Consider the following 45,946-nt stretch of genomic DNA (forward strand, 5'->3'; position numbering starts at 1 on the left):
ATTCATTTTTACAACCACAGTCGTTTTCAAGAAAAATTTAACAGTCTTTCCCCGATTGAATATCGAGAAAAGACCGCAGCTTAATATACTCTTTTTTTCATTGTCTACTTGACAGGGTTATGTGCAAAATAGGGTCTTTTAATTCTGTCCTAACTTACTTTTTTCACTTTTTCTTCAGTATGATTTAATGATGAATGTTTTCGTCCATACACGAAGTAGACCAATAGTCCTATCACTATCCAAACAGCAAAGCTAATCCAAGTCAGTGCTGGGAGTTGCAGTGCCAAGTAGCCACAGAATAAAAATGCCAAAATTGGGATTAGTGGAACAAGCGGCACTCTAAATCCAGTATTTAATGTTTGATTATTTTTTCTCAAATATAAAATACCAATTGAAACCGTCATAAAGGCAGATAACGTTCCGATATTGACAAGTTCCGCCAATTTATTTAAAGGCACAACTCCAGCGAAAAACGATACGATTAGACAAGTAATCCAGGAGTTCACAACCGGTGTCTGTTTTTTCTTGCTCACTTTCGTAAAAAACTTTGGCAATAAACCATCACGGCTAATCGCATAGAATAAACGAGTTTGACCATATAGCATAACGAGCAATACCGTTGTAATACCTGCAATAGCCCCTATAGAAATGAAACCAGCAACCCAATCCTGATGAATATAACTTAATGCAAAGGCAACTGGGTTTTTCACATTTAGATCTGTATAAGGAACGATCCCTGTTAGAACAGCAGATACGACAATATATAAAAGTGTACAAATTAGCAGAGAAGCAATAATTCCAATCGGTAAATCACGCTGTGGTCTTTTCACCTCTTCTGCTGCAGTGGCAACTGCATCAAAACCAATGTAAGCAAAAAATACAGTTGCTGCTCCGGCCGCTACGCCAGAGAAACCAAATGGCATAAATGGAGTCCAGTTTTCAGGTTTCACATACCAAACACCGACACCAAGGAAGAGCAGGACAACGGTCACTTTAATAATGACCATCACTGTATTGAAGCGGGCTGATTTTTTCGCACCTTGTGTTAATAAGTATGTGATGATGACCAGTATAAAAATAGCTGGAACATCGATAAACGTTCCCTCTGTTGGATTGTATGCACTAGTTATCGCTTTAGGTAAATGGATTCCAAATCCTGATAGTAAACCTTGAAAATAACCTGACCAACCGCTAGCTACCGCAGATGCGGCGAGACCATATTCGAGTATTAAAACCCAGCCTAGTAACCAGGCAACGATTTCGCCAAAGATTGCATAGCTATACGTATAAGCACTTCCGGAAACCGGAACGATAGAAGCGAATTCTGCGTAGCAAAGTGCAGCAAAGATACAAGCTAAACCTGATAATATAAAAGATATAATCAACGCTGGCCCAGCATGTATAGCAGCCGCCACTCCTGTAAGAACAAAAATACCTGTGCCCACGATAGCTCCAATTCCAAGCATTGTTAAATCAAAGGCACCCAAATCCTTCTTTAGAGTAACCTCTTTATTTCCAGCCTCTTGGATCAGAGCCTGAATCGACTTCTTTCTAAATAAGTTCATATTGAACCTCCTTGATTTATACTCTTTCAATTTTCTGAAAATATAATTTTTACTGAATTTAACAACGAAATAATATAATGATTTTGTCGAAAAATCAATATATTTGTCGAAAAAAGTAATTTGTAAATCATTCCAAATCATAATCACATAAAAAAGAACACTACATAGTTTTAACAAAGGTCAGTATGTATATCAATAAAATATTTAATTTTATTTAAAATAAATTGGAAAAATCGAGTAGGAGGGGGTGACTAACCCCCGACCTCTCACACCACCGTACGTACCGCTCGGTATACGGCGGTTCAATTAAGTATGACGTAGTGCTTGATATCTTTCGAATAGACTTCTTAACCCTCGACGCTTCCAATAGGAGTTGTCGAGGGTTTTGTGTAGAATGGGACTGCAGGCAATCCGCCAATATTTCTTACGTGTATTGCCCCATTCGAGTGCCTTATGGCTTGGAACCCCTAATCCTCTGAGTTTCCGAATTCTTCCATCTCGAGCTTGAAAGAGTACTATGACTTCTGCTGACTTCTGACTGCTCAGCTATCTATCACTAGATAGGTTACCAAGGTTACTTGGCGTGCCAGCCAGACCTCCCCGGGTAAGAGTGTAATCTTTCCTTCCATCCATCTGCTTCATTTACTCTGTATCACCTTCGGCAGAAAGGGCTTTGTTTTGTCATGCAAACTCACCCAGTGATACCTAGCCTCATATGAAGTTCGTGTTCCTCAGACCGGAAGTTTGCCGCTCGCTTCCTTCAGATTCCGCGTCACCACGGATACCCTTGCGTTAAGCTAACTGCTACTTCTGCCTTCGCAGCTCGGGACTTTCACCCTATAGATTACACCCATGCCGGGCGCACATGAAAACCCCAAAGGCTTATAGCCTTTGGGGTTTTCATTTGTTTATTAATTATTATGCTACATGTGTTTCAAATTGAGTTCTTGGGGAATTCCACATTTCCATCCATTTTATTATAGCTGAAACAAGAATAACTACCCCAAGTATGAGCATGATTATAGATAGAACTCCATTTAACACACTATACCCTGCAGCTGCTGGATTAAGATAAACATTTGTTACCATCCAATATCCTGCATAGTTGACCGTTACAAATAGATAAAGAAGCGGTACAAGACAGGTTAGAATATATCGACGCTTATCGGCAATCTTTAAAATCACTGTTGCGCCAATAATAAGTCCAATAGACGCCATCAATTGATTAGATACTCCAAAGAGTGCCCAGACTGACCCGATGTCTCCTGAATAGAGCAAATACCCCCACATAAAGCAGGCTACTGCACTGGCGATAATGGAACCTGGCAACCAATCCGTCCTTTTTAATGGTTTATAGAATTCACCGAAGAAATCTTGGATTAAATAACGTGCTACACGTGTACCGGAATCGATTGCAGTTAAAATAAATACTGCTTCAAACATAATAACAAATTGGAAGAAGTAAGAAGATAGCTTTGCAAACCATGGTATGGATGTGAAAATATAAGTCATCCCAACTGCCAAGGTTACAGCTCCGCCAGTTCTTCCTTCTAAGTTAATCCCAATTTCCTCAGCCAGCTTCGGAAGCTGGTCTACTTGCATCCCTAGAGTTTTAAACACTTCTGGGGTTGAGTTAATCGCAAAATAGTCTGCCGGCTGTAAAGCTGTTGCGGCAACCAGCGCCATGATTCCTACTACACACTCCACAAGCATGGCCCCGAATCCTACAACCTTAATATCTGACCAGCGATCAAGCATTTTTGGAGTTGTTCCGGAGCCAACAAAGGCATGGAACCCGGAAATCGCTCCACAGGCAATGGTAATGGAAATAAACGGCCAAACTGGGCCTGCTAAAACTGGGCCTCCACCTGAAGTGAATTTTGTAAATGCAGGCATTTGAATAGTTGGATTGATAATAAACACACCGACTATTAAAGCAATAAATACACCAATTTTCATAAAACTACTTAAATAATCCCTTGGTGCTAACAGCAACCAAACCGGAAGTGCTGCTGCAAAGAATGCGTAAATCGGGAGAATAATCGCTAATGTTTTTGCATCAAAAGTCAACCAATCCCCTAACACCGTTCCTTGGATGGAAGGTCCAACAAAAACCCCTACCATGACAAGAATAAATCCAATCGTCGATGTTAGTTTTAAATTTCCTGTTTTCTTATAAGCAATTCCAACAAACATGGCTATTGGAATCGTAATTCCAACTGAAAATGTTCCCCAAGGATTATGTTCTAAGGCGTGAAGCACAACCATTGAAAGACCCGCCATCGTAATGGTGATGATGAAAAGCATCGCAAGACCTGTACAAAAACCTGCTACCGGGCCGAGCTCTTCTTTTGCCACCTCGGACAATGATTTTCCTTTTTTCCTCATAGATGCAAAAAGGACAACGGCATCATGGACCGCACCACCGATCACTGCCCCAATTAAAAGCCATAATAAGCCAGGCAAATATCCAAATTGTGCTGCCAAGATCGGACCTACAAGCGGGCCAGCTGCTGCAATAGCCGCAAAATGATGCCCAAATGTTACCCATTTATTTGTTGGGACATAATCTTTTCCGTCATTTAATTCATGTGCAGGTGTTGGTTTGGAATCATCCAATTTTAATACCTTGGCTGCCATGAATGTTCCGTATAAACGATAGGCAATGATTAAAAGACAAATCGAACCTATGACAATTGAAACCGCATTCATTATTATTTAGCCTCCTGTTCCTATCTAACTTGTCTTAATCATACTTCAAGAAAACGCTCACATTTAGTTTTCAGGATGAAGCGCAGGAAATGAAGGATGAAAAACAAAAATAATCGTTTGAATAGCAAAAATAAGTTCCTCTACGCCTCTTATAAATAAAAAACAGCTGTTTAAAATCCTAACAGCTGTTTTAGATCTTTGACATAGGTACGGCTAACTGGAACCTTTTCTCCATCCCTCATAATTAAATTGTAGGTTGAATGAAACCATGGTTCAATCTCAACAATTCCATCAATGTTCACTAAATACGATCGGTGAACTCGGATGATGGAAGTATGCTCCAGTTTTCTTTCAAAATTGACAAGCGGTTCGTTCACTTTGTATGACTGTTTCTCAGTAGCAATCGTTGTTGTCCCTTCACTAGCCATGAGATAGAGAATCTCTTTAATATCAAGAAGAACAATTTTTTCCTCGACTGTAAGGGCCAGTCGGTCAGCACGACCATTCATCCATATTTGTTTTTTTGTTGCAATGGAGGCTTTTGGAACCTTGTTACCAAGATTATTAAGAATTTTTTCAATGGTTTGCTGAACTCTCTTTTCTTCAAATGGTTTTAACAAATAATCTATAGCATTCAATTCAAACGCTTTTAATGCATATTCATCAAATGCAGTTGCAAATACAATCAACGGTGCACGCTCAAGCTTGTTCAAGCTAGTAGCTAATTCCAGTCCACTTTCATCCGCAAGCTGAATATCTAAAAAAATAACATCTATCTCTTGTTGCGAAACAATCTTTAAAGCTGATTCAACACTATCTGCCTCTCCGATCACTTCAGCTTGTTTCGTTCGTTTCAATAAATACGCAAGCTCGTCTCTGGCTAGTGGTTCATCATCCACAATTAAAGCGTTTAACACCTGGATCACCCACTTTTTGCTGATTTATCGGTATGATAATTGATATCTTTGTTCCGGTTTTTTCTGTACTTTCAATGTGAAAGGAGGCGGATTGCCCGTAAATTTCTTTCATTCTTTTTTTGATATTCCATAAAGCTGTTCCCGTTCCATGGGTGGAATTGATGGTTTGGTTCCCCAGCAAGCTAAGAAGCTCCTGTGGGATCCCTATTCCATTATCTTCTGTCAGTAAAACCATATTCCCCTCCTTCTGAAATGCCTTTACTTTTACTGTCCCGCTTTTGGATTTAGGAAAAGCATAACGAATGGAGTTTTCGACAAGGGGCTGTAATGTAAAAGGAGGGATTTGCACCTTGCGTAAAGCTGGATCTATGTCAAATTCAACATGATAGCGACCTGGGAAGCGAGTTTGCTCAATGGTTAAGTAAGCATCGACATGTTCGAGTTCTTTCTCTAACGGGATCAACATTTGCCTTGCTCCCTGAAGATTGCTTCGAAAGAAGGTACTTAATTTAATTAGTAAATTTCTTGCCTTATCTGCATCAGTTCGAATTAAACTTGAAATCGTATTAATCGCATTAAACAAGAAATGTGGATGAACCTGAGCTTGCAATGCCTTAATCTCAGCATCCTTCAAAAGTCTTCTCTGCATCTCAAGTTCTGCCATTTCTAATTGACCGGAAAAAAGTTTTCCCAAACCTTCTGCAAGTTCCTGTTCTACCTGATCAAGTTTGCTAGGATCCGTAAAATATAGCTTTAATGAACCAACTGTTTTTTCATGGATTTGTAAAGGTAATACGATCGCGGCCTTCAACACACATGTATGATGGGAGCATTGAATTTCCTCGGGGGATTTTGCCACAAAAATTCTCCCCTGCTCCAATACTTTTTTCGTCAATTCAGTCGCTATGTTTCTTAATGGTAAATGGTGATCACTACCTACTCCGACGTGTGTCAAGACGTGGGTATTGTCCGTGATGGAAATGGCATCTGCATTTGTCGATTTCAATATGATTTCAGCTGCTTTTTTACACGAATCTACATTTAACCCCTGCCGAAAAAATGGAAGCGTTTGATTCGCAATATATAAAGCTTTATGAGTCTGGAGGGCACGGGTCCGTTCCTGTTCTTTAAAAATGTCCTGTATAATAAGCAAAAACAGCATGGTTCCAAATCCGTTGATCACAATCATCGGAAACGCTATTGTCCCTACCAGGTTCAGCGCGTCTTGAAAGGGCTTCGCTAATAAGAGAATAATTCCCATCTGACCGCACTCCATAACAACGCCTAAGGTCACTGCTTTCCACAGGGAATTCTCTTTATGAATTTTAAAGTATTTACTAAGAAATCCAGTCAAAATTCCAGCTAAAATTGTAGAAAGTGCACAAGCAACTGCTGTAAACCCTCCTAAGGTTAACCTATGAAGACCAGCAATGAGCCCTACTCCAATCCCTACAATAGGTCCGCCCAACAATCCGCCAATGGTGACCCCCATAATTCTTGTATTGGCTATTGCGTTCTCACCATCCATTTCCAATAACCATTCTTGAGATGAAACCGTACCATGACTAATTGTTACTCCGGTATAGTTGCTAATTATGCCAAACACTCCAAAGATGGCAATCATGATTGACTTCGTCCGAATCCCATGCTCATTATGAATAATCTCCCGGAATGATTTCATTCTCGAGAGGATGAACGCAGCGATGATAAGAATACCTACACGTTCAAGCATTAGTGGTAATAATTTCAGCATGGCTATTCCTCTTTTCATGAATCTATCATTTTAATGAATTGGATCTTATTTTTTAATAGTATACCAAATAAATAAGCAATACAGCCTAAAGACCGGTTTGCTGGCTTTACCTATGATTTCCTCTATGAGAAAGAATCATCCTTTTGTCCCTTCACTCGCAACACATTGAAAGTTGCCACACCTGCGCCATTATTCTAGTTCATGAGCTTTTATTTTCCTTGTCTCCCACACCTTAATATGGGGTTATGAATCCAAAAATTACTTCTATGCCCTAATTGTTCCACTTACAAAATATTGACAAATCAAATTAGAAAGAGTAAAATTATTTATTGTGCCTTCCATTGTGGTAACTTATTAGCTCCATTAATATGGAAATTTTCCCTTTTACCCTCTTATTCATACTGGAGCGACATGGGCCTTAATGATAAAAGAGAGGCAGTTCTATTTAGGTTTCACAGGTAGTTGATAATAAAAAATCTCACATTTTATTAATATCTAAAATTCACACTGGCGCAGTCATCGGAGCTGCAAGGGCGAAAGAGAGGTTAGGGCTTTCGCTGTTTTTAAGATTTCAATACTGCCAAAGATCATCTATTTAGATTTAACATATTTTTCTTATCTTTAAATACAGGCAATAAACCTCTTTGACTATTTTACAATGGTGAATCAACCAAAGGTTTTTTGTTTGATTTAAAAAATAGAAGGCAGAGGAACATCATCCTCTGCCTTCGTCAAATTTTTATACTTTTGATCTACGTTGGCTCATTTTTCGAAGTATTTGGTTGACCACTTCTGAAAAAACAAGTCCAAATGCGATAGAACCAGCGAGCATCAGCACCTTCGCAGCCGAACCCAGAGCTGTATTATAATCATTCTCGACAAAATGTCGCATCGCATCATATGCTAAGCCCCCTGGCACCAATGGAATAATCCCAGCCACAACAAAAATGATAACAGGTGTTTTGTAAAATTTCGCCAACTCTTGACTAAGGATCGCAACAAAAATAGTAGCTGCCAACGTTCCCAAAACCGCATCATCTGTATAGCCCTCAAGCAAGTAATAAATCAGCCAGCCTCCCATTCCAATCAAGCCGCACTTCACTAAAGATTGTTTCGGAACATTAAAAATAATGCCAAAGGCACCTGTCGCAATAAAACTTGTAATTAACTGTCCTAAAATATCCATTTATCAACCTACTCTCAGAAAAATCTTAGGATAACGGCTATGCCTGCCCCAATGGCAAAAGCGGTGAGAAAGGCTTCCGCTCCTTTGGATAAACCGGATACCAAGTGCCCGGCCATTAAATCCCGAATCGCATTGGTTACTAATAAACCTGGCACCAAGGACATAACAGACCCAATAATTATTTTATCTAATTGTTGGCCCATTCCTAATTTGACAAAAATAAATGCCAGTAAGCCAATAATAAAAGAAGCTAGAAATTCCGAAAAAAATCTGATTGAAACAAAACGATGAAAATAAACAAAGCCTAGATAACCCACCCCGCCTGTGATCATCGCAGGGATAAAATCATTCCAGTCTCCATTGAACATAATCATAAAACATCCACTGGCTAAGGATGCTGCTACTACTTGTATTGGAAATGGAAAACTTAAATCCTTGGAGTCAATTTCCATTAACTCCCTCTTTGCTTCTACCAATGTCAGATCCCCGCTGCAAATTTTTCGAGAAATACTATTAACGAGTGCGACCTTTTTTAAATCCGTTGTCCGCTCCAGAATCCTTACGATCTTCGTTATGGACGGATCTGGCCCTTCTGAGGAAAATATAATTCCCGTAGGAGTTACATAGCTGTGGGAATGTTTGATTCCAAAAGCGGCAGCCATCCGCATCATTGTATCCTCCACTCGATACGTTTCTCCTCCACTTTGCAACATGATTTTTCCCGCAAGCAAGCATACATCGATAATTTCATTTGCTTGTTCTACCTGGTTTCCCATCTCAACCCTCACCACTATGATCATATTTGTTCCTTAGTTTAAAACAAAGTAAAGAGTTGAAGCAATGAGCTATACTGTAAAAAGTCTTTTTAAAATAGAGGGAATTTTCATAAAATAAGAAAATATCCATTTGAATTTTCTGAATTATGAAATATAATTTTGTTAAATACTGAAAGAAAGGCGGGTAAATATCTTGAAAGCGTTAAAATCTATATTACTTTGGGGAGGAATTGCCACACTTGGTGCTGTAGGTTTTGCCATCATCGCTTTAAATCGAGGCGAAAGCATTAATGCTATTTGGCTTTTAACGGCAGCTGTCTCTGTCTATGCCATTAGCTATCGCTTCTACAGCAAGTTTATCGCTCAAAAAGTTTTTCAGTTGGATGATCAACGTAAAACTCCAGCAGAAATACATAACGACGGAAAAGATTATGTTCCAACGAACAAATGGGTGCTCTTTGGGCACCACTTTGCAGCCATTGCCGGTGCCGGTCCATTAGTTGGACCTATCTTAGCAGCACAAATGGGCTATTTGCCGGGAACTATTTGGATTGTTGTCGGTGTTGTTCTTGCTGGTGCTGTCCAAGACTTTGTCATCCTCTTCGGTTCCATGCGTCGCGACGGGAAGTCACTTGGAGAAATGATCAAAGATGAAATGGGCAAAGTAACTGGCCTGATTGCTATGATCGGTATTTTAGGAATTATGATTATTTTATTAGCTGTACTTGCCCTTGTTGTAGTTAAAGCCTTGGTAGGGAGCCCGTGGGGAATGTTCACCATCGCGGCAACAATTCCGATTGCCATTTTGATGGGTGTTTATATGCGATACATCCGCCCAGGACGTGTTGGCGAAGCTTCATTAATTGGGATTGTCTTATTAGTTCTTTCCCTCATATTTGGTCAAACCGTTGCCGAGACACCTGCATTAGCAAAAATGTTTACTTTCAGTGGAGAAGCAATCGCTATAATGATGATCATTTATGGCTTTATTGCTTCTGTTTTACCGGTTTGGCTACTCTTAGCACCACGTGATTATTTAAGTACTTTCTTAAAAATAGGAACAATTGTGGGACTTGCTCTTGGAATATTGATTGTCTCACCTAATCTTGAAATGCCGGCAATGACAAAATTCATTGATGGAACAGGCCCAGTATTTGCCGGAAACCTTTTCCCATTCTTATTTATTACGATCGCCTGCGGTGCGGTTTCTGGATTCCATGCTCTAGTATCATCGGGTACAACACCGAAAATGATTGAGACAGAATCTCATGCACGTCCGATCGGATACGGAGCAATGTTAATGGAATCGTTTGTTGCCGTCATGGCGATGATCGCTGCCTGTGTTCTAACACCTGGTGTTTATTTTGCTATTAACAGTCCTGCTGCATTAATTGGCATCGATGTTACTTCTGCGGCAAATGCGGTTTCCAGCTGGGGCTTTACCGTCACTCCACAAGTCTTAGAAACCCTTGCTAAAGATGTGGGTGAATCAACTATTCTATCAAGAACTGGAGGAGCACCAACTTTAGCTATAGGGATGGCAGTAATATTCTCTAATGTGATTGGTGGAAAAGCTTTAATGGCTTTCTGGTATCATTTTGCCATTCTTTTTGAAGCGTTGTTTATTTTAACAACCATTGATGCTGGTACTCGTGTGGGACGTTTTATGATTCAAGATATCATTGGAACAGCTTATAAACCATTTGCAAAAACCGATGCGTTGCTTCCTAATATCATTGCGACAACTTTATGTGTAACTTTTTGGGGTTATTTCTTATACCAAGGGGTGATTGATCCGCTAGGCGGCATTAATACGTTGTGGCCATTGTTTGGCATTGCTAATCAAATGTTAGCCGGACTCGCCTTACTTCTTGGAACGACCATTTTATTTAAAATGGGCAAAAAAGCCTATGTTTGGGTCACCTTAGTTCCGACTACATGGCTGTTAATTGTTACAATGTCTGCAGGTTGGCAAAAACTATTCCATGAGGATCCAAAAATCGGGTTTTTATCCCATGCAAAAATTTTTAAAGAAGCCTATGATAATGGCAAGATTCTTGCCCCTGCCAAAACAGCTGCTGAAATGAAACAAGTCCTTATTAATGATTACGTGGATGCCGCCCTTTGTGCGATTTTCATGCTAGTTGTAGTTGTTGTACTCTTTTCCGCACTTCGAATTTGGTATCAGGTCTTATCCGGTAAAAAGCTACCATTATATGAAACACCATATGTACCGCGTAATGAAGGAGATTTTAAGAAATATGCTTAATCAAATAAGAAAATTTAATTCGTACAGAAAGCAGTTTATCAGCTTGCTAGTTGGTGTTCCATGTTACGAAACTTATGTAGCGCATATGAAGGCTCATCATCCAGGCGAGCCAATCAAAACACGGAAGGAATTTTTCTGCGAGGCTCAAGATGCGAGGTACAATGCCAAGGGTGGAAAAGTTTCTAGATGCTGTTAATAAAATAGAAAACCCTATCAGCCTGTCTCTCATACAGGCTGATTTTTATTTCTGGAGCGACTTAATGGATAAGTTGTTATAACTGTATAAAAATTGCTGCTAAAAAAAATACCTATCCACAATGTGAATAGGTAAAAAAATTATTTCTGCTTGTAGTACGTAATCGCCAGTGCAAAGGCTAAAACGGAACCTTTAACAATATCCATTGCGTAATATGGCACAGACATCATAACAAGCCCATTTTGGAGAATTCCAATTAAAACTGCACCAATAAACGTTCCGAAGGCATTCGGTTTTCCGGCACCAAGAACAGATAAACCAATAAATGCAGCGGCAACTGCATCCATTAAGTACGGTGCTCCAGAATTGATTTCTGCCGTCATCACCCTTGAGGCGAGGACAATTCCACCGATCGAGGCAAATAATGCTGACAACAGATAAGCAACAACCTTATATTTGTTCACAGGGATCCCTGACAACCGAGCAGCCTCTTTATTCCCGCCAATCACATACATATATCGTCCATGCTTCGTATAGGCCAAAAAGATATGAACAAGGATGACCGCAGCAGCCATAATGATAATAATCCACGGAACCGCACCGATTTTTGAAAAATGCGGGCTAATGATACCCGTTGCCATCGTACCATCCGGCATGACCATATTTTGTGATACGGTCGCACCCTTTGTATAAGTTAGTGCAATCCCTTGAATGATGAACATCGTCGCCAATGTCATTAGCATATCGGGAATCCTAAGCTTAACAATCATGAACGAATTAAACACTCCGACCAATAGAGACGCTGTAATAGCAGAAATTATCGCTATAAACGTATTTTGTGAAAACCAAACAAACATAGAAATTACAATTGCATTCGACAGAGATGCGACCGACCCCACAGACAGGTCAAAACCGTCAACCGTCAAAGAAATCGTAATTCCAATGGCAATTATCGTTACAATCGAAATCGAACGGAGAATATTAATGACATTATCACTTTGAATGAAAGAAGGATTGACTAATGAAAATATCAAAATTAGTACAGCAATCGTTATAATCGTTCCGTATTTATAAAAAAATTGAAACAGCTCCACACTTTTTTTCTTTGGGGTCTGATTGTTTACGATAATATTAGCCTCCATTTTACCTGCCCCCTGTTGAATAATATAATAGTTCTTCTTCATTCGTATTTTTTGTTTCTAGTTCCTTTACGGATTTTCCATCGTATAAAACATATACCCGATCTGTGATCCCCATTATTTCGGAAAGTTCGGAGGAAGCATAAAGGACAGCCTTTCCACTTCGTGCAAGCTGAGCAATTAATTCAAAAATATCTCTTTTTGCCCCAACATCGACACCTTTGGTCGGTTCATCAAAAATATACAGATCGGCGTCCGCAACTAGCCATTTCCCAATCGCGACCTTCTGTTGATTTCCACCAGAAAGGTTTTGTACTTTTGTTTCCTCTGATGGTGTTTTGATTCCAAGGGAATGAATCCATTTCTTGGCCACTGCTTTTTCTTTCCTACGATCTAAAAAGCCATATCCTTTTGTAAATTCATTTAAATGAGCCGCAGTCAAATTGGTTGCTACGGATTCATTAACTAGAATTCCTTCTTTTCGACGCTCCTCCGGCACTAAGGCAATTCCTTTCTTAACAGCGTCAAAAGGGTTTTTGATTTTAAGCTTATTCCCTTTCAGTAGTACTTCCCCCGCAGACCATTTTTCTGCACCAAATAATGCTTTACAAAGCTCTGTTTTCCCAGCCCCGACAAGTCCAGCAATCCCAACCACCTCACCGGCACGAACATAAATATGTAAATCCTTTAACTTATTAGTGTCGGATAGACCTTTTACTTCGAGCACGGTATTTCCTGCTACTGTTTCCCTTGCTGGAAATTGCTCCTCAAGCTTTTGGCCAAGCATATGTTCCACCACCTGATTTGGTGTTGTGTCAGGCACCTTTTCTTTAACAACCAATTCTCCGTTTCTCATAATCGTTATTTCATCGCATATTTCAAAGATTTCCGGAAGACGGTGAGAGATAAAAATGATCCCAACTCCTTTTTCCTTTAAATCTCGTACAATTCGAAAAAGTTCTTTCGTCTCCATATGACTTAATGGTGCCGTTGGCTCATCCAAAATGAGAAATTTACACTGATTTGAGATTGCACGGGCAATCAAAACCATCTGTTTTTCAGCAAGCGTCAACTCGCTTACCAATTTCTTAATCGAAAGGTTGATATTCATGCTCCTGAGAATTTCTGTTGCTCTCTCGTGAATTTCTCCCCATTTTATCCACTGCTTCTTCCCCATGTTATGTATGGTATCAAGCAACATAATATTCTCAGCCACCGTCAAGTATGGAATTAAGGCCGTATCGACTTCCTGGTAAACCATTTGAATCCCGGCATCTTGGGCTTGTTTCGGTGTGCGGATCATTACAGTCTGTCCTCCGAGCCTAATTTCGCCTGAATAATGATCATAGGCACCAGAGAGAACTTTCATCAAAGTGGATTTCCCCGCTCCATTTGCTCCAATTAGTGCATGAATGGTTCCCGATTCCATCGAAAAATGAACTCCGTTTAATGCCTTAACACCGGAAAATTCAATTGAGATGTTTTTCATCTCTAACTTTGTTTGCATCAAGTTGACACCCCCTTCATCAGTACACTCTCTTCGCCCACCGAAAAGAGTGTACCTATCCCCATTATTTCTGATAATGTTCCTTTAACTTCTTCATCCACTCTTCTTCAAATTCATCCGATTTTCCCCATCCAGGAACAATGGTGGCTAGATTCACCATATTAACTGGTTCCTTCGATTTCTGAACTTCTTCTTGCGAAATGAGTGATGCTTCCAAATCGTACGTTTGTGGAGTTTCTTCACCAGCAAGTTTTTTCGCCAGTAATCTCATATCAACAGCACCGATTAATTTTGGGTCCACTGCTGCTGTATACTTCCACGCACTTTTATCCCTTTGAATTTCTTGCAAATCGGCATTAGAAACGTCAATTCCATATATTTTTACCTCTTCACGTCCTGCTTCTTTCAGTGCTCGAGCTGCTCCAATAGCAAAGGCATCCCATGTAGCAAAAATCGCATCCAGTTTTCCTTTTGGATATTTATTTAACATGGCAGCAACAGCGTTTTGTGTTTGGACACTAGTGTCAGCAGATGCTACCCCAAAACGTTCGACTTCCTTTATGCCAGGATTTTTCGATAATACCTCTTGATAAACCTTATTTCTTCGAACCATTGGAGGGAATCCATCCACCCAAAGGTAGGCGATATTGGCTTTTCCGTTCGTATCCTTGACTAGCTGCTCAAGTGCCAATGTCGCTAATGCCTCATCATCTTGGGAAGTTAACGTAACCCCCTCCACTTCGGCAAGCTTTGGATTAGAGTCAAAAGCTACCACACTTTTCCCTTTTTCTACGATTTTCTTTACATCATTCACTGTCGCATCATCGTCACCGTGGGAAATGATAAAACCATCATAATTCTGATTTAATGCCTGATTAATCGCATCATGGAACTTAGCTGTATCCCCATTTGCCGTAAACACATCAACCTGAAAACCTAAAGCCTCACCTTCTTCTTTTGCTCCGGCTAAAAATTGAGCAGTATGATCATCCCCACCAATTTTTCGAACAACCTTAATCTTTACTGGATCTCCTTTGGCAAAACGCTCTGGTACTCCTTCAATGGACACCTTTTTATTCCCGCTTGCCTGTTTGGAATCTCCCCCTGATGCACAGCCTGTTAACAAAAGTGATACGGCTAATGCGGAAACAAGCGTTGTTTTAAAAAATTTTCTTTTCATTTTGAAACTCCCCCTATTACTCTTTTGTTTGTTTTCCCATCGGAAAAGTATGTATTTATCTAAAATAAAAAACCTCTCCAGAAAAGAGAGGTTTCATCACCAATAAATCGGACTACTCCTCTCTTATCTATCAAAACACAATTGTTTTGCAGGAATTAGCACCAATTCCGTTTGGAACGGTTGCCGGGCATCATTGGGCCTGTCCCTCAGCCACTCTTGATAAGAGAATTCCATTTCATTTTTTCAACTATAAGTAATACACTAAATTTATACTCCTGTTAACAAGTTGTCAATAGTATTTTGAATTTTATAATAAAAATTCTATTGGTATTTCCTTCCTTAAGGATAAACTTCCTATTTCACTTTTTCAGAAATTTCATTATAATAATATTTAGAGAATCGAAATATTTATGCAGAAAGAAGTGTTAAAGCTGTGACTCAGCAAGAACGTACAAAGCATAATTTGTGGATTCTATGGTTTGCTAACTTCTTTGTTGCTGGAAGTATGACGATGGTGCTTCCTTTTATCTCATTATACATCGAATCGATGGGAAATTTTTCAGAAACCTATGTCGAGCATTGGTCAGGCATTACATTTGGAATTACCTTTGTCTCTGCCTTCTTGTTTTCTCCGATTTGGGGTAAAATTGGCGACCGGTACGGAAGGAAAAAGATTTTAATTATCTCTGGTCTTGGCATGGGATTATCTATATTGTTTATCAGTTTTGCTGAATCTGTTTGGGAGTTATTACTGTTTCGCTTTTTCATGGGTTTTTTTTCTGGATTTATTCCTATGTCGCAAGCGTTTATATCGACACAAACACCGAAAGAAATTGCTGGCCGAATTTTAGGCACGTTACAAACAGGAAGTATAACAGGAACTTTATTAGGACCCATGGTCGGCGGCGTTCTAGCAGATGCATTTGGCTACTCTGCCACCTTTAAATGGACTTCGTTTTTCATTTTCTTCTCTGCCCTGCTTGTGATGGCTACAAAAGAGTTCAGAATTGAAATGAAACAAGGGGAGCAATCCCATTACTCAAGCAAAGAAGTCATTTTACATATTATTAAAAACCCTGTCATGCTAACTGTCCTACTCATCTCAACTCTAGTCCAGATCGCGCACTTCAGCATTCAACCCATCCTATCCCTATTTGTGGCTAAACTGCATGGCCCTGTGAACATCGCCTTTTATTCGGGAATTGCCTTTTCCGCTGCAGGTCTAGGGAATCTTTTAATGTCTCGAAACTGGGGTAAAATTGCGGATAAACACGGATATATTAAAGTACTCGTGATTCTATTATTTTTTTCAGGAATTGTTTATTTGCCAGGAGCAGCTGTCACAGAATATTGGCAATTAGTGGTGATCCGCTTTATCCTTGGAGTAGCCATCGGAGGAATCATTCCTGTCCGTATTGCCTATATTCGTCAAGAAGCTCCCATTGCTATGCAAGGAGAAGTACTTGGCTATAACAATAGTTTAAGGTTTCTTGGAAATATCATTGGTCCAATGATGGGCGGCTTCATTTCCAGTTATCTAGGATTTTCAGCTGTATTTATTAGCACTAGTGCCTTGCTTCTTATCAGCGGGGTGATCTTACTTATATCCATGCATAAACATCTAAAGCTGGCAAAACATACGGCTTAATAGTAAAAATACTCCCCTTTGGTAAACAGATTTTTATTTTTTAACCTGTCCACCTTATGAGGAGCATATCATTACGCTCTAAGCATTTTTTGTTAGATAAATAACCATTTGAGCAGGATAGGAAAATCCTGCTTTTTAGAATGCCAAATTCGCTTTCCGTTTTGTGAAATCTACATTTTGATAATAACTGTTTTTTACTAGAATATTAGGTCCTAGACATTTAACTGCCGTACAATGACAGCTTAATTCTTTCGCTAATTTTGAAGATTGCCATGTTTCATAAGCATCCAAGAGACTAGTCGTTTGAATGTTTCCAAGCGGAGGAGCGTCTCCAAAATCGGTCACAATAATATCACCATTAAAAATATTAACATTAAGACGAGAACGCCCATCCGGGTCATTTCGGACAGTCACATTTTTGCTTGAATGAAGCCGTTTTAATAAGTCTAAATCTTCTTGTTTGCTGCTGCAAGCATAGAATGGCAGTGTGCCGAACAGCATCCATACATTCTCATCCCGGATGTCCAGCAAATGATGGATCGCTGAACGCAATTCATCCAGTGACAAAACTTCAAGATTTCCAGCAAAATCGCTTGGATACATCGGATGGACCTCGTGCCGCTGGCAAAGCATTTCATCGACAATTTGTCGGTGGATTTTTTCCAAATAAGGCAATGTCCGTTTATTTAACATCGTCTCGGCAGATACCATGACTCCTGCTTTCACCAATTCACGGCTATTTTCAATCATTCTTTCAAAATATTTTGCTCGCTGAGAGTAATCTGGCTTTTTAGCCATACGAGCAAATCCACCCTCAACGAAATCATCAATCGTTCCCCAGTTATGCGAAATATGTAAAACATCTAGATATGGAATGATGAGTTCATATCGGGACAAGTCGAGCGTTAAATTTGAATTAATCTGGGTCCGTACTCCGCGTTCATGGGCATATTTCAAGATCGGAACTACATAGTTCTTGACAGATGTCATGGATAACATCGGCTCTCCGCCAGTAATGCTCAGGGCTCTTAGTGTTGGAATTTCTTCCAATCTAGATAAAAGAAGTTTTAGCGGAAGTGCCTCAGGATCCTTTGTCTGCAGTGTGTATCCTACTGCGCAATGTTCACAGCGCATATTGCATAAGGTAGTTGTAGTAAACTCAATATTTGTCAACTGAGGTTTCCCATACTGTTCGATATCCAGATAGGCTTCCCACGGATCATAAGAAGGGGTAATTTTCTTCATTGTTTTCATAGCTTGCTCCTTTAAAATCGGTACTAACAAACTTAATTATTATAGCCTATTTTTTGTGTTTATTGTTATACAAAAGCTTATGAATGATTGAATACTATTATACTATCATTCAAAGATCCATTACTTATCGACAAATTCCCCGGGAAATTTAACAGGCGTAGAGAAAAATCGACAAGTATCACAGTTTTGCTAAGGTATTTTTCTTAAAATATAAGAAAATCGCTATTTTTTACTTAAAAAATGAAGGTATGCCTTAATCATGAAATAACTAATTTCCTCGGGAAGAAGCTCTTTGATAGGCTTTAATCGTTCTCTGCCTGCCTCTTGAACCGCTTTTTCAAGCAGGGGGATATATTCATTTGGAATCAGTCTTAAAAAATCTAGATCCAAACCATGTTCAGCACATTGGAGTAAATGGTTTTCAATTGTACTAATAGCTAGATCGCGTCTTTTCGCTATTTCTTCGATAGTCAAATGCTCTTGAAAAAGATGATAAGTTTCCATATAAGAATCTTTTACGGATTTTTTCACAGACTTGTTCTCAGTCTGAACAGGTTCCTGCTCACTTTCATATTCTTGATTTTTTTGTAAAAACGATCGAATGGCTTGGATAAACTCTAAGCCATATTTTTGCATCTTATGTTCTCCGACACCACTTACATTTAAAAACTCTTCTTGTGTTTTTGGCTGTTTGACACACATTTCTTTAAGTGACGCATCAGAAAAAATCACAAACGGTGGCACTTTCTCTGTATCAGCAATGCGCTTTCGGACGGCTCTAAGTTCTTCAAACAAAGGGTCTTTTATTGATACTTGGTTAACCTGGGCCGTTTCTTTGCGAAACACCTGTTGATTCCCTAACAAAACTTCTTTACCTTTTGGAGGAACATACAAGGTAGGAAATGTTCCATGTTCAACCGCGATGAGTTCCTGCGAGATTAAAAAATCGATTAAATCACTGACATCTTTGGCGCTTTTATCCTTCATGATCCCGTAGGTCGATAACTTTTCAAAACCCAGCTCGACCACTTTTTTGTTTTTAGAGCCTGTTAATACTTGCGCCGTAAAACTTTTTCCATATCGTTGCCCCATCCGTATGATGCAAGATAAGACCATTTGGGCCTCTTTCGTTACATTGATGCTTGTCCGAGTGTCCGTACAATTTCCACATCTGCCGCAAGGTTCCGTTTCTGTCTCCCCGAAATAGTGCAAGATAAATTCATGAAGGCAGGATTCCGTATGACAGTAGTCAACCATACTTTGCAACTTTTTTAGTTCTTGATTAGCTCGACTTATATCACATGATTGTTCAATTAAAAAGCGTTGAATATGGACATCTTGCGGTGAATATAAAACAATACACTCACTTTTTAGCCCGTCACGACCGGCACGTCCGGCTTCCTGATAATAGCTCTCCATATTTTTCGGAAGCTGTAGGTGGATACAATACCTGATATTGGATTTATCGATCCCCATTCCGAAAGCAGATGTGGCGACCATCACCGATGCTTGATCTTTTAAAAATTTTTCTTGCTCCTGCGCCCGATCGGCATCCCCCATTCCCGCATGGTAACGAGCGACATTTATGTTTTCCTTTTTAAGTCGTTCATAGAGGATGTCAACATTTTTTCGAGTGGCTGCATAAATGATACCTGATTCCTTATTATTCTTTTTTAAATAATCTAGTAAATATCGAAACCGATCCTGCCCTTTAATTACAGAGAAAATGAGATTTTCACGTTCAAATCCAGTAATAACTGAATTTCTCATGTCAATATTTAGCAGGCTGCAAATATCTTCACGGACATTTGGTGTAGCCGTTGCTGTCAAGGCCATTACGATAGGTTTTTGGGGAAGACTTTGAATCATTTTCTGGATATGCCGATAGCTCGGTCGGAAATCGTGGCCCCATTGGGAAATACAGTGGGCTTCATCCACTGCCACCAGAGGAATGTCCATCCATTTTAAGTCTTCAATAAATTCATATGATTCCAAGCGCTCAGGTGCTATGTACAAAAGTTTGTATCTTCCCTGTTTTGCATCATGGATCCGTTCCATTGCTTCTTGATAACTGAGCGTACTGTTAATATATGTTGCTGGGATTCCCATTTGAATAAGGGAGTCTACCTGGTCTTTCATTAACGAGATAAGTGGAGAGATAACTATTGTAGTCCCTGGAAAAATAAGTGCGGGTATTTGATAGCAGATGGACTTACCTCCGCCAGTTGGCATCACACAAATCGTGTTTTTTCCTGATAAAACTGATTGGATCGCTTGTTGTTGACCTTTGCGGAAAGAATGATAGCCGAAATATGATTCTAGCAGGGGTAGTGCTTTTTCAAACAAGATGCAGTTCCTCCCTTAAACTGAGTTTTCTATTCTATTATACCGTTTATGCCGAACAGTTAAATAGAGAGGACCATGGTTTAAAACTCTAAATTAAAAAGAAATGAAGATTTTAATAGAAAATCAAATCCTCCACATTATATATTTTTTTCAAAATCGTAGTCAGTGAATCATATTAAGTGATATCTATAGAGGAGACTGTCGCCTTACCTCGACAGTCTCCTTTATTTATATAAGAATGTTTTCCAATATTTCTTCTTTATGTTCATCTTTTTTCGGAGGAGGTGTTAAAGTTTTTTGTGGCAGGTCACTATGCATTTTAACTTGATAGTCTCCCCATGGCGATTTAAAAATGAGTTGCTTTTCTTTAAAATAAGGGTTATCTTGAAGCTCACCAATTTCCAGAACAGGTGCTAGGCAACAATCCACCTTTTGGGCAAACTCTATCCATTCATAGAAGGTCTTACTTTTAAAAAGAGCTGTAACTTCTTGAAACACAGGATTAGTGTCTTCTGTTTTTGAAAAATGTTCCGTGATCCAGTCTTCCCGGCCATGTGCCTGGCAAAAGTTTTGCCAAAACTTTGGTTCCAGTGCCCCCAAACTCATATAGCGGCCATCGCTTGTTTCATAAAGAGCATATGAAATGATACTGCCATTAAGAATGGGAATACCTCTAGCTTGTTTTAGTTCTTTTTCCACCATTACATGATTACCAAGAAGTGAGACTAATTGATCGGTTATAGAAATAGAATGATAGCTTCCATTACCAGTCAAAGAACGAGAAACTAGTCCTGCAAGAATCCGTTCATTTGCGGCAAATCCTCCCAGATAGTCAGCCAATGTGATAGAAGGGTGAACAGGTCTTCCAGTTTTATCTTTAAACTGTGCCAGTATACCGCTTAATGCCATATAATTGATGTCATGATTACCAAGTCTACTTAATTTCCCCTCTTGCCCATATCCAGTAATAGAACAATAGACGATATCGGGTTTCACTTTTTTAGCATCCTCAAAACCTAACCCGTGCTTTTCCATTACTCCCGGACGAAAACTTTCAATGACAACATCCGCACTGGAGATTAATTTCAGCGCAGTTTCTACACCTTCTTTGTGTTTCAAATTTAGAGTCATGCTCTTTTTCTGGCGATTATTTGCTTGAAAAATGATACCGGTTCCATTTTTAGATATTCCAGTATGACGGGCCGGGTCTCCACCTGGGGGTTCAATCTTAATGATTTCAGCACCTAATTCCGCTAATCTAAGAGTAGCAAACGGGCCCGGCAAATAATTAGAAAAATCTACCACTCTAATTCCCTTTAACATTTCTTTTGAAACCCTTTCTTGAAAATTAGGTTACCTTTATTTCAATAACTCTTGGAGCTGTTTACGCAGTACAAATTTTTGAATTTTACCGCTGGCATTACGTGGCAATGCCTCACAGAAAATGTATTTGCGTGGGCGCTTATAATTCGCCAAGCTATTACTATTCTTGCAATACTCATCAAGCTGTTGCTCTGTTAGGTTCGGATCTTTTTTCACGACAAAAGCCGTTACGGTTTCCCCCCAGCGGTCATCCGGCTGGCCGACCACAGCTACATCGAGAACTCCTTCATGGGCATGCAAAACATCCTCCACCTCACGAGGATAAATATTTTCTCCTCCACTGATAATCATATCGTCAACACGATCATTGACATAAAGGTAACCCTCTTCATCCATATACCCAATATCTCCTGAATGGTACCAACCTTTATGCATCGCTTTTTCCGTTGCTTCTTCACGGTTGTAGTATCCAATCATCATACTTGGGCCTCTTACAATAATTTCTCCTGGTTCACCTACTGGCATAATATCCTCAGGATCAGATGGCCCATCCTCTTTTGTACGTACGACACGAATTTCGTGGTTCAATGCAGCTTGTCCCGCAGAACCTGCTTTCCGTAATTGATCATGTTCCGACAAAAAAGTAATGGCCGGTCCCATTTCTGTCATTCCATAAGCCTGCACTAATCGTATACCAAATTGATCGTGTAATTTGGTCACAAGAGAAGGAGCCATTGGAGCTGCCCCATATAAGCCTAATTTCAGGCTTTTTGTATTATATTGGCTTAAGTCTTCCTGCAAAAGCATGTTCCACATCGTCGGGGCGGCAAAGAATTTTGTAATTTTTTCTTTTTCAATTAATGATAGGATCACTTTCGGATTAAACTGATGCAAAATGACATTCTTTGCTCCGACATGGACTCTTGGCAGGAACGCACAATGTAGTTCCGCACAATGGAACATTGGTGCTGTCACTAGGCCAATATCTGCTGATTCCAGTTTTTGAGCTGCAATACATAGAATGCTTTGGTCGACCATGCTGCGGTGAATATGCATGACACCTTTTGGTCTTCCTGTCGTTCCGCTCGTATAGATAAAGGCATAAACATCATTTTCGTTTACTTCAATGTGGACATCTTCTGTTGGGGCTGAGGCAAGTTTTTCATGGAAGCTTACTGCATAGGGTGGTATTTCTTCATCGATAAACCAGAAAGAGGTTTGTTCAAATCGGTTGGCAATAGAAATAATGACTGGTTCGAGTGCTTTTTCAAAAATAACTACTTTCGGGGCAGCATCTGAAAGAATGTATGCCACTTCTTCTGACGTGAGACGGAAGTTAATCGGGTTAAAAATGGCGCCAATTTTTGCACAAGCAAAAAAGGCTGTACCTAATTCTTCCGTATTAAACATGAACGTAGAAACGCGGTCACCCTTTTTGATTCCTTCGTTTATTAGAGCATTGGCTAGGCGGTTCACTCGCTCGCTCCACTGTGCGTACGTATAGCGGACATTTTTTCGAACATCGTAGAGTGCCTCTTTGTTTGGGTACTTTTTTACTGTTAAATCAAAAATTTTACCGATTGTTATTTGGCTCATTATATCGCCTCCTTTTTTATTTAGAGAGCAATCGGCTGATAAATCCGATTGCCCCTTTTGCATTTGATCAAATTTTTGGCACATTGTTAACGAATAGGTATTCCCGTATTATTGAAAATGGTTAGTCCAATCTCTCAATGATCGTCGCATTTGCCATACCATGGCCTTCACACATTGTTTGCAGACCATAGCGCCCACCGGTACGTTCCAGTTGGTGCATCATAGTAACCATCAATCGCGCACCACTGCCTCCAAGCGGATGGCCCAGTGCAATTGCTCCGCCATTTGGATTGAGCTTAGCCGGGTCTGCCCTCACCTCCTTCAGCCATGCAAGTGGCACAGATGCGAAGGCTTCGTTCACTTCATATATATCAATATCATGAATGGACAAGCCGGCTTTCTCCAATGCTTTTTGTGTGGCTGGAATTGGTCCTGTTAGCATTAAGGTTGGATCAGAACCAACGACGACACGGGTATGGACACGAAAGCGTGGCTTCAAACCTAGTTCTACCGCTTTTTTACGAGACATGAGCAATACGGCGGCAGCACCGTCGCTAATTTGGCTGGAGTTACCGGCATGAATCACTCCTTGTTCTTTAAAAGCCGGCTTTAGGCTGGCTAGTTTTTCTAAAGATGTATCTTTTCTAGGACCGGAATCTTCTTTTACCACTACTGTCGTACCATCATCAAGTTTCACTTCAATCGGAATGATCTCCTTGTCAAATCGACCTTCTTCTTGGGCCTTAATGGCTTTTTTATGACTTTCTAGTGAAAATTGATCAAGCTGTTCACGTGAAAACCCATATTTTTCAGCAATCCTTTCAGCAGATATTCCCTGATGAATCATTTCATACTTTTTTCGTAAGTTGGGGCTGTAAGGGTCTTTAGCCCCTTGGAAATTAGAACCAATTGGAACACGTGACATGCTTTCCACACCACCAGCGATAACAATATCCATGTCACCTGCAAGGATTGCTTGGGCAGCAAAGTGAATGGCTTGCTGGCTTGATCCGCACTGGCGGTCTATTGTTGTTCCTGGCACTTCAATAGGGAAATCAGCAATTAATGCGGCTACTCTAGCAATATCTCCGGCCTGCTCGCCAACTTGAGACACACATCCTAATATCACGTCATCCACCATTGCAGGATCAATTCCTGCACGGTTAACGAGTTCTTTTAGTGTTAACGCCGCTAAGTCATCTGGACGAATATCTTTTAATACTCCATTTCTTCTTCCAATAGGGGTACGGACACCCTCAACTATTACAACTTCATGCATCACATTTTTCCTCACTTTCTATCATCCGCCGTACGATCATTTACATCGAATCTCCTCTGACTTCGTGTTTCCTTTCTCTCAGTTGGAAAGCACTAAGATCATAAAACTGCTCTATTATTTAGGTTGCATCCGAATGGCACCATCGAGGCGAATCGTTTCACCATTCAGCATTGGGTTTTCAATGATGCTTTGGACTAGTTGGGCATATTCACTTGGATACCCGAGCCGCGATGGAAAAGGAACCATTTTTCCTAATGATTCCTTTGCTTCTTGAGGAAGCGTATTAAACATTGGAGTATGGAAAAGTCCCGGGGCTATGGCCATGACACGGATTCCGTATCGGGCTAGCTCTCTAGCAATCGGTAGGGTCATTCCAACAATGCCAGCTTTAGATGCGCTGTAGGCAGCTTGGCCTATTTGTCCTTCAAATGCTGCAACAGATGCAGTATTAATGATAACGCCTCTTTCATCTTGGTCATTTGGTTCATTACTGATCATGTTTTCAGCTACTATGCGAAGAACATTAAAGGATCCTATTAAATTAACATTGATTACTCTGGAAAATAGTGATAGATCATGAACTCCTTTTCTCCCTATCACTTTTTCTGCAATGGCTATGCCGGCACAGTTTATTAAACTATTAATTCCTCCCATAAATTCTGACGCTTTCCGTACTGATTCCTGAATGTTTACTTCCTTCGTAACATCAGCTTTTAAAAATAAAACAGATTCACCCAATTCTTTTTGGAGACGTTGACCACTTTCCTCCGATAGGTCAAATATGACCGCTTTTCCTCCTTTTTGTACGATGTTTCGAACGGTTGCTTCCCCCAACCCCGATGCTCCACCGGTAACAATCGCACGGCATTCTTCCATTTTCATAAAAAATTCCTCCTGCAAAAAATATATTTTTTTTATAAAAGTTTATGTAAACAAGTTTTTGAGATAAGATGTTAACTTTGTCGACATTCGCCTCATATATTCTCACCTCTTAAATATTAGCATAAAATTCAGAAAATTTAAACTAAGGAAATAACCAGTCCTAATTTAAAATTCGGTAACACACAATTTTTTATAAAAAAAGAAGATGTCGCATCAAACTATCGACATCTCCTAAAAACATTTAATAGACGGTTTGCATTCCTTTCCCAGCTACTGTCATCCACTCGAACTGTCGGAGGCGCACTTCAAACAATGTCAGCGGATCACGGAACAATTCCGGATTGGCATTTAACTCTTTTAATTTTTCCTGATTCAATTCGATTTCTGATTGTGCCTCTTCTAGACAGCGATTCAATTGATTCAATGGATTCTTGAAAAATAAATGAATATCCCGCTCAAATGATTTTTCAAACAGCTCAAACGGCTGGAAAAATTGCCGGGAAACCGTTTTGGCTATTTCATAATAATCTTCATTTTCCACAAAGGATTTATACTTGTTAAATAACATCGACTTATTTTGCGAAAGTGCTCCAAATAGCTTACCAGCACTCTTAAGTAAAATTTGTGAAGGTGTGCGACGCAGTAATATATTCACAGTTTCCAATTGGAAGTGACTTGTCATTCGGTCAATATCACGGCGCCAGTCATCCAACACTTTAAAATCACAATCAAGCTTTACATATTCCTCTCCATACATTTGGTTGAATCCATCACCAAGCTCATATAAAAATTCTTGGCTCTGTCCAAGCTCTTCTTGGCATTGCTCAATCCATTCTTGCATAGAACGATAAAATTTTGGCATGACCTGCTCCTCCAGGTAATCCTGAATGCGATTATTCATTTCTTTGTTAAGGTCTAAGTGAATGGTGCTAAAATTACTGTCTTCCTTAATTAATTCCGCACACGCTCGTAGTATTTTAGGGACATTTTCTATCAATTCAACTTCAACGGATTCCTTTATCTCCGCAAACATTTTTGTAATCATGCGCGATTTATGGATCTCCGTATCTTTCAATTGATTAAGCCCACCATTCAATTTCATGTGCATTTCTTCGTTCCAACGGACCGTTTCTATTAATTGATTTTCTATATCAATCCGTTTCTGCAGGAGTCCTGCAATCGTAGTTCTGATATAATAAAGCAATTTGGCTAGGCGCTTATCTTCTATGTTTCTCGTATTCTTACATAATTTCAAAAACTCTTTAAGGTCACCAATCTGCTGATTTCGGTCATATTGCGAAGAAAATGGCATCACTTGAGCATCTGGCCAAGATGAATGGATTGCCTCTTTCGTCTCTTCAAAAATACGTAATGCATCTTGTTCATCCTCAAATACATCCATTTTACTAATAATAAAATGGATCGGTAAATCCGGCGCCTGCTCCTGTATTTGATTAATAATTGCGCGCTCCTTATTCGTTAGTGGTTCATTGGCATCTAGAACAAATAAAATGGAATCTGCCGCCTGTAAATATTTAAAAACCTCATAGTGATCATGTTGATTTCCATTTAGTCCAGGTGTGTCCATCAATGCAAATTTTTGTTCCTTTAAAAAGTTGTTAGGATAGTTAAATTCAATAATAGAATTCAGTGCATTGCGGAGGCGACCCATTCGTTCCCGGAAATCCGAGAATCCAGAAAGCTTCCTGCATTCCTCATCATTAATTTCAAAAATTTCTTCCACCTGCCCATGACTGAACATGACTACAGAAGAAGTTGGACTATCCTGCAGATCTTCCCCGAGAATGGTGTTGATAAAAGTAGATTTCCCACTACCACAAAGACCTGTAACAAGTAAATGTTGTGTATCAAAATCTACTATTTTCTCCACAATCCACCGAACCCGATTGTTGTTACCCATTTCATTGGATTCAGCCCAAGTCATAATGGCTTCAAATAGCTTCAGACACTCCTCCAATTCATCCATGTCAAACGAGGTCACGCTAATAAGTTGTTCAGCCTCCTCCACTATATTGACAGCCAAACTAGCAGGAAATAGTTCATTCCACGCTAAAACAGATGCAGCAGCCGGAACAATGTTTTTGTTATCAGCCAAACGCATCCAGTTTGTCAGCAATACAGGAACATAATCTTGAAGCTCCTTAATTAAATACCCTCCGGCAATCAAACTTATATATGTTTCCTTATGGAGTTTAGAAAGCTCTGACCAATTATCATCTCGATTCAAATCAAGGTTTAATAAGAGATGATTTACTTCATTCATCCATGTGAGATAGGTATTTTCATTACGCCAGCTATTCCAAAACGCGGAAACAAGTTGCTCAAACTTCTTCACATCGATGTGATACAGGTTCACTAATGCTTGCGTAAAATAGTTTGGTGCAAATGCTTTTGTTACACCCATTTCAATATAAGATAGCAATATATCAAACCATTCTAGTGATCCTGTTCGCTTTGCTTCATTGACTGCAAGTTCCACCGCATTAGACCAGTCTTCTTGCGTCTCGAAAAAGTCACGAGCAATACTCGTAACATTTGGATAATCAGGATTGGTTTGAACGGCTTTTTTAATTGTCGTTACAGCCTCATTGACTTTTCCACGATGAACGTAAAGTGAAAACAACTTTAATGCTACTTCTGCTCTAAGTGTAGGATCGTCTACTTCCAATGCTGTATATATATCTTCTGCTTGAGATAACATTCCCAATTCATAGTAAGCATCGGCTATATTTTTTCTCGCCCATGGTTCGAGTTCGTTTGTAATATTTTCCCATTTAAAAATAGCAGCTTCATAATCCTTATGGTGAAAATACACTTCCCCCTGCGCAAACCGGATATCGGCTAAATCAGGCAAATCTTTTTGAGCCTCTTCCTGAAAAGCCTCTCCAAGGGCGAGGATGGGATGGATATTTTCATGTTCATTGATGAACATTTGATAATAAGTCTTATCTTTTAACTGATGTTCTATCGCCATTTCTTTCCCTCCAATTGCAAACACTCAATTTCATTAATATGTAAAAAAGAGACATTACTATTCCTTATACTATTCGACGCGAATGATGATTATAAGTCCCAATTATACGATTCTAACAAATCTATTTATTAAAATTGTAACATATGTATTTCAGTTTAGAATCAGAAAAGCGAAAGCCCCCTGTTCAGCGGCGTATGGCTTGGAGGTCTCCAACTGAGATATAGGAAACACGAAGAGCATATGCGATTCGATGTTGACTTATCGTAGGGCGGAGAGCGAAAGACACTAGACGCTAGGGGGCTGGAGCTAGACAGCTCTCGAAGTCTACAATAGATTTTCTTATCTTATACGAAAAGCGGAAGCCCCCTGCTTAGCGGCGTATGACTTGGAGGTCTCCAACTTAGATAAAGGAAACACGAAGAGCCGAAAGGCAGTTCGATGTTGACTTATCGTAGGGCAGAGACCGAAGGGCATTAGACGCTAGGGGGCTGGAGCTTGACAATTCTCGAAGTCTACAATAGATTTTCTTATCTTATACGAAAAGCGAAAGCTATTGAAGGTTGACTTATCATAAGCAGCTAAACATTTCTTAAAGTCTAACATATACAAAAAAGGAGGCTTTCCTGCCTCCTTTATTACAATACTTTACTTAAAAATGCCTTTGTTCGCTCTTCCTGTGGATTTTCAAAAATTTCCTTTGGATTACCTTCTTCTACAATCACACCTCCATCCATAAATAGGACACGATCCCCTACTTCTTTGGCAAACCCCATTTCATGGGTGACAACTACCATGGTCATTCCTTCTTTGGCCAACTGCTTCATAACTTCAAGAACTTCACCGACCATTTCTGGGTCAAGTGCTGAAGTAGGCTCATCAAAGAGCATAATTTTCGGTTCCATCGCAAGGGCTCTGGCAATGGCCACCCGCTGCTTTTGTCCGCCCGATAAAGAATCTGGATAGGCTTCCGCTTTATCCGCCAAACCCACTTTCCTCAAAAGCTCTAATCCTTTTTCTCTTGCTTTTTCTGGCGATACTTTCCGAACTTTCACAGGTGCCAGCATGATATTTTCAATTACCTTTTTATGCGGAAACAAGTTAAATTGCTGAAACACCATCCCTACTTCAGTCCTGATCTTATTAATATCCGTGTTTTTATCCGTAATGTCCTTCCCCTCAATCCAGACATGACCACCATTAATCGTTTCCAGCAAATTTAGGCAGCGCAGGAAGGTAGACTTACCGGAACCGGACGGCCCAATCACCACCACTACTTCTTGAGGCTTAATAGTCACACTAATATCCTTCAGAACTTCATTATTGCCAAATGTCTTTTTTAAATTTTTCACTTCAATCATTGTACAGCCAACCTTCTTTCAAGTCGGGATAGCAATAGACTTAACGAAAACGTTAATACAAGGTAAATCAATGCGGCTGTCAGATATGGCTCCCATACACGGTAATACTGCCCCTGCATAGCCTGTCCCCAATACATGAGTTCTTTAGCGGCAATAATTGCCGCTAAGGACGAATCCTTAATTAGGACAATAAATTCATTTCCAAGTGGAGGTATCATACGTTTAAATGCCTGAGGCAATATGACATAACGCATAGCCTGTACATGATTCATCCCAAGTGAACGAGCTGCTTCCATTTGCCCTTTATCAATCGACTGGATTCCAGCGCGAAAGATCTCGGCTACATAAGCGGCTGAGTTTAGTGAAAGAGCAATAATCGCTGCTAGAATGCCATTGGTTTCTCCCCAAATTAGGGGCACCAGACCAAAGTGTACTAATAAAATCTGCACTAATAGTGGCGTCCCGCGAAAAAAAGTAATATAAATATTAAATGGCAGCGAAATCAGCTTATTCTGTGCCATTTTTCCCAGTCCGATGAATAAACCAAGGATCGTTCCTAGTAAAATACTACAAACAGAAAGTCCAATCGTTAAAAGCGTCCCTTTTACAAAAAAAGGAGCATATTCAGCAAGTAAATCCCAACGAATATCCATATTTATAAAATCCCCCTATAAAAACCTACAGACCGTCATGATGTATTTAAGAGAAAAATTGCGTAACTGCCAGATTGTACGAGTTACGCAATTTTTGTGACCAATTATTATTGCTTCGCTTTGAGTTCCGATAAATCCGGATCTACTTTAAACCACTTTTTGTAGATTTTCGTGTATTCACCATTTTCCATCATTTCTTTAATCGCTTTATCAAATTCGGCCTTTAGCTTACTTTCCTTAGGGAACAATACGCCGTAGAACTCTTTATCAAAAGCTCCTTCATCTTCAATGACAATAAAATTCTCATTTGGATTATTTTTTACATATTCTTCAATGACGGTATTATCCGCTACTACCGCATCTGCACCGCCGTTCTTTAGTTCCATGATTGCCAGATTATTATCTTTAAATTTTTTCACATTTTTATTTTCTTTACCTAATAGAGTTTCAACTGCTTCTTGTCCAGTAGTTCCGTTTTGAACAGCGACTACTTTATCTTTCAAATCTGCAGCACTCTTAATATCGCTATCTTTTGGAATTAGAATTTTATTCGTTGACAAAAAGTAAGGTACAGAGAAATCATAGGTTTGTTTTCTATCATCATTAATCGTAATAGCAGAAACTGCTAGATCTGCCGTTTTCCCTTTAATTTCTACGAATAATGGGTCCCAGCCAACATGCTCTACTTTTACCTCATACCCTGCCTGCTTGGCAACTGCTTTTATGAAATCAACATCAAATCCGACTACTTCTCCCTTATCTTGATATTCGAATGGGGCATAAGCCGCATCTGTAACAACCCTTAACGTCTTCTTCTTCTCTCCTCCGCCGCTAGTTTCACTTGCTCCACAGGCAGAAAGCACTAAAAGAAACGCTGAAACTATCAATGTTGCCATCCATTTAAATTTTTTCATATGTTTGACCTCCTCTTTTTACGACTCTTTATAATTTTTTTAATGTTTAGAATATACACTATTACCTACTATTTTTAAAGTAGTTTTTTACAAAAATAGATAATATTCTAAAATTACATTTTTATACTATTAAGTTTGTAAATATACATTTAATAGTTATTTATTATTTTAATACGGTAAAATAGTTTTGTGAATATATCTTTTAATGGTAAAAAATAACTATCACTTGCACATTAGGCCCTCTCCTTGATTTAAGGTAATTTTTCTTCAAAAAAATTATCTAGGTATTCGCCGTTACTTCTCCATGATTGCCTACATAATGTATAGGGCATTCATAAACAAAAGGAGAGTTGCCTAATGAATCCATATGGATACTACCAGTTTCCACATTTCCCTTATGATTACAGTTCTTATGCCACGCCAGAACAAATGAATCATTATGTACCGACAGAATCCTATGATCCAGATCGCCAACCTCAGTTGGAGCGCAGAGTTAGCCAGTTAGAAAGAGAAAATAATCGCCAACAGAGGGAAATCGAACAATTAGAAAGGAGAGTTACCCGGTTGGAGCGCCGTTTACAACGGGTAAACCAACGTCTGCGGGCAGTAGAAAGACGATTTAACTTCCCATTCACACCGTTTGATGGGGAGTATTAAAAAACCAGGGAAGTCCTTCCCTGGTTTTTTTACATAATGAAATCAATGTAAGAATTTCTAACATAAACGGTGCTAGCTGGATTGAAATTGTATAAAATGTAAGAAACAAATAAGTGTGGTGAGTGACAAAAATGGGAAGTGATTCGTCTTATAAATATAAAAAAGTGATTACCATTGGGATTGTCAAAGAGCTGACAGGACTTTCCGAACGGCAAATTCGCTATTATGAAGAACGCAAGCTTATTTTTCCTGAGCGTACTCCGGGAGGAAACCGAAAATACTCTTTTGAAGATGTTGAATTACTAGTAGAAATCGCCAACAAAATTGAAGATGGTGTGCAAACACATGAAATTAGAAAAGAAATGCTTCGTGATCAAAAGAAACAGAATCCAGATGAAATGAAAAGAAAAATGATACAAGGACAATTGAATGCCCATTTTGGTATACGAAAAGGCCCTTATTCTTAATATGTGGCTTTTTTTTGTGCCCTTTTCCTCCGCTCACTCCACCAGATCAATAAAAAACAAGTTTTAAAAAATCTTTGTTATATTTTCTTACATAATTGTAGAAAAAAATCTCACATATGAGTAATAATTCAAATATATCCAAATTGTTAGAAAAATGAATGTGAAATAAAGGAGGAGAAAAAATGGATACGACATTTTTAATGAACAGCATTTGGGTGATGATTGGTGCCGTTCTTGTCATCCTAATGATTGGGGGGTTTATCCTACTTGAGACAGGATCTACCCGTATGAAAAATGCTGGACATATCGCCGGAAAAACAATCTTAACATTTGGTATAGGTTCCATCATGTTTTGGGCGGTCGGTTATGGATTCATTTTTGGAGAAGGTAATTCTTTAATCGGTCTTTCTGATTTCTTTTATTCTGGGTATGAAGTGGAAGGCTTAGGACTATCAGGACCAGTATTCTTTTTATTTCAGTCAGCGTTTGCTGGCATTTCCTTAACTATTGCGTTTGGTGGATTTGCTGAAAGAGCTAAACTTAGTGCCTACCTAATCTTTGCTGTCCTATTTTCCATTATCGTTTATCCTCCGATTGCACATTGGATTTGGGGAGGCGGTTGGTTAGCCGAGCATGGGAAGCAAGACTTCGCCGGTTCAACTGTCGTTCACTTGACAGGAGCAATGGCGGCTTTTGCAGCGACAATTATCCTAAAACCACGTATCGGAAAATACAATAAAGATGGTTCAGCCAATAATCTTGCAGGACATAATCAAGTATTTACTGCTCTTAGCGTCTTGATACTATGGGTTGGATGGTTTGGATTTAATGCGGGAAGTACCCTTTCTGTTGACAACGCCTTCTTCGGATTTGTCGCTGTCAATACCAACTTGGCGGCTGGTGCTGGAGTAATTGCTGCGATGACCATCTCCTGGATTGTTCTAGGAAAAGCAGATGTACCAATGATGCTAAATGGAGCATTAGCAGGTTTGGTTGCCATTACAGCTTCCTGTGCATTTGTTGATACATGGGCGGCTGTCTTGATCGGTTTCATCGCTGGAATCCTTGTATTCTTTAGCATTCGGTTCTTTGAGAAGAAAAGAATTGATGACCCTATTGCCGCCCTTTCTGTACATGGAACGGCTGGTATATGGGGAACATTATCAACTGGATTCTTTGCCACTCCAGAACTGGCAACAGTCGGCCAAGCGGGACTGTTTTATGGAGGAGGGTTCCACCAACTTGGTGTTCAAGCTTTAGGAGTGATTGTTTGCGGGGCATTTGCTTTTATTGTTTCGTTTATTCTTTTATCCATCATGAAGGCATTAATGAACGGATTACGTGTAACCAAAAAAGAAGAAATCATTGGTCTTGATATTAGTGAACATGGAAGTTACGGCTATCCTGAAATTGTTAAGCCTAAACCAATTATTGAAAAGAAACAAAAAACAGCCATCCAAGTCGAACCAAAACTTAATGCGTAATCATACAATCTTTTCAGGCGGCCTCCATTCTCAAAAGGCATCATTATTGGAGGCGCCATTCTTTCTACATAAGCAATAAATTACGATCTGTTCCAATTGCTTCTTTTATTTCCATTAATAACCATTCCTAGATTATAGATTCCTCGTATCACTTCTATTAAAACGCTTTCAAATATTCCCTTTTAAAAAATTTTCAAAAAAATATACTTCTTCCATTCCTTGCTGTAACAATATTGTAAACGCTCCCAATTTTTTTAACTAGTTTGAATTATCAGATTTTTATATTGACCCTGTCTCTAAATGGGTGTAAGATTATCGAAAATAAGAAATTCACTTCAAAAACGCCTTTGTATATCACCATTTTGATGGGATCGGGCAAGGCTTTTCTTTTCATAGTTAAGTTTATTCATTTAAAGCGTTTTATCAAAAAAGGAGTGGTTATGTTGGGATGTCAATGGATTTTCCTTGGCGGAGAGTTCGTCAAGAAAGAAGATGCTGTTGTTTCAGTTTATGATCATGGATTTTTATACGGAGATGGGGTATTTGAGGGCATACGAGTTTATAACGGCAACGTATTCAGACTTGACGCTCACCTGAAACGGCTGTATGAATCAGCTCAATCTATTATGCTGAAGATTCCATATACACAGGAAGAAATGACGCAATTAATTGTTGAAACGGTTAGAAAAAATCAGCTCGAAAGTGCCTATATTCGAGTCGTTGTTTCCCGCGGTAAAGGAAATCTCGGACTGGACCCTGCCTCCTGCTCCAATCCTAACGTAATCATTATCGCAGAGGAATTAACCATGTATCCGAAGGAACTTTATGAAAATGGGATCAAGATTGCTTCCGTGGCTAGCAGAAGAAACCGCCCGGATGTATTGAGCCCACAAATTAAATCTCTTAATTACTTAAACAATATTCTTGTTAAACTGGAAGCCAATCAAGCCGGGGTACAGGAAGCCTTAATGCTAAATGACCAGGGCTATGTAACAGAGGGGTCAGCAGACAATATCTTTATTGTAAAAAATGGAGTGATTAAAACACCGCCTATTTACTTGGGGGCATTAGAAGGAATTACCCGCAACGCCATTATCGAAGTGGCTCGGGCGAAGGGGTATGAAGTACAGGAAACTCCATTTGGAAGACACGATGTCTACGTGGCTGATGAAGTATTTTTAACAGGAACGGCTGTTGAAGTCATTGCGGTCATTGATGTAGATGGACGGCAAATCGGCAATGGCAAACCAGGAAAAATTACAAATGAGCTTTTAAAAGAATTTAGAAAGTTAGTCACAACAGATGGCGAAGCTTGTTACCCAGAAAAAGTAAACCATGCAATCGTTAGTTAGGAGATAGAAACATGCGAAGCGATATGATTAAAAAGGGGATTGATCGGGCCCCCCACCGCAGTTTGTTATACGCAACCGGGGTGAAAACAAGTGATTTGGATAAACCGTTTATCGGAGTTTGTAATTCATACATTGATATTATCCCCGGTCATAAACACCTTAATCAATTTGGTGAGATTGTCAAAGAAGCAATTCGTGAAGCTGGTGGGGTCCCATTTGAATTTAATACGATTGGTGTAGATGACGGAATTGCCATGGGACACATCGGCATGCGTTACTCCCTTCCTAGCCGGGAACTTATTGCTGACAGTGCTGAAACGGTCATCAATGCTCACTGGTTTGATGGTGTTTTTTACATTCCAAACTGCGACAAAATCACACCAGGAATGCTAATGGCAGCAGCTAGAACTAATGTACCTTCTGTATTTGTATCAGGTGGACCAATGGAAGCCGGTGTATCATCTACAGGAAAACCACTTTCCCTTACATCTGTTTTTGAAGGGGTCGGTGCTTATCATAAAGGTACAATCAGTCAGCAGCAGCTGCTTGAAATTGAAAGTACTGCATGCCCTACATGTGGATCCTGTTCAGGTATGTTTACAGCTAACTCAATGAACTGTCTACTGGAAGTACTAGGAATGACGGTTCCAGGCAATGGAACCATTGTTGCCACTTCCGAAGAGAGGTATGAACTCATCCGTCAGGCAGCTAGACATTTAATAGAATTAATTAAAAACGATGTTCGACCAAGAGATATTTTGACAAGAGAAGCATTCGACAATGCCTTTGCCTTAGATATGGCAATGGGTGGGTCTACCAATACCGTTCTTCATACATTAGCTATCGCTCATGAAGCAGGAATTGAATATGATTTGCGAGATATCAATAAAATCGCTGAAAAGGTTCCATACTTGGCCAAAATCATGCCAGCATCCGATTTTTCTATGCAGGATGTCCATCGTGCTGGCGGTGTAAGTGCGATTCTCAACGAACTTTGCAAAGTGGAAGGCGCACTTCATAAAGATTGTATAACCATTACTGGAAAAACGTTAGCTGAAAATGTAAAAGATGCAACCATTCTTGATGAAACCGTGATACGACCAAAAGATCGTCCTTATAGTCCCGTTGGCGGCCTTTCCATTCTTTATGGAAATATTGCACCTGACGGTAGTGTCATCAAAGTAGGTGCAGTCGATCCATCGATTAAAACTTTCTTGGGTGAAGCGATTGTATTCAACTCCCAAGATGAGGCACTAGAAAGCATAAATAACGGAACCGTACAAGCAGGACATGTGGTTGTCATCCGCTACGAAGGACCTAAAGGCGGACCGGGAATGCCAGAAATGCTTGCACCAACTTCGGCCATCGCCGGACGCGGTCTGGATAAAGAAGTTGCCCTAATCACGGACGGTCGCTTCTCAGGAGCAAGCAGAGGTATATCCATCGGCCACATTTCACCAGAAGCCGCTCAAGGCGGGCCAATTGCTTTCGTACAAAATGGCGACAAAATTTTAATCGATTTAGAGGCTCGTTCCATTGAACTGCTTGTTGATGACGAGGAACTTGCCGAAAGGCGCCGTAACTGGGTAAAACCGGAGCCGAAAATTAAAAACGGCTACCTAGCAAAATATGCAAAATTGGTCACTTCCGCAAATACTGGCGGGGTTATGAAGATTTAATAAATTTCATATAGGGAACCATTTGTACCCCTCCCCTTCTATATAGTGAAGCAAGGTACATCAATAGAGTTCAATTGATAAAAAAATAATCATAAATCGATGACGGGAATAAAGGAATAGGAGCTTGTATTTACAGAGAGCTGGGGTTGCTGGAAGCCCAGTAATACAACCTATTTTGACATCATCCCTGAGTGTTAATCTGAACGGTTTTTTACCTATTAGGTTTAACCGGGTGTTTACATACGAACACCTGTTACAAAAAGAAGCGATATTTTGTTTTCGCTTCATGAGGCAGCATTCGTGAGGGTGCTGTGAACCGGGTGGTACCGAGAAAATGAAAGGCCTTTTCTCCCCGATTATTCTGCTTTTAAAGGATTAAATGCAGTTTATTGGGAAGAAGTGGCCTTTTTTAAATGTGGCTTTATACATTAAGTTTTTTAAATATTCAAATATCACAAGGAGGGAATTACAACGTGAAAGTAGAAGCAAAGCTGGAGTTCCAAACCAGTACCGCACCAAAAACTGGTGCAGACCTTCTGATTGAACTATTGCTCGAAGAAGGCGTTGATACAATATTTGGTTATCCGGGAGGAGCTGTTCTTCCAATTTATGATGCGATCTATCGCGCCAAAAATTCTATCAAGCATGTACTCTTCCGTCACGAACAAGGAATGATTCATGCTGCAGAAGGATACGCTCGAATTACCGGTAAACCTGGTGTTGTTATTGGAACTTCAGGCCCTGGAGCAACAAACTTGGTTACCGGAATTACGGATGCCATGATGGATTCCCTACCACTCGTGGTATTCACTGGCCAAGTTGCACGGACAGTAATCGGAACCGATGCCTTCCAGGAAGCAGATATCATGGCAATTACTACTCCGATCACAAAACATAATTACCAAGTACAATCTGTTGCCGACTTACCAAGAATCGTCAAAGAAGCTTTTCATATTGCTTCTACCGGACGGCCAGGTCCTGTCGTTGTCGATGTGCCAAAAGATATATCATCTGAAATCCTAACAGAAGTCGTAAAAGATGTTAACATCCATTTACCTGGCTATCAGCCAACTTATAAACCAAATCCGATGCAGATTAAAAAGCTGTCGGAATCTATTTCGAAAGCGAAAAAGCCAGTTATTCTAGCTGGTGCCGGCGTCTTACACAGCCACGCCTCTAAAGAACTTACAGCTTTTGCTGAAAAGCATCAAATACCAGTTGTAACGACATTACTCGGACTAGGAGCCTTCCCGGCAGACAGCCCACTTTCTTTAGGAATGGGCGGCATGCATGGAACTTATGCAGCAAACATGGCCCTATATGAATGTGATTTATTAATCAATTTCGGAGCCCGTTTCGATGACCGATTAACCGGAAACTTGAAACACTTTGCCCCATTCGCAAAAGTAGCACACATTGATATCGATCCGGCTGAAATTGGAAAAAATGTACCAACACAAATTCCAATTGTCGCTGATGCGAAGGTAGCCTTAATGGAGCTTTTAAAAGAAGCAGAGAAGTCTCCAGATTGTGAAAAATGGCGGGAAAAATTAAATCAGTACAAAAAAGATTACCCCCTTTGGTATGAGCTTGACCCAAGTGGCATAAGCCCACAATGGCTCATTCAAGCTATTCATAAAGTGACCAAAGGTGAAGCCATTGTTGCTACCGACGTTGGTCAGCATCAAATGTGGGCCGCTCAATATTACACTTTCAATAAGCCGCATCGCTGGATTACATCAGGTGGGCTTGGAACGATGGGATTCGGCTTCCCTGCAGCCATTGGAGCGCAAATGGCCTCACCGGAAAGCACAGTCGTAGCAATTGTCGGAGACGCTGGATTCCAAATGACACTCCAAGAACTGTCAGTCATTTATGAAAGAAATCTGCCAGTCAAAATTATTATCGTCAATAATAGTGCACTTGGAATGGTTCGTCAGTGGCAAGAGCTTTTATATGATAATCGTATTTCCGAGTCCCTACTCCATACGCAGCCTGATTTCGTGAAACTGGCTGAAAGCTATGGAATCCGAGGGGCAAAAATTGATAATCAAGAAGAGTTGATTACTTCCCTTCCTGAGCTGATGGCACATGATGGTCCGGTTCTTATCGACTGTCGAGTCCTTCAACAGGAAAAAGTTTTTCCAATGATTGCGCCGGGAAAAGGGCTTCATGAAATGATTGGGGTGAAACCACAATGAAACGCATCATCTCATTAACCGTTCAAGATCGTAGTGGTGTCCTTAACCGGGTTACCGGTCTTTTGCAAAGAAGGCAATTTAATATCACCAGCATCTCAGTTGGAGCAGCGGAAACTGAAGGGGTATCCAAAATGACACTTGTTGTAGATGTCGAGGATGATCAGCGGCTTGAACAGGTTACAAAACAATTAAACAAGCAAATTGATGTATTAAAAGTTTCCGATATTACCGATAAAGCCATTGTCGCAAGAGAGCTTGCCCTAATCAAGGTGGCAAGTAGCCCTCAGCTTCGCAGCGAAATTAACGGTATTATTGATCCATTCCGTGCTCTGATTATCGATGTAAGCAAGGATAGCTTGGCGATTCAAATTACTGGTCGACCAGATAAAATCGACGCATTGATAGATTTACTTCGTCCATATGGCATTAAAGAAATTGCTAGAACCGGGTTGACTGCTTTCCTTCGCGGGCATCAACCACAAACAACAGAATTATCAGCTAGTTATCTATTAAAATAAATCACTAATTTATTGAAAGGATGATCAAAATGGCAAAAGTATTATATAACGGAGATATTCAAGAAGAAGTATTACAAGGGAAAAAAATCGCTATCATTGGTTATGGCTCTCAAGGTCATGCCCATGCACTTAACTTAAAAGAAAGTGGATTCGATGTTGTTGTTGGATTACGCCCAGGTAAATCTTGGGATAAAGCCGTAGAAGATGGTGTTCAAGTTACCACTGTTGCAGAGGCGACTGCCCAAGCAGATGTAGTCATGGTTTTATTGCCGGACGAATTGCAGCCTAAAGTGTATGAAGAAAGCATCAAACCGAACCTAAAAGCTGGAGATGCCTTAGTTTTTGCTCATGGGTTTAACATTCATTTTAACCAGATCGTCCCTCCTGCGGATGTCGATGTATTCCTAGTAGCACCTAAAGGCCCTGGCCACTTGGTACGCCGTACTTTCACGGAAGGTGCAGGTGTTCCAGCCCTTTATGCGGTATATCAAGACTATACCGGTCAGGCAAAAGACCTTGCTTTAGCCTATGCAAAAGGAATTGGATCAGCCCGTGCAGGGGTATTGCAAACCACCTTCCAAGAAGAAACAGAAACCGATCTATTCGGAGAGCAGGCTGTCCTTTGTGGTGGAACAACGGCCCTTATCAAAGCTGGTTTCGAAACACTGGTGGAAGCAGGTTATCAGCCTGAAGTTGCCTACTTTGAGTGTCTACATGAATTAAAATTAATTGTTGACCTTTTATACGAAGGCGGTTTGGAATACATGCGCTACTCCATCTCTGATACTGCACAATGGGGAGATTTCGTATCAGGTCCACGCGTAGTGAATGAAGAAACAAAAGCCCGCATGAAAGAAGTATTAAAGGATATCCAAACAGGCGCATTCGCCAAAGGCTGGATTCTTGAAAACCAAGCAAACCGTCCACAATTTAATGCCATCAACCGTGCAGAAAACAACCACCCGATCGAAGTGGTCGGCCGCGAGCTTCGTGCTTTAATGCCGTTTATTAAAAAGCCTAATCAGAAGAAGGAAGTGGTGGTACATGGTTCACGTTAATATCTTTGACACAACCTTACGTGATGGCGAACAATCCCCTGGTGTAAATTTAAACCAGCTAGAAAAATTGGAAATAGCAAAACAGTTGGAAAGGTTTGGCGTTGATATTATGGAGGCCGGGTTCCCGGCTTCCTCCCAAGGAGATTTCGAAGCAGTAAAAGCCATTGCAAAAACAATTAAGAACTCTTCTGTAACCGGTCTAGCACGTGCCGTTAAATCGGATATTGACATTGCATGGGAAGCATTAAAAGAAGCAGCGGAACCAAGGTTACACGTTTTCATTGCCACCTCCCCTATTCATATGGAGTATAAGCTGAAGAAAACACCAGAACAAGTAATGCTGACAGCGATTGATATGGTTTCTTATGCGAAAAAGAAATTTACTCATGTGGAATGGTCTGCGGAAGATGCTTCCCGTTCCGATCTAGATTTTCTTGTCCGAATCATTACAAAAGTGATCGATGCTGGAGCTACCGTTATCAACCTTCCTGATACAGTTGGCTATACAACACCGGAAGAATATGGCCGTATGTTCCGCTACATTAGAGAAAACGTGCCGAATATTCATAAAGCCTCACTCTCCTGTCATTGCCATGATGACTTAGGAATGGCGGTAGCCAATTCCCTAGCGGCTATTGAAAACGGAGCTACCCAAGTCGAGGGTACAATCAACGGGATCGGCGAACGTGCTGGCAATGCTGCTTTAGAAGAAATCGCCGTTGCTTTAAATATTCGTAAAGACAAATATCCATTCACAACCAATCTAGTATTAAAAGAAATTAAACGCACCAGTGATTTGGTCAGCCGCTTTACCGGGATGAAAGTTCCAGGAAATAAAGCCGTTGTTGGAAAAAATGCCTTTTCTCATGAATCAGGCATTCACCAGGATGGCGTATTAAAAAATGCGTTAACCTATGAAATTATTACACCTGAATTAGTCGGAGTTCAGTCCAATGACCTTGTTCTCGGTAAGCACTCCGGACGTCATGCGTTTAAAGATAAAATTGAACAGATGGGCTTTGAATTAACCCAAGAGAAACTGAACGAAGCCTTTCAATCTTTTAAACAATTAACGGATCGTAAAAAAGAAGTCACAGATGAAGATCTTTTCGCGATCCTGACCGATATCCAAACAGCAGCCGTTGATATAAAGAAATATGAACTAGTTGCTTTCCAGGTTCACTATGGTTCATCCAATCTACCTACAGCGACAGTAGCTCTTACTACTCCAGAAGGGATCAAGGTAGAAACAGCCCGCACTGGTGGTGGAAGTGTTGAAGCACTATATAACACATTAGAGGCACTAGTGAAGGAAGAAATTCATCTGACAGATTTCAACTTAAGCTCTGTTGGGCGCGGACGGGATGCCCTTGCTGAAGTTCATGTGAAAATGACCGTGAATGGAATTAACGTCAGTGGGCGCGGCTCTTCACAAGATGTGCTTGAAGCCTCAGCTAAAGCATTTGTCAATGCAGTAAATCGCGTCTTTTTCAATCAGAATGCATTGGTTAAAGAACCAGCTGCACTATAAGAACCTAGGCACCTTTTTCAAAGGCGTCGATCTACAATTACCATTTTATAAAATCAGAATTTTCAAAAACGAGGAGGTTGCTTCTAATGAAAAAGCGAATTGTTTTACTACCCGGTGATGGGATTGGCAAGGAAGTCATGAATTCTGCCAAGGAAGTATTAACTGCAATTGCTGAAGAGTATAACCACTCTTTCAGCTTTGAAACCCATGAAATTGGAGGAGCAGCCATTGACCAATACGGCACCCCCCTTCCAGAAACAACGGTTGATGCTTGCAAACAGGCAGATGCGGTATTACTTGGAGCGGTTGGCGGACCAAAATGGGATAACAATCCTTCCCACCTTCGCCCTGAGCGCGGACTACTAGGTATCCGTAAAGCCCTTGATTTATATGCAAACTTAAGACCAATCAAAGGTTTCAAAAACTTACTGCCTGCTTCCCCATTAAAGGAAGAAGTCGTTAGTGGAAGCGACCTCCTTATTGTACGTGAACTAACAGGGGGCATTTACTTCGGATCTCCTAGCGAACGTCGCGATAATGGTCAAGTGGTGGTTGATACTCTCAGCTATACACGTCAAGAAATTGAAAGAATTATAGACAAAGCATTCCAAGCGGCACAAGGCCGCCGAGGACGCCTAACTTCTGTTGACAAAGCCAATGTCCTTGAGTCCAGCAAAATGTGGCGTGAAATCGTTGAAGAGAAAAAAGCCCAGTACCCTGATGTCGCTGTGGAACATCTATTAGTCGATGCAGCAGCAATGAAACTGATCACAAATCCTTCTCATTTTGATGTCATTGTAACGGAGAACATGTTCGGCGACATCTTAAGTGACGAGGCCTCCGTATTAACTGGATCACTTGGTATGCTCCCTTCCGCTAGCTTGAACGAAGCTGGAGTTGGCCTATACGAACCAGTTCACGGTTCAGCACCAGACATTGCCGGAAAAGGTATCGCTAATCCAACTGCAATGATTCTATCAGCTGCGTTAATGCTTCGTTATTCATTTGGATTAGAAGATGAAGCGAAGATTATCGAAGACGCCGTTCAGTCGGTATTAGATGCAGGATATCATACGGCTGATCTTCGGATTGCTGGAGGATTCCAAGTCGGCACAGCAGAAATGACAAAGTTAATCGTTGATTATATCCGAACTGTGAGCGCCTCAAAATGTATCGCAAGCTGTTACTTTTAATAAAAAATCATTGGGAAACCGCCTTGAAATCGGCGGTTTTCCCCTTAACCTACAAAATTCATTCTATTTTTAACAAACTTTTAATCTAATAACGTGAGGAAGAAAGCTATGGAAAGACCAAAAAATATTATCCAAAAAATTTGGGAACAGCATGTTGTCCATCGAGAAGAAGGAAAACCGGATTTACTTTATATTGATTTACACCTTGTTCATGAAGTCACCTCCCCTCAAGCCTTTGAAGGGCTGCGAATGAATGGACGTAAAGTGCGCCGTCCGGATCTCACTTTTGCCACAATGGACCATAATGTTCCAACTCGACAAAGACTAGTGATTGAAGATCCTATTTCGAAAAAGCAAATCGATACGTTACAGCAAAACTGCGAGGAATTTGGCATTCCTTTAGCTCACATCCATCACCCAGATAACGGGATCGTCCATGTCATTGGTCCGGAACTTGGTCTAACCCAGCCAGGAAAAACGATTGTCTGTGGTGACAGTCATACATCCACGCACGGTGCCTTCGGTGCTTTAGCATTTGGAATTGGAACCAGTGAAGTAGAACATGTTTTGGCTACCCAAACTCTTTGGCAAGCACCGCCAAAAACAATGAATGTAAAAGTAAAAGGCAAACTTGGAAAAGGTGTTACTGCTAAAGATTTAATCCTTGCGATTATTGGAAAATTCGGAGTTAAATTTGGGACAGGGTATATCATCGAATATACCGGAGAAGCGATCCGTGAAATGTCCATGGATGAGAGAATGACCGTCTGCAATATGTCCATTGAAGGAGGAGCGCGGGCTGGGCTGATCTCTCCTGACGAAACAACGTTTGAATATTTGCGCGGAAGAAAACATGTTCCCCAAGGAAAAGCATTTGAAGAAGCCGTTACCCGCTGGAAATCTCTTGCCACTGATGAAGGGGCAGAATATGATGCAGTAGTTGAGATTGATGCAACGGAAGTCGAACCACAAGTAACTTGGGGAACTAATCCTGGCATGTGCATCCCAATCTCGGCAAGTGTTCCAAATCCTGAAGAAGCCAATAAAGCCAGCGATCGGGAAGAAATCAAACGTGCCCTTGAATATATGGGTCTTGAAGCCGGGCAGCCGATATCCAGTGTCAAAATTGACCATGTGTTCATTGGCTCCTGTACGAATTCCCGCCTAAGTGATTTGCGCAAGGCAGCCGAAATCATTCGCGGCAAGAAAGTGCATCCTTCTGTCAAAGCCATTGTCGTTCCAGGTTCCTTCAGTGTAAAGATGGCAGCGGAAAAAGAAGGCCTAGATAAGGTATTTACAGATGCTGGCTTTGAATGGCGTAATGCCGGCTGCAGTATGTGTCTTGGAATGAATGATGATCTCATTCCTTCTGGAGAACGCTGTGCTTCTACTTCCAATCGCAACTTTGAAGGTCGTCAAGGAAAAGGTGCACGCACTCATCTAGTGAGCCCAGAAATGGCAGCAGCTGCAGCGATTGCCGGTCATTTTGTTGATGTCCGTACATTCACAGCACAGGAGGTCGGTTAAATCATGGAACCATTACGAATTCATCAAGGAATTGTCTGCCCTATAAACAGAGCAAATATCGATACGGACCAAATCATACCAAAACAATTTTTAAAGAGGATTGAACGAAGCGGTTTCGGGCAGTTCCTGTTTTATAATTGGCGTTTTGATGACGAAGGAAATCCAAATCCTGAGTTTCCATTAAATCAGCCTCAATATAAAGGTGCATCCATCTTGGTGGCCGGTGAAAACTTTGGATGCGGCTCTTCCCGTGAGCATGCCCCATGGGCGGTTCAAGACTTCGGCTTTAGGGTTATTATTGCCCCTAGTTTTGCTGATATTTTTAAAAATAACACGGTGAAAAACGGCATTCTTGCCATCCAGGCCACCGAAGAACAAGTTCAAACCATTATGAAAAAAGCTGAAACCGAAGGCTATACTTTAACAATAAATCTCGAGGATCAAATTGTTTACGATTCTGAGGGCTTTGAATTCACATTCGATATCGCCCCCTATCCGAAAGAAATGCTCCTAAACGGCTGGGATGAAATTGGTGTTACTTTAAAATATGAAGATAAAATCGCCCAGTATGAGCAAAGCAAACAACTTGTTCATACAAAATAGAGTTTATTGAAAGGAATTAAGTTATAACTATAAGAGGTTAAAAAAAGGAGAGACATTCGTGTAAAATGGTACCCATGTCAAGGACACTTTAAAAAAAGAGATTAAGCAGCTAGAAGATGATTCCTATACTGAATAGGGGTCATCTTTTTTAAATTCCACTGATAGCGGTAATTGTTATAGTAAACCATGTAATGATTAATTTTTGACTTCAATTCCTTCAATGTTCTT

Annotated in this window: 36 protein-coding genes, 1 pseudogene and 1 riboswitch; of the genes and pseudogenes, 16 read left to right on the forward strand and 21 right to left on the reverse strand. The window is 40.3% G+C overall.

The annotated features are described in order from the left end of the window. The coding region (locus tag GZA11_RS17055) for an IS3 family transposase (protein WP_407938553.1) at positions 1-84 on the forward strand (84 nt) is incomplete at its 5' end. A gap of 65 nt (positions 85-149) precedes the next feature. Here GZA11_RS17055 and GZA11_RS09515 read toward each other — a convergent pair. From GZA11_RS09515 to GZA11_RS09540, 7 genes and pseudogenes are all read right to left on the reverse strand, one after another. Continuing rightward, positions 150-1,565: an amino acid permease gene (locus GZA11_RS09515; protein WP_038539559.1), complete on the reverse strand. Its 1,416-nt coding sequence runs from the start codon at positions 1,563-1,565 to the stop codon at positions 150-152. Between the two features lie 306 nt (positions 1,566-1,871). After that, positions 1,872-2,057, reverse strand: a pseudogene (locus GZA11_RS16715) (group II intron reverse transcriptase/maturase); the annotation flags it as partial. 426 nt (positions 2,058-2,483) lie between these two features. Continuing rightward, a complete protein-coding gene (gene cstA, locus GZA11_RS09520) occupies positions 2,484-4,277 on the reverse strand; it encodes a carbon starvation protein CstA (protein WP_163183583.1) in 1,794 nt (597 codons plus the stop codon). A 170-nt stretch (positions 4,278-4,447) separates the two neighbouring features. Further along, entirely contained in the window at positions 4,448-5,194 is a 747-nt protein-coding gene (locus tag GZA11_RS09525) for a LytR/AlgR family response regulator transcription factor (protein WP_038539553.1), read from the reverse strand. Further along, the gene (locus GZA11_RS09530) at positions 5,169-6,947 is read right to left on the reverse strand and encodes a sensor histidine kinase (protein WP_163183584.1); all 1,779 of its coding nucleotides are present in this window, start codon (positions 6,945-6,947) and stop codon (positions 5,169-5,171) included. Before GZA11_RS09530 ends, GZA11_RS09525 begins: the two co-directional genes overlap by 26 nt. Positions 6,948-7,686: 739 nt before the next feature. After that, positions 7,687-8,133: a threonine/serine exporter family protein gene (locus GZA11_RS09535; protein WP_038539547.1), complete on the reverse strand. Its 447-nt coding sequence runs from the start codon at positions 8,131-8,133 to the stop codon at positions 7,687-7,689. Positions 8,134-8,147: 14 nt separating this feature from the next. Beyond that, entirely contained in the window at positions 8,148-8,909 is a 762-nt protein-coding gene (locus tag GZA11_RS09540) for a threonine/serine exporter family protein (RefSeq protein ID WP_163183585.1), read from the reverse strand. Between the two features lie 193 nt (positions 8,910-9,102). Here GZA11_RS09540 and GZA11_RS09545 point away from each other — a divergent pair, with 193 nt between their 5' ends. Both GZA11_RS09545 and GZA11_RS09550 read left to right on the forward strand, forming a co-directional pair. Further along, a complete protein-coding gene (locus tag GZA11_RS09545) occupies positions 9,103-11,178 on the forward strand; it encodes a carbon starvation CstA family protein (RefSeq protein ID WP_038539542.1) in 2,076 nt (691 codons plus the stop codon). Then, a complete protein-coding gene (locus GZA11_RS09550) occupies positions 11,171-11,374 on the forward strand; it encodes a YbdD/YjiX family protein (protein WP_163183586.1) in 204 nt (67 codons plus the stop codon). Before GZA11_RS09545 ends, GZA11_RS09550 begins: the two co-directional genes overlap by 8 nt. 140 nt (positions 11,375-11,514) lie before the next feature. On the opposite strand, the gene GZA11_RS09555 is transcribed toward GZA11_RS09550, so the two are convergent. The 3 genes from GZA11_RS09555 to GZA11_RS09565 all read right to left on the reverse strand — a co-directional run bounded on the left by GZA11_RS09555 (position 11,515) and on the right by GZA11_RS09565 (position 15,200). Next, positions 11,515-12,516 carry an ABC transporter permease gene (locus tag GZA11_RS09555; protein WP_163183587.1) on the reverse strand — a complete coding sequence of 334 codons (1,002 nt, stop codon included), beginning with the start codon at positions 12,514-12,516 and terminating at the stop codon, positions 11,515-11,517. 1 nt (position 12,517) lies between these two features. Further along, a complete protein-coding gene (locus GZA11_RS09560) occupies positions 12,518-14,020 on the reverse strand; it encodes a sugar ABC transporter ATP-binding protein (protein ID WP_163183608.1) in 1,503 nt (500 codons plus the stop codon). A 64-nt stretch (positions 14,021-14,084) separates the two neighbouring features. After that, positions 14,085-15,200 carry a sugar ABC transporter substrate-binding protein gene (locus tag GZA11_RS09565; RefSeq protein ID WP_163183588.1) on the reverse strand — a complete coding sequence of 372 codons (1,116 nt, stop codon included), beginning with the start codon at positions 15,198-15,200 and terminating at the stop codon, positions 14,085-14,087. A 120-nt stretch (positions 15,201-15,320) separates the two neighbouring features. Continuing rightward, positions 15,321-15,426: riboswitch (SAM riboswitch) on the reverse strand. Positions 15,427-15,633: 207 nt separating this feature from the next. On the opposite strand from GZA11_RS09565, the gene GZA11_RS09570 reads away from it, so the two are divergent. Continuing rightward, on the forward strand, positions 15,634-16,848 hold the full coding sequence (locus GZA11_RS09570) for an MFS transporter (protein ID WP_163183589.1): 1,215 nt from the start codon (positions 15,634-15,636) through the stop codon (positions 16,846-16,848). A 135-nt stretch (positions 16,849-16,983) separates the two neighbouring features. On the opposite strand, the gene yfkAB is transcribed toward GZA11_RS09570, so the two are convergent. The 10 genes from yfkAB to GZA11_RS09620 all read right to left on the reverse strand — a co-directional run bounded on the left by yfkAB (position 16,984) and on the right by GZA11_RS09620 (position 31,448). Then, complete coding sequence (gene yfkAB / locus GZA11_RS09575; protein ID WP_163183590.1) at positions 16,984-18,102, reverse strand: radical SAM/CxCxxxxC motif protein YfkAB; 1,119 nt, start codon at positions 18,100-18,102, stop codon at positions 16,984-16,986. 222 nt (positions 18,103-18,324) lie between these two features. After that, on the reverse strand, positions 18,325-20,448 hold the full coding sequence (gene recQ / locus GZA11_RS09580) for a DNA helicase RecQ (RefSeq protein ID WP_163183591.1): 2,124 nt from the start codon (positions 20,446-20,448) through the stop codon (positions 18,325-18,327). A 228-nt stretch (positions 20,449-20,676) separates the two neighbouring features. Beyond that, a complete protein-coding gene (locus GZA11_RS09585; RefSeq protein ID WP_163183592.1) occupies positions 20,677-21,771 on the reverse strand; it encodes a CaiB/BaiF CoA transferase family protein in 1,095 nt (364 codons plus the stop codon). Positions 21,772-21,807: 36 nt separating this feature from the next. After that, positions 21,808-23,367 carry a fatty acid--CoA ligase gene (locus GZA11_RS09590; RefSeq protein WP_038539523.1) on the reverse strand — a complete coding sequence of 520 codons (1,560 nt, stop codon included), beginning with the start codon at positions 23,365-23,367 and terminating at the stop codon, positions 21,808-21,810. 121 nt (positions 23,368-23,488) lie between these two features. Continuing rightward, the gene (locus GZA11_RS09595) at positions 23,489-24,646 is read right to left on the reverse strand and encodes a thiolase family protein (RefSeq protein ID WP_038539520.1); all 1,158 of its coding nucleotides are present in this window, start codon (positions 24,644-24,646) and stop codon (positions 23,489-23,491) included. Positions 24,647-24,760: 114 nt separating this feature from the next. Further along, positions 24,761-25,528 (reverse strand): 3-hydroxyacyl-CoA dehydrogenase, encoded by a 768-nt coding sequence (locus tag GZA11_RS09600; protein ID WP_163183593.1) that lies wholly within the window; start codon positions 25,526-25,528, stop codon positions 24,761-24,763. 241 nt (positions 25,529-25,769) lie between these two features. Then, complete coding sequence (locus GZA11_RS09605; protein WP_163183594.1) at positions 25,770-28,523, reverse strand: dynamin family protein; 2,754 nt, start codon at positions 28,521-28,523, stop codon at positions 25,770-25,772. A gap of 635 nt (positions 28,524-29,158) precedes the next feature. Further along, entirely contained in the window at positions 29,159-29,881 is a 723-nt protein-coding gene (locus tag GZA11_RS09610; RefSeq protein ID WP_163183595.1) for an amino acid ABC transporter ATP-binding protein, read from the reverse strand. Further along, positions 29,878-30,534, reverse strand: coding sequence for an amino acid ABC transporter permease (locus GZA11_RS09615; protein ID WP_038539508.1), 657 nt, complete (start codon positions 30,532-30,534; stop codon positions 29,878-29,880). The genes GZA11_RS09610 and GZA11_RS09615 overlap by 4 nt, the downstream gene beginning before the upstream one ends. A 107-nt stretch (positions 30,535-30,641) precedes the next feature. Further along, on the reverse strand, positions 30,642-31,448 hold the full coding sequence (locus GZA11_RS09620) for a basic amino acid ABC transporter substrate-binding protein (protein ID WP_163183596.1): 807 nt from the start codon (positions 31,446-31,448) through the stop codon (positions 30,642-30,644). Positions 31,449-31,805: 357 nt separating this feature from the next. Between GZA11_RS09620 and GZA11_RS09625 the strand changes: the two genes are divergently transcribed. From GZA11_RS09625 to leuD, 12 genes are all read left to right on the forward strand, one after another. Then, complete coding sequence (locus GZA11_RS09625) at positions 31,806-32,105, forward strand: hypothetical protein (protein WP_163183597.1); 300 nt, start codon at positions 31,806-31,808, stop codon at positions 32,103-32,105. 131 nt (positions 32,106-32,236) lie between these two features. Further along, positions 32,237-32,572, forward strand: coding sequence for a MerR family transcriptional regulator (locus tag GZA11_RS09630; RefSeq protein WP_163183598.1), 336 nt, complete (start codon positions 32,237-32,239; stop codon positions 32,570-32,572). A 182-nt stretch (positions 32,573-32,754) separates the two neighbouring features. Then, positions 32,755-34,056, forward strand: a complete 1,302-nt coding sequence (locus tag GZA11_RS09635; protein ID WP_051968274.1) for an ammonium transporter — start codon at positions 32,755-32,757, stop codon at positions 34,054-34,056. Positions 34,057-34,499: 443 nt separating this feature from the next. After that, a complete protein-coding gene (gene ilvE / locus GZA11_RS09640) occupies positions 34,500-35,408 on the forward strand; it encodes a branched-chain-amino-acid transaminase (RefSeq protein ID WP_163183599.1) in 909 nt (302 codons plus the stop codon). 11 nt (positions 35,409-35,419) lie between these two features. Continuing rightward, on the forward strand, positions 35,420-37,087 hold the full coding sequence (gene ilvD / locus GZA11_RS09645) for a dihydroxy-acid dehydratase (RefSeq protein WP_163183600.1): 1,668 nt from the start codon (positions 35,420-35,422) through the stop codon (positions 37,085-37,087). A gap of 473 nt (positions 37,088-37,560) precedes the next feature. Then, entirely contained in the window at positions 37,561-39,288 is a 1,728-nt protein-coding gene (ilvB, locus tag GZA11_RS09650) for an acetolactate synthase large subunit (RefSeq protein WP_235924951.1), read from the forward strand. Then, positions 39,285-39,806, forward strand: coding sequence for an acetolactate synthase small subunit (gene ilvN / locus GZA11_RS09655; RefSeq protein WP_038539490.1), 522 nt, complete (start codon positions 39,285-39,287; stop codon positions 39,804-39,806). The genes ilvB and ilvN overlap by 4 nt, the downstream gene beginning before the upstream one ends. Positions 39,807-39,835: 29 nt before the next feature. Next, on the forward strand, positions 39,836-40,864 hold the full coding sequence (gene ilvC / locus GZA11_RS09660; RefSeq protein WP_163183602.1) for a ketol-acid reductoisomerase: 1,029 nt from the start codon (positions 39,836-39,838) through the stop codon (positions 40,862-40,864). Continuing rightward, entirely contained in the window at positions 40,851-42,395 is a 1,545-nt protein-coding gene (locus GZA11_RS09665; RefSeq protein ID WP_163183603.1) for a 2-isopropylmalate synthase, read from the forward strand. The genes ilvC and GZA11_RS09665 overlap by 14 nt, the downstream gene beginning before the upstream one ends. Positions 42,396-42,481: 86 nt before the next feature. Beyond that, complete coding sequence (gene leuB / locus GZA11_RS09670; protein ID WP_163183604.1) at positions 42,482-43,588, forward strand: 3-isopropylmalate dehydrogenase; 1,107 nt, start codon at positions 42,482-42,484, stop codon at positions 43,586-43,588. Positions 43,589-43,696: 108 nt separating this feature from the next. Next, complete coding sequence (gene leuC / locus GZA11_RS09675; protein WP_163183605.1) at positions 43,697-45,115, forward strand: 3-isopropylmalate dehydratase large subunit; 1,419 nt, start codon at positions 43,697-43,699, stop codon at positions 45,113-45,115. Positions 45,116-45,118: 3 nt separating this feature from the next. After that, positions 45,119-45,718, forward strand: a complete 600-nt coding sequence (leuD, locus tag GZA11_RS09680; RefSeq protein ID WP_163183606.1) for a 3-isopropylmalate dehydratase small subunit — start codon at positions 45,119-45,121, stop codon at positions 45,716-45,718. Positions 45,719-45,819: 101 nt separating this feature from the next. Here leuD and GZA11_RS09685 read toward each other — a convergent pair. Beyond that, on the reverse strand, positions 45,820-45,946 hold a 127-nt coding region (locus GZA11_RS09685), incomplete at its 5' end, for an IS3 family transposase (protein ID WP_163183607.1).

Origin of the sequence: Neobacillus sedimentimangrovi (assembly GCF_010614825.1) — a bacterium.
Classification (GTDB): domain Bacteria; phylum Bacillota; class Bacilli; order Bacillales; family Cytobacillaceae; genus Neobacillus; species Neobacillus thermocopriae.

Excerpts from the sequence above, each read along its gene's own strand:
- GZA11_RS09515 (WP_038539559.1), bottom strand. The coding sequence starts at position 1,565 with ATGAACTTATTTAGAAAGAAGTCGATTCAGGCTCTGATCCAAGAGGCT.
- cstA (WP_163183583.1), bottom strand. The coding sequence starts at position 4,277 with ATGAATGCGGTTTCAATTGTCATAGGTTCGATTTGTCTTTTAATCATT.
- GZA11_RS09530 (WP_163183584.1), bottom strand. The coding sequence starts at position 6,947 with ATGCTGAAATTATTACCACTAATGCTTGAACGTGTAGGTATTCTTATC.
- GZA11_RS09535 (WP_038539547.1), bottom strand. The coding sequence starts at position 8,133 with ATGGATATTTTAGGACAGTTAATTACAAGTTTTATTGCGACAGGTGCC.
- GZA11_RS09540 (WP_163183585.1), bottom strand. The coding sequence starts at position 8,909 with ATGGGAAACCAGGTAGAACAAGCAAATGAAATTATCGATGTATGCTTG.
- GZA11_RS09550 (WP_163183586.1), top strand. The coding sequence starts at position 11,171 with ATGCTTAATCAAATAAGAAAATTTAATTCGTACAGAAAGCAGTTTATC.
- GZA11_RS09555 (WP_163183587.1), bottom strand. The coding sequence starts at position 12,516 with ATGGAGGCTAATATTATCGTAAACAATCAGACCCCAAAGAAAAAAAGT.
- GZA11_RS09560 (WP_163183608.1), bottom strand. The coding sequence starts at position 14,020 with ATGCAAACAAAGTTAGAGATGAAAAACATCTCAATTGAATTTTCCGGT.
- GZA11_RS09565 (WP_163183588.1), bottom strand. The coding sequence starts at position 15,200 with ATGAAAAGAAAATTTTTTAAAACAACGCTTGTTTCCGCATTAGCCGTA.
- yfkAB (WP_163183590.1), bottom strand. The coding sequence starts at position 18,102 with ATGAAAACAATGAAGAAAATTACCCCTTCTTATGATCCGTGGGAAGCC.
- GZA11_RS09585 (WP_163183592.1), bottom strand. The coding sequence starts at position 21,771 with ATGTTAAAGGGAATTAGAGTGGTAGATTTTTCTAATTATTTGCCGGGC.
- GZA11_RS09590 (WP_038539523.1), bottom strand. The coding sequence starts at position 23,367 with ATGAGCCAAATAACAATCGGTAAAATTTTTGATTTAACAGTAAAAAAG.
- GZA11_RS09595 (WP_038539520.1), bottom strand. The coding sequence starts at position 24,646 with ATGCATGAAGTTGTAATAGTTGAGGGTGTCCGTACCCCTATTGGAAGA.
- GZA11_RS09600 (WP_163183593.1), bottom strand. The coding sequence starts at position 25,528 with ATGAAAATGGAAGAATGCCGTGCGATTGTTACCGGTGGAGCATCGGGG.
- GZA11_RS09605 (WP_163183594.1), bottom strand. The coding sequence starts at position 28,523 with ATGGCGATAGAACATCAGTTAAAAGATAAGACTTATTATCAAATGTTC.
- GZA11_RS09610 (WP_163183595.1), bottom strand. The coding sequence starts at position 29,881 with ATGATTGAAGTGAAAAATTTAAAAAAGACATTTGGCAATAATGAAGTT.
- GZA11_RS09615 (WP_038539508.1), bottom strand. The coding sequence starts at position 30,534 with ATGGATATTCGTTGGGATTTACTTGCTGAATATGCTCCTTTTTTTGTA.
- GZA11_RS09620 (WP_163183596.1), bottom strand. The coding sequence starts at position 31,448 with ATGAAAAAATTTAAATGGATGGCAACATTGATAGTTTCAGCGTTTCTT.
- GZA11_RS09625 (WP_163183597.1), top strand. The coding sequence starts at position 31,806 with ATGAATCCATATGGATACTACCAGTTTCCACATTTCCCTTATGATTAC.
- GZA11_RS09630 (WP_163183598.1), top strand. The coding sequence starts at position 32,237 with ATGGGAAGTGATTCGTCTTATAAATATAAAAAAGTGATTACCATTGGG.
- GZA11_RS09635 (WP_051968274.1), top strand. The coding sequence starts at position 32,755 with ATGGATACGACATTTTTAATGAACAGCATTTGGGTGATGATTGGTGCC.
- ilvD (WP_163183600.1), top strand. The coding sequence starts at position 35,420 with ATGCGAAGCGATATGATTAAAAAGGGGATTGATCGGGCCCCCCACCGC.
- ilvN (WP_038539490.1), top strand. The coding sequence starts at position 39,285 with ATGAAACGCATCATCTCATTAACCGTTCAAGATCGTAGTGGTGTCCTT.
- ilvC (WP_163183602.1), top strand. The coding sequence starts at position 39,836 with ATGGCAAAAGTATTATATAACGGAGATATTCAAGAAGAAGTATTACAA.
- GZA11_RS09665 (WP_163183603.1), top strand. The coding sequence starts at position 40,851 with ATGGTTCACGTTAATATCTTTGACACAACCTTACGTGATGGCGAACAA.
- leuB (WP_163183604.1), top strand. The coding sequence starts at position 42,482 with ATGAAAAAGCGAATTGTTTTACTACCCGGTGATGGGATTGGCAAGGAA.
- leuC (WP_163183605.1), top strand. The coding sequence starts at position 43,697 with ATGGAAAGACCAAAAAATATTATCCAAAAAATTTGGGAACAGCATGTT.
- leuD (WP_163183606.1), top strand. The coding sequence starts at position 45,119 with ATGGAACCATTACGAATTCATCAAGGAATTGTCTGCCCTATAAACAGA.